General features: G+C 68.1%; 55 protein-coding genes, 1 tRNA gene and 1 pseudogene (2 of these 57 running past the window's edge). 24 read left to right on the forward strand and 33 right to left on the reverse strand.

Annotated elements, in window-relative coordinates; all coding sequences use genetic code 11:
* Positions 1-67 carry the 3' portion of a guanine deaminase gene (gene guaD, locus T8T21_RS06775; protein ID WP_322337295.1) on the forward strand. 1,223 nt of this gene lie to the left of the window's left edge, so only the last 67 of its 1,290 coding nucleotides appear in the window; its start codon lies off the left edge, out of view; its stop codon occupies positions 65-67.
* Here the strand turns inward: guaD and hisN are convergent.
* Together hisN and T8T21_RS06785 are read right to left on the reverse strand one after the other, a co-directional pair.
* Entirely contained in the window at positions 64-867 is an 804-nt protein-coding gene (hisN, locus tag T8T21_RS06780) for a histidinol-phosphatase (protein ID WP_322337296.1), read from the reverse strand. The genes guaD and hisN overlap by 4 nt on opposite strands.
* A 102-nt stretch (positions 868-969) precedes the next feature.
* Positions 970-1,338: a helix-turn-helix domain-containing protein gene (locus T8T21_RS06785; RefSeq protein WP_183474144.1), complete on the reverse strand. Its 369-nt coding sequence runs from the start codon at positions 1,336-1,338 to the stop codon at positions 970-972.
* Positions 1,339-1,790: 452 nt separating this feature from the next.
* Between T8T21_RS06785 and T8T21_RS06790 the strand changes: the two genes are divergently transcribed.
* Together T8T21_RS06790 and T8T21_RS06795 are read left to right on the forward strand one after the other, a co-directional pair.
* The gene (locus tag T8T21_RS06790) at positions 1,791-2,567 is read left to right on the forward strand and encodes a Bax inhibitor-1/YccA family protein (protein WP_183474141.1); all 777 of its coding nucleotides are present in this window, start codon (positions 1,791-1,793) and stop codon (positions 2,565-2,567) included.
* Between the two features lie 144 nt (positions 2,568-2,711).
* Positions 2,712-4,079: an aminotransferase gene (locus T8T21_RS06795; protein ID WP_322337297.1), complete on the forward strand. Its 1,368-nt coding sequence runs from the start codon at positions 2,712-2,714 to the stop codon at positions 4,077-4,079.
* 88 nt (positions 4,080-4,167) lie between these two features.
* On the opposite strand, the gene phaR is transcribed toward T8T21_RS06795, so the two are convergent.
* The 3 genes from phaR to phaC form a co-directional block, all read right to left on the reverse strand.
* Positions 4,168-4,707, reverse strand: a complete 540-nt coding sequence (gene phaR, locus T8T21_RS06800) for a polyhydroxyalkanoate synthesis repressor PhaR (RefSeq protein WP_183474135.1) — start codon at positions 4,705-4,707, stop codon at positions 4,168-4,170.
* 123 nt (positions 4,708-4,830) lie between these two features.
* The gene (locus tag T8T21_RS06805; RefSeq protein WP_183474132.1) at positions 4,831-5,295 is read right to left on the reverse strand and encodes a phasin family protein; all 465 of its coding nucleotides are present in this window, start codon (positions 5,293-5,295) and stop codon (positions 4,831-4,833) included.
* Between the two features lie 152 nt (positions 5,296-5,447).
* Positions 5,448-7,277, reverse strand: a complete 1,830-nt coding sequence (phaC, locus tag T8T21_RS06810) for a class I poly(R)-hydroxyalkanoic acid synthase (protein WP_322337298.1) — start codon at positions 7,275-7,277, stop codon at positions 5,448-5,450.
* 120 nt (positions 7,278-7,397) lie between these two features.
* Between phaC and phaZ the strand changes: the two are divergent.
* Positions 7,398-8,663 (forward strand): annotated as a pseudogene (phaZ, locus tag T8T21_RS06815) (polyhydroxyalkanoate depolymerase); the annotation flags it as partial.
* Between the two features lie 427 nt (positions 8,664-9,090).
* Here phaZ and T8T21_RS06820 read toward each other — a convergent pair.
* Positions 9,091-10,272 carry a pyridoxal-phosphate-dependent aminotransferase family protein gene (locus T8T21_RS06820; protein WP_322337299.1) on the reverse strand — a complete coding sequence of 394 codons (1,182 nt, stop codon included), beginning with the start codon at positions 10,270-10,272 and terminating at the stop codon, positions 9,091-9,093.
* 68 nt (positions 10,273-10,340) lie between these two features.
* Positions 10,341-10,955, reverse strand: a complete 615-nt coding sequence (locus T8T21_RS06825; RefSeq protein ID WP_322337300.1) for a hypothetical protein — start codon at positions 10,953-10,955, stop codon at positions 10,341-10,343.
* Positions 10,956-11,077: 122 nt separating this feature from the next.
* On the opposite strand from T8T21_RS06825, the gene T8T21_RS06830 reads away from it, so the two are divergent.
* From T8T21_RS06830 to ygfZ, 3 genes are read left to right on the forward strand one after another with little or no spacing between them, the layout of a single operon-like run.
* On the forward strand, positions 11,078-11,755 hold the full coding sequence (locus tag T8T21_RS06830) for a tyrosine-protein phosphatase (protein ID WP_322337301.1): 678 nt from the start codon (positions 11,078-11,080) through the stop codon (positions 11,753-11,755).
* The gene (locus T8T21_RS06835; RefSeq protein WP_322337302.1) at positions 11,752-13,545 is read left to right on the forward strand and encodes an ABC transporter ATP-binding protein; all 1,794 of its coding nucleotides are present in this window, start codon (positions 11,752-11,754) and stop codon (positions 13,543-13,545) included. The genes T8T21_RS06830 and T8T21_RS06835 overlap by 4 nt, the downstream gene beginning before the upstream one ends.
* 32 nt (positions 13,546-13,577) lie before the next feature.
* Positions 13,578-14,315 (forward strand): CAF17-like 4Fe-4S cluster assembly/insertion protein YgfZ, encoded by a 738-nt coding sequence (gene ygfZ, locus T8T21_RS06840; protein WP_322337303.1) that lies wholly within the window; start codon positions 13,578-13,580, stop codon positions 14,313-14,315.
* On the opposite strand, the gene T8T21_RS06845 is transcribed toward ygfZ, so the two are convergent.
* Both T8T21_RS06845 and efp read right to left on the reverse strand, forming a co-directional pair.
* Entirely contained in the window at positions 14,312-15,139 is an 828-nt protein-coding gene (locus T8T21_RS06845) for an inositol monophosphatase family protein (RefSeq protein ID WP_322337304.1), read from the reverse strand. The genes ygfZ and T8T21_RS06845 overlap by 4 nt on opposite strands.
* Before the next feature lie 89 nt (positions 15,140-15,228).
* Positions 15,229-15,792, reverse strand: coding sequence for an elongation factor P (gene efp / locus T8T21_RS06850; protein WP_183474104.1), 564 nt, complete (start codon positions 15,790-15,792; stop codon positions 15,229-15,231).
* Positions 15,793-16,022: 230 nt separating this feature from the next.
* On the opposite strand from efp, the gene T8T21_RS06855 reads away from it, so the two are divergent.
* Together T8T21_RS06855 and T8T21_RS06860 are read left to right on the forward strand one after the other, a co-directional pair.
* The gene (locus tag T8T21_RS06855) at positions 16,023-16,346 is read left to right on the forward strand and encodes a DUF6280 family protein (RefSeq protein WP_026147324.1); all 324 of its coding nucleotides are present in this window, start codon (positions 16,023-16,025) and stop codon (positions 16,344-16,346) included.
* Positions 16,347-16,464: 118 nt separating this feature from the next.
* On the forward strand, positions 16,465-17,916 hold the full coding sequence (locus T8T21_RS06860; RefSeq protein WP_322337305.1) for a cobyric acid synthase: 1,452 nt from the start codon (positions 16,465-16,467) through the stop codon (positions 17,914-17,916).
* Between the two features lie 3 nt (positions 17,917-17,919).
* On the opposite strand, the gene T8T21_RS06865 is transcribed toward T8T21_RS06860, so the two are convergent.
* Genes T8T21_RS06865 through T8T21_RS06875 form a run of 3 tightly spaced genes read right to left on the reverse strand, consistent with a single transcriptional unit; the run spans position 17,920 to position 20,859 of the window.
* On the reverse strand, positions 17,920-18,765 hold the full coding sequence (locus tag T8T21_RS06865) for a hypothetical protein (RefSeq protein ID WP_322337306.1): 846 nt from the start codon (positions 18,763-18,765) through the stop codon (positions 17,920-17,922).
* Positions 18,766-18,784: 19 nt separating this feature from the next.
* The gene (locus T8T21_RS06870) at positions 18,785-20,173 is read right to left on the reverse strand and encodes a TolC family outer membrane protein (RefSeq protein WP_322337307.1); all 1,389 of its coding nucleotides are present in this window, start codon (positions 20,171-20,173) and stop codon (positions 18,785-18,787) included.
* Between the two features lie 32 nt (positions 20,174-20,205).
* On the reverse strand, positions 20,206-20,859 hold the full coding sequence (locus tag T8T21_RS06875) for a protein-L-isoaspartate O-methyltransferase family protein (protein ID WP_322337308.1): 654 nt from the start codon (positions 20,857-20,859) through the stop codon (positions 20,206-20,208).
* Positions 20,860-21,080: 221 nt separating this feature from the next.
* Between T8T21_RS06875 and T8T21_RS06880 the strand changes: the two genes are divergently transcribed.
* Both T8T21_RS06880 and T8T21_RS06885 read left to right on the forward strand, forming a co-directional pair.
* Positions 21,081-21,154, forward strand: a tRNA-Cys gene (locus T8T21_RS06880).
* Between the two features lie 320 nt (positions 21,155-21,474).
* Entirely contained in the window at positions 21,475-22,191 is a 717-nt protein-coding gene (locus T8T21_RS06885; protein WP_322337309.1) for a bestrophin-like domain, read from the forward strand.
* A 119-nt stretch (positions 22,192-22,310) separates the two neighbouring features.
* Here the strand turns inward: T8T21_RS06885 and T8T21_RS06890 are convergent, their stop codons facing one another.
* Positions 22,311-23,105, reverse strand: coding sequence for an SDR family oxidoreductase (locus tag T8T21_RS06890; RefSeq protein ID WP_322337310.1), 795 nt, complete (start codon positions 23,103-23,105; stop codon positions 22,311-22,313).
* A gap of 178 nt (positions 23,106-23,283) precedes the next feature.
* Entirely contained in the window at positions 23,284-23,742 is a 459-nt protein-coding gene (locus T8T21_RS06895; RefSeq protein WP_322337311.1) for an Lrp/AsnC family transcriptional regulator, read from the reverse strand.
* A 114-nt stretch (positions 23,743-23,856) separates the two neighbouring features.
* Here T8T21_RS06895 and T8T21_RS06900 point away from each other — a divergent pair, with 114 nt between their 5' ends.
* Complete coding sequence (locus T8T21_RS06900) at positions 23,857-24,762, forward strand: DMT family transporter (protein ID WP_322337312.1); 906 nt, start codon at positions 23,857-23,859, stop codon at positions 24,760-24,762.
* 17 nt (positions 24,763-24,779) lie between these two features.
* Positions 24,780-26,018: an amino acid aminotransferase gene (locus tag T8T21_RS06905; RefSeq protein ID WP_322337313.1), complete on the forward strand. Its 1,239-nt coding sequence runs from the start codon at positions 24,780-24,782 to the stop codon at positions 26,016-26,018.
* A gap of 144 nt (positions 26,019-26,162) precedes the next feature.
* Here the strand turns inward: T8T21_RS06905 and T8T21_RS06910 are convergent, their stop codons facing one another.
* Positions 26,163-27,437 (reverse strand): cation:proton antiporter, encoded by a 1,275-nt coding sequence (locus T8T21_RS06910; protein ID WP_183474072.1) that lies wholly within the window; start codon positions 27,435-27,437, stop codon positions 26,163-26,165.
* Between the two features lie 183 nt (positions 27,438-27,620).
* Between T8T21_RS06910 and T8T21_RS06915 the strand changes: the two genes are divergently transcribed.
* Positions 27,621-28,865 carry a lytic murein transglycosylase gene (locus tag T8T21_RS06915; RefSeq protein ID WP_322337314.1) on the forward strand — a complete coding sequence of 415 codons (1,245 nt, stop codon included), beginning with the start codon at positions 27,621-27,623 and terminating at the stop codon, positions 28,863-28,865.
* Between the two features lie 63 nt (positions 28,866-28,928).
* Here the strand turns inward: T8T21_RS06915 and yghU are convergent, their stop codons facing one another.
* Positions 28,929-29,795, reverse strand: a complete 867-nt coding sequence (gene yghU, locus T8T21_RS06920; protein ID WP_322337315.1) for a glutathione-dependent disulfide-bond oxidoreductase — start codon at positions 29,793-29,795, stop codon at positions 28,929-28,931.
* A 256-nt stretch (positions 29,796-30,051) separates the two neighbouring features.
* On the opposite strand from yghU, the gene nhaC reads away from it, so the two are divergent.
* Together nhaC and T8T21_RS06930 are read left to right on the forward strand one after the other, a co-directional pair.
* Positions 30,052-31,569 (forward strand): Na+/H+ antiporter NhaC, encoded by a 1,518-nt coding sequence (gene nhaC / locus T8T21_RS06925; protein ID WP_322337316.1) that lies wholly within the window; start codon positions 30,052-30,054, stop codon positions 31,567-31,569.
* Between the two features lie 121 nt (positions 31,570-31,690).
* Positions 31,691-31,960, forward strand: coding sequence for a DksA/TraR family C4-type zinc finger protein (locus tag T8T21_RS06930; protein ID WP_183474060.1), 270 nt, complete (start codon positions 31,691-31,693; stop codon positions 31,958-31,960).
* 57 nt (positions 31,961-32,017) lie between these two features.
* Here T8T21_RS06930 and modC read toward each other — a convergent pair whose 3' ends face one another.
* From modC to T8T21_RS06950, 4 genes are all read right to left on the reverse strand, one after another.
* Positions 32,018-33,082 (reverse strand): molybdenum ABC transporter ATP-binding protein, encoded by a 1,065-nt coding sequence (gene modC / locus T8T21_RS06935; protein WP_322337317.1) that lies wholly within the window; start codon positions 33,080-33,082, stop codon positions 32,018-32,020.
* Positions 33,079-33,768: a molybdate ABC transporter permease subunit gene (gene modB, locus T8T21_RS06940; RefSeq protein WP_322337467.1), complete on the reverse strand. Its 690-nt coding sequence runs from the start codon at positions 33,766-33,768 to the stop codon at positions 33,079-33,081. The genes modC and modB overlap by 4 nt, the downstream gene beginning before the upstream one ends.
* Positions 33,768-34,532, reverse strand: coding sequence for a molybdate ABC transporter substrate-binding protein (gene modA / locus T8T21_RS06945; RefSeq protein ID WP_322337318.1), 765 nt, complete (start codon positions 34,530-34,532; stop codon positions 33,768-33,770). The genes modB and modA overlap by 1 nt, the downstream gene beginning before the upstream one ends.
* A gap of 61 nt (positions 34,533-34,593) precedes the next feature.
* Complete coding sequence (locus tag T8T21_RS06950; RefSeq protein ID WP_322337319.1) at positions 34,594-35,718, reverse strand: acetoin utilization protein AcuC; 1,125 nt, start codon at positions 35,716-35,718, stop codon at positions 34,594-34,596.
* A 140-nt stretch (positions 35,719-35,858) separates the two neighbouring features.
* Here T8T21_RS06950 and T8T21_RS06955 point away from each other — a divergent pair, with 140 nt between their 5' ends.
* The 5 genes from T8T21_RS06955 to arsH all read left to right on the forward strand — a co-directional run bounded on the left by T8T21_RS06955 (position 35,859) and on the right by arsH (position 41,213).
* Entirely contained in the window at positions 35,859-36,350 is a 492-nt protein-coding gene (locus T8T21_RS06955; RefSeq protein WP_322337320.1) for an NUDIX hydrolase, read from the forward strand.
* A 67-nt stretch (positions 36,351-36,417) separates the two neighbouring features.
* Entirely contained in the window at positions 36,418-36,840 is a 423-nt protein-coding gene (locus tag T8T21_RS06960) for a DUF1178 family protein (RefSeq protein ID WP_322337321.1), read from the forward strand.
* A gap of 67 nt (positions 36,841-36,907) precedes the next feature.
* Positions 36,908-38,146: an aspartate kinase gene (locus T8T21_RS06965; protein ID WP_183474042.1), complete on the forward strand. Its 1,239-nt coding sequence runs from the start codon at positions 36,908-36,910 to the stop codon at positions 38,144-38,146.
* 43 nt (positions 38,147-38,189) lie between these two features.
* Positions 38,190-40,445: a phosphoenolpyruvate--protein phosphotransferase gene (locus T8T21_RS06970; protein WP_322337322.1), complete on the forward strand. Its 2,256-nt coding sequence runs from the start codon at positions 38,190-38,192 to the stop codon at positions 40,443-40,445.
* A 60-nt stretch (positions 40,446-40,505) separates the two neighbouring features.
* Entirely contained in the window at positions 40,506-41,213 is a 708-nt protein-coding gene (gene arsH / locus T8T21_RS06975) for an arsenical resistance protein ArsH (protein WP_322337323.1), read from the forward strand.
* Here arsH and T8T21_RS06980 read toward each other — a convergent pair.
* Both T8T21_RS06980 and T8T21_RS06985 read right to left on the reverse strand, forming a co-directional pair.
* Positions 41,210-42,025, reverse strand: coding sequence for an EcsC family protein (locus T8T21_RS06980; RefSeq protein ID WP_322337324.1), 816 nt, complete (start codon positions 42,023-42,025; stop codon positions 41,210-41,212). The genes arsH and T8T21_RS06980 overlap by 4 nt on opposite strands.
* Before the next feature lie 31 nt (positions 42,026-42,056).
* Positions 42,057-42,545: a GNAT family N-acetyltransferase gene (locus T8T21_RS06985; protein ID WP_322337325.1), complete on the reverse strand. Its 489-nt coding sequence runs from the start codon at positions 42,543-42,545 to the stop codon at positions 42,057-42,059.
* Between the two features lie 139 nt (positions 42,546-42,684).
* Between T8T21_RS06985 and T8T21_RS06990 the strand changes: the two genes are divergently transcribed.
* Positions 42,685-43,290, forward strand: coding sequence for a flavin reductase family protein (locus tag T8T21_RS06990; RefSeq protein WP_322337326.1), 606 nt, complete (start codon positions 42,685-42,687; stop codon positions 43,288-43,290).
* Positions 43,291-43,347: 57 nt separating this feature from the next.
* Here the strand turns inward: T8T21_RS06990 and T8T21_RS06995 are convergent, their stop codons facing one another.
* A complete protein-coding gene (locus T8T21_RS06995) occupies positions 43,348-44,940 on the reverse strand; it encodes a SulP family inorganic anion transporter (RefSeq protein ID WP_183474014.1) in 1,593 nt (530 codons plus the stop codon).
* 181 nt (positions 44,941-45,121) lie between these two features.
* On the opposite strand from T8T21_RS06995, the gene T8T21_RS07000 reads away from it, so the two are divergent.
* Both T8T21_RS07000 and T8T21_RS07005 read left to right on the forward strand, forming a co-directional pair.
* A complete protein-coding gene (locus T8T21_RS07000; protein WP_322337327.1) occupies positions 45,122-45,652 on the forward strand; it encodes an adenine phosphoribosyltransferase in 531 nt (176 codons plus the stop codon).
* A 128-nt stretch (positions 45,653-45,780) separates the two neighbouring features.
* The gene (locus T8T21_RS07005) at positions 45,781-45,963 is read left to right on the forward strand and encodes a CsbD family protein (RefSeq protein ID WP_183474009.1); all 183 of its coding nucleotides are present in this window, start codon (positions 45,781-45,783) and stop codon (positions 45,961-45,963) included.
* A gap of 73 nt (positions 45,964-46,036) precedes the next feature.
* On the opposite strand, the gene T8T21_RS07010 is transcribed toward T8T21_RS07005, so the two are convergent.
* From T8T21_RS07010 to coxB, 10 genes are all read right to left on the reverse strand, one after another.
* The gene (locus T8T21_RS07010; protein WP_322337328.1) at positions 46,037-47,446 is read right to left on the reverse strand and encodes an FAD-binding oxidoreductase; all 1,410 of its coding nucleotides are present in this window, start codon (positions 47,444-47,446) and stop codon (positions 46,037-46,039) included.
* Positions 47,447-47,460: 14 nt separating this feature from the next.
* Positions 47,461-48,045, reverse strand: coding sequence for a GNAT family N-acetyltransferase (locus T8T21_RS07015; protein ID WP_322337329.1), 585 nt, complete (start codon positions 48,043-48,045; stop codon positions 47,461-47,463).
* Positions 48,045-49,310, reverse strand: coding sequence for a M16 family metallopeptidase (locus tag T8T21_RS07020; protein ID WP_183474000.1), 1,266 nt, complete (start codon positions 49,308-49,310; stop codon positions 48,045-48,047). Before T8T21_RS07020 ends, T8T21_RS07015 begins: the two co-directional genes overlap by 1 nt.
* Positions 49,307-50,695 carry a threonine synthase gene (gene thrC / locus T8T21_RS07025; protein WP_322337330.1) on the reverse strand — a complete coding sequence of 463 codons (1,389 nt, stop codon included), beginning with the start codon at positions 50,693-50,695 and terminating at the stop codon, positions 49,307-49,309. Before thrC ends, T8T21_RS07020 begins: the two co-directional genes overlap by 4 nt.
* Positions 50,696-50,712: 17 nt before the next feature.
* Positions 50,713-51,381 (reverse strand): SURF1 family protein, encoded by a 669-nt coding sequence (locus T8T21_RS07030; protein WP_183473994.1) that lies wholly within the window; start codon positions 51,379-51,381, stop codon positions 50,713-50,715.
* Positions 51,382-51,470: 89 nt separating this feature from the next.
* Positions 51,471-52,271 (reverse strand): cytochrome c oxidase subunit 3, encoded by an 801-nt coding sequence (locus T8T21_RS07035; RefSeq protein WP_183473992.1) that lies wholly within the window; start codon positions 52,269-52,271, stop codon positions 51,471-51,473.
* A 25-nt stretch (positions 52,272-52,296) separates the two neighbouring features.
* Positions 52,297-52,911: a cytochrome c oxidase assembly protein gene (locus T8T21_RS07040; RefSeq protein WP_322337331.1), complete on the reverse strand. Its 615-nt coding sequence runs from the start codon at positions 52,909-52,911 to the stop codon at positions 52,297-52,299.
* Positions 52,908-53,108, reverse strand: a complete 201-nt coding sequence (locus tag T8T21_RS07045) for a hypothetical protein (protein WP_407660120.1) — start codon at positions 53,106-53,108, stop codon at positions 52,908-52,910. The genes T8T21_RS07040 and T8T21_RS07045 overlap by 4 nt, the downstream gene beginning before the upstream one ends.
* A 12-nt stretch (positions 53,109-53,120) precedes the next feature.
* Positions 53,121-54,089: a heme o synthase gene (gene cyoE / locus T8T21_RS07050; protein WP_322337332.1), complete on the reverse strand. Its 969-nt coding sequence runs from the start codon at positions 54,087-54,089 to the stop codon at positions 53,121-53,123.
* Positions 54,090-54,261: 172 nt separating this feature from the next.
* Positions 54,262-54,700, reverse strand: the 3' portion of a protein-coding gene (gene coxB, locus T8T21_RS07055) for a cytochrome c oxidase subunit II (protein WP_322337333.1). Its footprint extends 419 nt past the window's final position; 439 of the gene's 858 nt are visible here — the last part of the coding sequence; the start codon falls outside the window, past its right edge; the stop codon is at positions 54,262-54,264.

Genomic DNA, 54,700 nt, shown 5'->3' on the forward strand with positions numbered 1-54,700 from the left:
CATCATGATGGGCGACGACCGGGCGGTCGCGGCGACCTATGTCGCCGGGCGGCGGATGAAGGGCTAGCGCCCCCGCAGCAGTTCCAGCGCCTCGGCATGGATCCGGCTGTTGGCGGCGGCGATTACGCGACCGCCGCCATGCGCCGGGCCGCCCTCCCAATCGGTGACGATGCCGCCGGCCGCCTCGATCACCGCGATCGGCGCACAGATGTCGTAGCTGTTGAGCCCGGCCTCGATCACCAGATCGACCTGACCCAGCGCCACCAACGCATAGGCGTAGCAATCCATGCCATAGCGGGTCAGCCGGACGGCCTGGCTTACCGCCTCGAACCCTGCCCGCTCGGCGGGGCTGCCCACTTCCGGAAAGGTCGTCATCACGATCGCCTCGGCCAAGGGACGCGGGGCACGGGTGGCAAGCGGGGTTTCACCCCGGGGGCCGGCCAGCCGCGCCGCGCCGAAACCGCCTTCGAAGCGTTCGCCGATATAGGGTTGATCGATCAGCCCATGGACCGGCCCCTCGGCGTCGTTCACCGCGATCAACACGCCCCAAGTGGGCGTGCCGGCGATATAGGCGCGGGTACCGTCGATCGGGTCGAGCACCCAAGTCAGGCCGCTGGTCCCGGCGCTGTGGCCGTATTCCTCGCCCAGGATCGCGTCATCGGGGCGGCGCTCGGCCAGAACCGCGCGCATCGCACGCTCGGCGGCCCGATCGGCCTCGGTAACCGGGTCGAAGCCGGTTTCGAGCTTGTTCTCGGACGCGATCTGGGTGCGGAAATGGCGCAGCGCCTCGGGGCGGGCCGCGTCGGCCAGCGCATGGGCGGTGGCCGCGAGGTCGCGCTGCAGATCGGGGGTAAGCGTGCCGGTCATGATGTCTCCGTCGAGCCCGGACGGAGCATCCCGCCCGGCACCGGCGGTAGCGCGCAGGTGTCGCCCCGGTCAAGCCGGGGGCTCACCCTCGGATCGGGGCTTTCAGGCGGCGTCGCTCAGCACGCGGGCGAGATCGAACAACCGACGGCGCTGCTGCTCGGGGATCGCATAATAGGAGCGGAGCAGTTCCAGCGCCTCGCGATCCGCCATCACGTCGCCGGGCATGTCGCCGGGGCCGGCCTCGGGCTGGGCCGCTTCCATGCCCTCGAAGAAGAAGGAGACCGGCACACCGAGCGCGTGTGCGATGTCCCACAGCCGGGAGGCGCTGACCCGGTTCATGCCGGTTTCATATTTCTGGATCTGCTGAAACTTGATGCCGACTTTTTCGGCAAGCTGCTGCTGGGTGGTGCCGTTCATCCACCTCCGGTGGCGAATACGCTTGCCAACATGGACGTCTACTGGATGCTTCATAATGCCGGCCTTCCTACCTTCGGGCGCCCTCCTCCCGGATAGCGACGCTCCCAAGTCGATTAATGTTCGAGCAAGAACTGCCCGTCAGTATATATCCATTAAGACACGTTTTGGTTGCATCGGTCATCATTGCTTTTAGATCAGAAATCGGGGCATCCGCAGGGCGTCACCTGTCCGGAAGGTCAGGATTGTATCGCAACTTCATGAATTGCAACGCCATTCGGGTTGTGCGGGCGGATTGCCGCTAGCGTGCCGGTCTTCTCCTCCCGGTAAGAATATCGCTTTAAAAACGAACACGACGCAACGTAACGAGCGGCGTTGATTTTCCGGCTCTCCAAACGCGCCCGAAAGCGTCACAGAGCGAGGGGCGAGCCGCTCCGACACACTTGAAAAGAGCGGGCCGATCCCCAATATCGGACAGCGACTGAACTGCTTTCTGAACGGAGGTCTCTATGGCTGAATTCAACACGATCCGTGCGACGGCCGGAGCCCGCACCGCTCGGATCGACGAGGGCCTGCGCGCCCACATGAACAAGGTCTACGGCACGATGTCCGTGGGCATGGTGATCACCGCCGCCGCCGCCTGGGCGATTGCGGGGCTGGCCACCACCACCGACCCCTCGCTCGCCGCCGCGCAGATCGGCGCCGGCAAGTACCTGACCAATTTCGGCGCCGCGATCTATGCCTCGCCGCTGAAATGGCTGATCATGTTCGCGCCGCTGCTCTTTGTCTTCGGCTTCTCGGCCGGCATGAACCGGATGTCCGCGGCCACCGCCCAGACCGTGTTCTACGCCTTCGCCGCGGTGATGGGCCTGTCGCTCAGCTCGATCTTCCTCGTCTTCACCGGCGTGTCGATCGTGCAGGTCTTCCTGATCACGGCGATCGCCTTCGCGGGGCTGTCGCTTTACGGCTACACCACCAAGAAGGACCTGTCGGGCTTCGGCACCTTCCTGATCATGGGCGTGATCGGCCTGATCGTCGCCTCGATCGTGAACATCTTCCTCGCCTCCTCGGCGGTCGCCTTCGCGATCTCGGTGCTGGGCGTTCTGATCTTCGCGGGCCTGACGGCCTATGACACGCAGAACATCAAGAACGTCTATGTCAGCCATGCCGCGCATGGCGACGCCGAGTGGCTGGGCAAGGCCGCCATCATGGGCGCGCTGCAGCTCTACCTCGACTTCATCAACATGTTCATGTTCCTGCTGCAGCTCTTCGGCAATCGCGAGTAAGCACCAGGACTTCGGAACCCGAGGGGGCCGGCGGAAACGCCGGCCCCTTTTTCGTGGCCGGCCCTGCCCCCGCGTCGCCCGTCGTCCCGATTGCGGCGCGTCGAGCCCGCGTCTAGGCTCCGCTGCAAGACGCAGGAGAGCAAGATGACCCAACACGGCCCGAACAGCTGGGGCGCCCGCGCGGCGGCGCATTCCTTCTACGGTTTCACCGACCTGCCCACGGTGGCCGAACGCGGCACCATCGTGGTGACCCATGGCGAGGGGCCCTACATCGTCGACACCGAAGGGCGTCGCTATCTCGACGCAAATTCGGGGCTCTGGAACATGGTGGCCGGTTTCGACCATCCCGGCATGATCGAAGCGGCACAGGCCCAATACGCGCGGTTTCCCGGCTACCACGCCTTCTTCGGGCGGATGTCGGACCAGACGGTGATGCTGTCGGAGAAGCTGTCGGAGGTTTCGCCCTTCGAGAGCGCCAAGGTGTTCTACACCAACTCCGGTTCCGAGGCGAACGACACCATGGTCAAGATGCTGTGGTTCCTCTGGGCCAGCGAGGGCCAGCCGCAGCGACGCAAGATCCTGACCCGCAAGAACGCCTATCACGGCGTCACGGCGGTCTCGGCTTCGATGACCGGCAAACCCTACAATTCCGTCTTCGGCCTGCCCTTCGAGGGATTCATCCACCTCTCCTGCCCGCATTACTGGCGCGAGGGGCGCGATGGCGAGAGCGAGGCGCAGTTCACGCAGCGCATGGCCGACGAGCTCGAGGAGACCATCGCGTGCGAGGGCGCCGAGACCATCGCCGGCTTCTTTGCCGAGCCGGTAATGGGTGCGGGCGGGGTGATCCCACCCAGCGCGGGCTACTTCCAAGCGATCGAGCCGATCCTGCGTCGCCATGGCATCCCGATCATCTCGGACGAGGTGATCACCGGCTTCGGTCGCACCGGCAACACCTGGGGTTGCGAGACCTACGACTTCATGCCCGACGCCATCATCTCGTCCAAGAACCTGACCGCGGGCTTCTTCCCGATGGGCGCGGTGATCCTCGGGCCGGAGCTGTCGGACCGGATGGGCCGCGCCGCCGAGAAGATCGAGGAGTTCCCGCACGGCTTCACCGCATCGGGGCACCCGGTGGGCTGCGCCATCGCGCTCAAGGCGATCGACGTGGTGATGAATGAGGGGCTGGCAGACAATGTGAAGCGCCTGACGCCGCGCTTCGAGGCCGGTATGGCGCGGCTCGCCGAGCATCCGCATATCGGCGAATGGCGCGGACGTGGTTTCATGGGCGCGCTGGAGGCGGTCGCGGACAAGGCCACGAAGACGCCGTTCGAAGGGCACCTCTCGGTCAGCGAGCGGATCGCCAATGCCTGCACCGATCAAGGGCTGATCTGCCGGCCGCTGGGCCAGTCGATCGTGCTCTGCCCGCCCTTCATCCTCACCGAGGGCCAGATGGACGAGATGTTCGCCAAGCTCGAAGCGGCGCTGGACAAGGTGTTCGCCGAAGTCACCTGACCTAGGTCGGAAGACAAGGAGGCGCGGGACATGCCCGCGCCTCACCATTCCCCCGAAATCGTAACGGACGAGAGCGCCGAGGTCGGCGTTACTTGCTCATCCGCGCCAGCTTGGACTGAAGCTCTGCGAGCTGCTTCTTGATGTCGTCGAGATTGTCCTCCTCGCGCTCCGGCTTGGGACCGGTGGAGCCCATCATGCCGCCGGTCATCGCCTTGAAGAAGGCGGCCTGCTGCGCGCGCATCGCGTCGAAGCCGGGCATCTGCCCCATCGGCGACACCTTGGTCATGTTCTCCATCATCTTCGACTGCCCATCGCGCAGCATCTCGAAAGAGGCGGCGAGGAATTGCGGCACCACCGAACTGGCCTGGCTCGTGTAGCTGCGCACGAGGTCGGTCAGCACGTCGACGGGCAACACGCTCTCGCCGCGGCTTTCGTGCTCGGCGATGATTTGCAGCAGGTATTGCCGGGTCAGGTCGTCACCGGATTTGAGGTCGACGATCTGCACCTCGCGGCCCGCGCGAATGAAGCCTGCGATATCCTCGAGCGTGACGTAGTCGCTGGTCTCGGTGTTGTAGAGCCGGCGGCTGGCATAGCGCTTGATCAGAAGCGGTTTCGTGGTCTCGGCCATCTCGGTTCCCCCCAAGGCATGATGCGCTGCAGCAAAGCCTAGGATGGTGTTTCACAAAAAGAAAGGGCGGGCTGCGCTTGGCAGCCCGCCCTTCGCGGCGAGGGAGGATCGCCGCGGTGCGGCTTACTTAGAGGCAGCCTGCGCGGTCTGGGCAGAGGCCTTGCGGGTCGCGGCCTGGGCGTCGGCACCGGCCTTCTTGGCGGCGTTGGTCATGTCGTCGCTCAGGTCCTTGCCGGCCGAAAGCATCAGCTCGAGGGTCTCGGTCTGCAGCTTCTTGGCGATCTCGGCGAAGGCGGCCATGTGCTCAGAGGTGGCTTCGGCCGAAGCGGAGAGGAAGTCGCTCATCGACTTGGCGTAGTCGGCCGGCTCGGACTTGGCGCGGGTCACTTCGCCGAACTTGGCGAGCGTGTCCTGGGCCCACTTCGCCGACAGCTCGGTCGACTTCTGGGCGGCTTCCAAGTTGGCGGCCGACAGCTTCTCGGCGAGCGTGCTCTGGTTCTTGAACATCTCTTCCATGTTCTTGGTGTCGACGGGGAAGGAGCCCATCATGTCTTTGAAGATCGAGGTGAAGTCTTGGGTGTTGGCCATTTGAGGTCCCTTTCTGGTCGCTGCGGCAGCTCCAAGGCCCCGCTCTATCGAACTCGTAAGGGGAATATGCATGCTGCACCGCAGCATTTCAAGTCATTATTCTGCGGTGCAGCAAAAAATTTCCCTAGGGGCAGGCTTCACCCACACGCCCTTCACTCGGCAGCGAGTCGACCCCCGAGAACATAGCGGCCGGGCGCCGGGCCAAGCGGCGGATGCGCCTTGGAGCCGGGCTCGCGGGCCGGCACCAGCTCGCCCGCGCGGGGCTTCAGCCATTCGGTCCAGAGCGGCCACCACGACCCCTCGTGCCGGGTCGCGGCGGCGCGCCATTCCTCCGGCGTCGTCGCGTCGGCCGCGTTGGTCCAGTAGCCGTATTTCTTCTTCGCGGGCGGATTGACGATACCGGCGATATGGCCCGAACCCGACAGCACGAAGGTTTTGTCCTTGGCGCCCATCTTCTTCACGCCGCGCCAGCTCGAGTCCCAGGCTGCGATATGGTCGCTCTCGCAGCCCACGGCAAAGACCGGCACGCTGACCTCCGACAGTTTCGCCAGATGCCCGGCCACCTCGAACCCGTCCCGTGCAAAGCGGTCCTCCTGGCACAGCCCGCGCAGGTACTCGACCGCCATGCGCGCAGGCAGGTTGGTCCCGTCGCCGTTCCAGTAGAGCAGATCGAAAGCGGGCGGCGCCTCGCCCATCATGTAGCTGCGGATCGCAGGCTGGTAGATCAGGTCGCGCGCCCTGAGGAACGAGAAGGTGCGCGACATGTAGAACTTGTCGAGCACCCCGGCGGCCCGCGCCTCGGCCTCGATCCCGTCGACGAAATCGTCGTCGAGGAACACGCCCACCTCACCCTGGTCCGAGAAATCGGTGAGCGTGGTGAAGAAGGTGGCGGAGTTGACCGACTTGTCCTTGCGCGCCTTGAGCACCGACAGGGTCAGCGCCAGCGTCGTCCCGGCGATGCAGTAGCCGACGGCATTGACCGTCTTGGTGCCGCAGATCTCCTTCACCGTCTCGATCGCGCGGATGTAGCCGTCCTCGACGTAATCGGTCATGCCGATCTCGGCATAGCTCGGGTCGGGGTTGATCCAGCTGACCACGAAGAGCGTGTGGCCCTGCTCGACCACGTGGCGGATCAGGCTGTTCTGCGGCTTCAGGTCGAGGATGTAGTACTTGTTGATCCAGGGCGGGAACAGCACCACCGGCGTCTCGTGCACGTCCTCGGTGGTGGGTGCGTACTGGATCAGCTCGAACAGATGGTTCCGAAACACCACCTCGCCCGGCGTGGTGGCGAGGTTCTCACCGACCCGGAAGGCGTCGCCATCGGCCAGGGTGACGACGAGGTCGCCGCCATTCGACTCGAGGTCGCGCACCAGGTTCTCGAGCCCGTCGATCAGGCTCTGCCCCTCGGTCTCGAGCGCCTTTTGCAGCGCGTCGGGATTGGTGGCGAGGAAGTTCGTGGGGCTGAACATGTCGACGATCTGCGTCGCGAAGTAGTCGAGCCGCTTTTTCTCGCGATCCGACAGTCCCTCGATCGAGTTCACCGCCTGCCGCACGGCCTCGGCATTGGTCAGGTACTGGTTCTTGATGAAGCTGAACCAGGGGTTGGTGTCCCAGAGCGGGTTGGCGAAGCGGCGGTCCTTCGGGCCATCGGCCGTCGGCGCGGTGCCGGGGATCATCTGTTGCTGCGCCTCGACGTAATGCTTGAGCGTCTGGCCCCAATAGCCGAGTTGATGCTCCATCAGCTTGGCCGGGTCGCGCATCATCTCGGCCCAGTAGGTGCCGGCGGCCTTGACGTAGAGGTCGTGGCTCGGGCCCTGCAGGTTCTTGGGCACCTGCCGCCCCTGCCCCATCGCCCCGACCAGGCGCTGGGTCAGCGCCTCGATCCGGGCGAGATTGGCCTCGAGCCGGGCTTTCGCCCCCGTGGCAGCGGCGTCACCCCCGCCGAGACCATTGTCGCCCTTGCCGTGATCGTCAGTTGTCATACACCCTCCCGCGCCCTATTTTGCAGCCGCAGCATACGACCTGACGGGAGGGTCGGACCCGTGTGCAGCCGAGGCGGGGGAGGCCCCTGCGAACCCCGGAACCCTGCCTGGAGCAGTCAAATGAAGTATATGCCGACCTACGACCTGATGGAAAGCATGCGCAATACCAACCAGTGGCTTGGCGCGACCGCGCGGGCCCTGGGTGACTACCCGGCGATGGCGATGACCAACCACCCCGGCATGCAGATGCTGAAGGCCTGGGGCGAGGTGACCGAGCGCAGCTTCGAGCGCATGGTGGTCAAGCCTGACTGGGGTATCCCCTCGATCACCGGCCCCGACGGCAAGGACCACATCGTCAAGGTCGAGACGCTGGTGAAGCGTCCCTTCGGCGACCTGATCCGCTTTACAACGCCCGGCAGAAAATCGCCGAAGCGGCGGGTTCTCCTGGTTGCTCCGATGTCGGGGCACTACGCGACCCTGCTGCGCAAGACGGTGATCAGCCTCCTGCCCGATTGCGACGTCCACATCACCGACTGGCACAACGCCCGCGACATTCCCGTCAGCAAGGGCAAGTTCGACGTCGAGGACTACACCAAATACGTCGCCGACTTCATGCGGCATCTGGGCCCGGACCTGCATGTCATCGCGGTGTGCCAGCCGGTGCCGCTGACGCTCGCGGCGACCGCGATGCTGGCCGAGGATGACGCGGCGGCGCAGCCGCGCTCGCTCACCCTGATCGGTGGTCCGGTCGATCCCGACGCCGCGGCCACCGACGTCACCGATTTCGGCAGCCGCGTGACCATGGGCCAGCTCGAGCATTCGATGATCCAGCGCGTCGGCTTCAAATACCGGGGCGTCGGCCGGCAGGTCTATCCGGGGCTGCTGCAGCTCGCCTCCTTCATCGCGATGAACGCGTCGACTCACGCCCAGGCCTTCACCGACCAGATCTTCCGCGCCGCGCAGGGGAAAGCCTCCGAGCACGACAAGCACAACCAGTTCTACGACGAATACCTCGCCGTGATGGACATGACGGCCGAGTTCTATCTCTCGACCGTGGAGCGGATCTTCAAGACGCGCGAGATCGCCCGCAACGTCTTTACCGTCGATGGTCGCCAACTCGATTTCGGCAAGATCACCACCGTCGCGGTGAAGATCGTCGAAGGCGAGAAGGACGATATTTCGGCGCCGGGCCAGTGTCTCGCCGCGCTGGACCTGCTGACCGGTCTGCCCGACGCCAAGAAGGCCGCGCATCTCGAGCCCGGCGCGGGGCATTACGGCATTTTCGCCGGGTCGAGCTGGCGCAACAACATCCGGCCCTTGGTGCTCGGCTTCATCGACGCCAATTCCGATGCGCCGGCCAAGCCGCAGGCGGCGAAGCCGGCAGCGACCGCCAAGCTCAAGAAAGCGGCCAAGCCCGCCCCGGTGAAACCCGCGCCCAAGACCAAGACCAAGGCCACGACCCAGCCGACTCCTCCGCAGCAGGCACCCAAGCCCGCCGCGCCGAAGCCCGCGGCCGAGGTGAAGGCCGCGCCGGCGCCCCAGGCGCCGAAGGAAGCGCCCAAAGCCGTTCAGGCGACGCCCGAGCCGAAGGCTCAAACGACTCCCCCGGCACCGGCTCCGCAGGAGGCGCCCAAACCCGCACCGTCGAAGCCCACCCTTGTGGCGAGCACGCCTGCCCCTCAAGCGAAGACGGAACAGGCTGGCACGCCGCAGCCGGCCGCTGGCTCGGCAAAGGACGAGACCGCCAAGACGGATCGCCCGGAACAGCCGGCGAAGCCCGGTACCCCGGACCGCGCCGCCAACGACTGACACCTCAGGCGGCGGCCAGCGCTCTGGCCGCCGCCGTCACACCGCCGCTTGCATGCGGGATCGCCAAGGCGGCGAGCCCCGCCTCGATCACGCCCAGCGCGCCCAGCACCATATGCGCGTTCACGTGGCCCATATGGCCGATCCGGAACCAACCCTCGGGCGGGGTCCGTCCCAACCCGATCCCGAAGGTCACCCCCGTCTCTGCCTCGCACCAGGCCCGTAGCCTGTCTGCATCGGGGGCTCCGAGATGGATCGAGGTGACGGCATGGCTGCGTTCCCCTGCCACCCGGACGCCGAGCCGCATCTCGCCCTCGCGTCCCCATTGCGCCACCGCCGCCCAGATCGCTTCGGCGAGCCGGGCGTGGCGCTGCCAAATATTCTCCAAGCCCTCTTCGACGATCAGGTCGAGCGCGGCGCGCAGCGCGTAGAGGTGATGCGTCGGCGCGGTGCCTGCGAAGTACTGGTAGTAGAGATCGGGCGTCGCGCGCGGCGTCCAGTCCCAATAGGGCGTCACCATGTCGGCTCGCTTGCGCGCTTCAGCGGCGCGCTCGTTGAAGAAGAGAAAACCGAGGCCCGGCGGCGTCATCAGCCCCTTCTGGCTGGCGGTGATCGCCACATCGACGCCCATCGCGTCCATTTCGAAACGGTCGCAGCCCATCGAGGCGATGCAGTCGGCGACCAGGACCGCCGGGTGCCCGCAGGCATCGATCGCCGTGCGATATGCCGCCATGTCGGCCCGGGCCGTCGATGCGGTGTCCACATGGCAGGCGATCACGGCACGGATCTCGTGACCCGGATCGGATCTGAGCCGGTCCTCCAGCCGCGCCGGATCGACCGGACCTGCCCCGTCGGTTTCGATCAGCTCGACCTCGGCGCCGAGCGCCCGCGCGGTGGCCGCGAAGGTTCGTCCGAAATGGCCCGTGACCAGCGCCAGCACCCGGTCGCCGCGCGCCAGCAGGTTGAGAAGCGCGGCCTCCCAGACGCCGTGGCCGTTGGAGATGTAGATCGCCGCGTGATGCGCCGTGCCCGCCACCCGCCGGAGATCGGGAAACAGCGTCTCGGTCATCTCGTGCAGCGCACCGGTATAGATGTTGGGCGCCGGGCGCTGCATGGCGGCGAGCACCCGGTCGGGCATGACCGACGGGCCGGGAATGGCGAGATAGGGGCGACCGTGGGAGAGCGTCATGCGAGGGGCCTTCGGAGCGGTGGTTCGCGCGCAGCCTCGCCCTGCCCGGCGCCGCCGTCAACGGGGCTTCAGCGCCCTAGAGCGCGCGCCAGCGCCGCCTCCACCCGTGCGACCTCGGCCGCGCCATCCTCCGGCATCGCGCCATGCAGGTTGTTGAGATCGCTGACATAGCCGCGGATCTGCTCGCGCAGTGAAGCGCGGCTGCGATCGGGCAGGATACCGGCGGCGCGCAGCTCCTCCTCGGTGCAGGGCGCCTTCTCCGGATACTTCGTGAGATCCGCGAGCCTGAGCCCGGCGGTGATCCCCCGTCCGCGCGAGAAGAAGCTGCGATAGTCGCGCACCGCGACGAGCCCCATCGGCTCCGGGCCGAGGCCGGCGGCATGCAGCCGCGCGAACATCACCCAGTTCTCGGCCACCCGGCGCAGCACCGGCGTCTCAAAGGCGCGCGCCCAGTCCGGGGCGCTCGGCCGTTTATCGAACCCGCCAAGCACTTCCTCACGTCGGGGTGCCTTGTAGTAGATGCAATGCTGACGCCCGGCCACCGCATGCATCAGCTTGAGCTGGGACCCCGGCAGATAGACTGCCCAGGCACCCCACTTCACCCGCCGCAGGTGCCCGTCGACGCTTGCATGGCTGGGCCACAGCCGCACCTTGTCGATCACCTCGACGTCCAGATCATCCATGCCCGCGCCTCCAGCCTGTCGTCTTGCCCTAGGCCGCCGAGGCGATCCCGTCAAATCCTCGCGCCTTGCGAGGGGGGGCCGGGATGCTTATGCAAGGCCGGATGCGTGCGATGGAATGGGCAATGACGGTTCTGCAGAAGCTGAAGGCCTGGGAAAGGCGCGCCCGCACCGGGCGGCACCATCATCTGGGTGATGCCGGCGCGCGGCGGCGCGCACTTGCAAGCTACCTGATCCTCGACCATGCGATCCTGCGCTACTGGTGGACCAACTTCCACCTCGTGACGCCCGGCGTGTTCCGGTCCAACCAGCCGACCCATGGCCGGTTCGAAAAGATGGCCAGGATCGGTGTCCGCACCGTCATCAACCTGCGCGGCGAGGGCGGGCATCCGCGCTACCTGTTCGAGGCCGAGAGCTGCCATGCGCTCGGGCTCCGGCTGGTTTCGACCCAGCTTTCGGCGCGCCGCGCTGCGCCGCGCGACCAGATCCTGCGGCTCTTCGCATTGCTGCGCGAAGCCGAGCGCCCCGTGGTCATGCATTGCAAGTCCGGCGCCGACCGCGCCGGCTTCGCCTCGGCGCTGCACCTGCTGGCCGAGGGGCGTTCGATTGAGGAGGCACGGCGGCAGCTGCACCCGCGCTTCCTGCATTTCCGGCGCTCGCGCACGGGCATCCTCGATCACATCCTCGATCTCTACGCCGCCCGGCTCGAGCGCGGCCCGATCGGCATCGAGGAGTGGATCTCCACCGAGTACGACGCCGATGCCGCCCAGCGTGGCTTCGACGAAGGGCGGGTGGGACAGTGACCGCAACCCTGCGCAGCCCCGCCCCGGCGGAAACCGGCGATCTGCGGGCCGATCGGCGCGGCCTGTTCCTCTGGCTCTGGCGCAGCTACCTGCGCAGGCACTGGCGCTGGCTGCTGGTGGCGATGGTGCTGATGGCGATCGAGGGCGGCTCGCTCGGGCTCTTCGCCTCGATGATGAAGCCGATGTTCGACGAGGTCTTCGTCGCCGGCCGCACCGAGGCGCTGTGGATCGTCGGCGTGGTGGTGATGGGCATCTTCATCGTGCGCGCCGTGACCTCGCTCGGCCAGCGGGTGCTGATGACCACGATCCGCGAGCGCAGCGCGGCCGATCTGCGCGGCGACCTGCTGGCGCATCTGATGCGGCTCGATGGCGGCTGGCACCAGGCGCATCCGCCGGGCTACCTGATCGAACGGGTGCAGGGCGACGTCACGGCGATCAATCAGATCTGGGCCGGCCTCGTCACCGGCGCCGGGCGCGACCTGACTTCGGTGATCGCGCTGTTTGCCGTGGCGATCTCTGTCGACTGGCGCTGGACGCTGGTGGCGCTGATCGGCATCCCGCTGCTGGTTCTGCCCTCGCTGATCGCGCAGAAATACGTGCGCCGCCGCTCGCGCGCCTCGCGCGAGATCGCCGCCCGCATGTCGACACGGCTCGACGAGGTGTTCCACAACATTGCGCCGATCAAACTCAACGGGCTGGAGGACTACCAGTCGGCGCGCTACGGCAAGCTGATCCGTCAACGGGTAAGCGCCGAGATCCGCTCCTCCTCGGGTCAGGCCGCCATCCCGTCGATGATCGACATAATGACCGGTCTCGGCTTTCTCGGGGTGCTGTTCTACGGCGGCGCCGAGATCATCGCCGGTGACAAGTCGGTGGGCCAGTTCATGGCGTTCTTCACCGCCATGTCTCTCGCCTTCGAACCGCTGCGCCGGCTGGGCAACATCTCGGGTCAGTGGCAGACGGCGGCGGCCAGCCTCGAGCGGATGCGCGCCATCTTCGACGCGCGCCCCAGCCTTGTCTCGCCGGCCAAGCCGAGCCCCGCCCCCAACGGTGCGCCGGAGATCCGGCTGGAGGACGTGCAGCTCTCCTACGGCGATCTGCCGGTGCTGCGCGGCGCGAGCTTCACCGCGCTGGCGGGCCGCACCACCGCGCTGGTCGGCGCCTCGGGCGCGGGAAAGAGCACGGTGTTCAACCTGCTGGCGCGCCTCGTCGATCCCCAATCGGGCGAGATCACCATCGGTGGCGTGCCGACCCGCGCGTTGAAGCTGGAGGAACTACGCGGATTGATCTCGGTCGTCACGCAGGACGCGCTGCTTTTCGACGAGACGATCCGTGACAACATCCTGCTGGGGCGCACCGATGTCAGCGATGCGCGGCTGAAGGAGGTGCTCGACGCCGCGCATGTCTCGGATTTCCTGCCACGGCTCTCCAACGGCCTCGACAGCCCCGCAGGCCCCCGTGGCTCGGCGCTCTCGGGCGGGCAACGACAGCGCGTCGCCATCGCCCGCGCCTTGCTGCGGGACACGCCGGTGCTGCTGCTGGACGAGGCGACCAGCGCGCTCGACACAAAATCCGAGGCCGTGGTACAGCAGGCACTGGAGCGGCTGTCCGAGGGGCGCACGACGCTGGTGATCGCACATCGGCTTTCGACCGTGCAGGGTGCCGACAGCATCGTGGTCATGGATCATGGCCGCGTGGTCGACCAGGGCACGCATGGCGAGCTGCTCGCGCGCGGTGGCCTCTATGCCGATCTGCACGCCCTGCAGTTCCGCGACGCCGAGACGGGCTGACGCCGCCCTTTGTCACGCCTATGTAGGACCTCATGACACAGGATCGCAGCATCATCGCCGTCACCGGCGCCGACCGAGAGGAGTTCCTGCAGGGGCTCGTCACCAACGACATCGCCCGTGCGAAGGACGGCCTCGCCTATGCCGCGCTGCTGACGCCGCAGGGCAAACTGATCGCGGACTTCTTCCTCAAGGGAGAGCCAGACCGCATCCTGATCGACGTCGCCGCCGACGTGGCGCCGCAGCTGTTCCAACGGCTCTCGATGTACAAGTTGCGCGCCGACGTGGCTTTGGCCGAAGCCGATGTGAAGGTCTCGCGCGGCACCGGACCCGCCCCGGAGGGCGCCCTGCCCGACCCGCGCCATCCCGCGCTCGGCTGGCGGCTCTATGGCGCAGCTGAGGGCGATGACGGCAGTGACTGGGCCGCGATCCGGGTCGAGCACCTGATCCCCGAATGGGGCAGCGAGCTGGGCCCCGAGAGCTATGTCCTTGAAGCCGGGTTCGAACGCCTGAACGGCGTCGATTTCCGCAAGGGCTGCTATGTCGGCCAAGAGGTCACGGCGCGGATGAAGCACAAGACCGAACTGCGCAAGGGATTTGCCCGCGTCGCGGTCGAGGGCGCCGCCGATCCGGGTGCCGAGATCGTGGCGGGTGAGCGACCCGCGGGCACCCTGCACAGCCGTGCCGGGGATCAGGCCATCGCATGGCTGCGCTTCGACTGGGCCGAGGGCGAGATGCGCGCAGGCGAAGCCCGCGTGATACGGCTGGACTAGAGCAGCGCAGGGCCGATCCGCTTGGCCGCAGCGTCCCAAGCCGCCTCGTTCGCCGCCGTCAGCAGGTAGCCCGCATCCGGCGCCAGCCCGAGATGGTAGTCGCGCCCATCCAGCATCCGCGCCACGCCACCTGCCCGCGTCACCGCGAGCGCTCCGGCGGCGTGGTCCCAGGGGTTGAGCACCGCCGCCAAGGCGATCTCAGCGTGGCCCTGGGCGATCAGCCGGTACTCGTGGCAGGCGCAACGCAACCCCATGGCGCGCCCGAAGCTTGGGAATGTGGCGGCCATGGCGGCCTGCTTTTCGCCCGGCAGCAACGACAGGGGCAGATAGGCGGTCATCAGCGACAGGTCGGTTTCGGACGAGGTCGTCAGCCGTCGGCGCGCACCGTCCGCCGTCACCATCTCGCAGGGCCCGTCTTCGTGCGCCTCGACCCGGTCGTCGAGCAACGGATCGTAGAGAATGCCATGGGTGACACGGCCACGGGCACCGAGGGCCAGGATCGTGCCGAACAGCGCGAGACCGCGCGCGAAGTTCCAGGTCCCGTCGACCGGATCGATGATCGCCGCCACCTCCGCCTCGCCCAGCCCATCCAGCAAGGCAGGGTTCCCGGCCACCGCCTCCTCGCCGAGGATCAGCGCCTCCGGGAGCCGCGCGCGCAACGCCTCCGTGATCCGGGCCTCGGCGGCGGTATCGGCCTCGGTGACGAGATCGTCGGGGCGGCTCTTGGTAGCAATCGCGTCGGCATCCAGCCGGCGGAAACGCGGCAGGATCTCCGCCCGAGCCGCCGCCTTCAGGATCTCCGCCAGTTCGTCATTGCCGATCATCGCCGCACCTCGCCAATAAGAAGGGGCGGCCCGGGAAGGGCCGCCCCGTTCGGGCGCAGTCTGGAGATCCCTGCCGCAAGGGCAAGGGGTCAGGCGCGCTCGGAATATTCCATGGTCTCGGTGTTGACGATGATGTCTTCGTCCTGAGCGACGAAGGGCGGCACCATCACCCGCACCCCATTGTCGAGAAGCGCCGGCTTGAAGCTGTTGGCCGCGGTCTGGCCCTTCACGACCGGCTCGGTCTCCACTACCTTGCAGGTCACCTTCTGCGGCAGCGAGACGTTGAGCGCCTCCTCGCCGAAATACTCGATATGCACGGTCATGCCGTCCTGCAGGAACGGGCGACGTTCGCCGAGCAGTTCGGCCGGCAGCGCGATCTGGTCGAAGGTTTCGCTGTCCATGAAGGTCAGCATGCCGTCGGTTTCGAACAGGAACTGCTGGTCCTTCTGCTCGAGACGCACGCGCTCGACCTTGTCGGCAGAGCGGAAGCGCTCGTTGAGCTTGGAGCCGTTGCGCAGGTTCTTCAGCTCGACCTGGGCGAAGGCACCGCCCTTACCGGGCTTCACGTGATCGACCTTCACGGCAGCCCACAGGCCACCGTTATGCTCGAGGATATTGCCGGGGCGGATTTCGTTACCGTTGATCTTGGGCATGTCGGTCCATGTGACGGAATTGGGGCGATGGGTTGATCGCAATTGGCCTCCGCCTATATCTCGCGGGTCGCTGCAAGGCAAGCTGAGCCGACGGCGCAGGGGCTTGAGCGACGAGCCATGCACCATACGCATGGCTGCCATTCCGTTTAGGGCGCATCGAATCGGTAGCAAATTCGATAAGTCACCGGGACGCATTGGCGACAAGAGCAAAAAGAACGTAAGGAAGCATGATGAAGGATTTCGTTGACGGCACCGCCTACAACAACGAGCAGGGCAACCGCGCCCGCAAGCTCTTCGCGGCCGTCGTCCTTGCCGCTCTGGATGACGCCATCGCCGACGACAAGAAATATGGCAATGGCCCCGAGCAGATCGCCCGCTGGGCCCGGTCGCGTGATGGCCGCGAAGTGCTGTCCTGCGCCGGTATCGACCCCAACGAGCGCGTCGTCGCTGGTCTGATGGAATTCGTCGGCAAAGGCGTGCGTACCTCGGTCGCCCTGTCGCGCGAAGAGAGCGAGCGTCGTCACGCTGCCGAGCTGGAATCCCGCGCCGCCTGATCCGCGCGCCAGCTTGAGAGAAAAAAGCGCGGCTCCTTCGGGACGCCGCGTTTTTTCTTGGCCTTTTCCCCGCTCATCTGCCCCTGTACCTGCGGCGCAGGCAACGAGGGAGCACGCGATGGGGCGGGCGATCATGATCCAGGGCACCGGCTCGAATGTCGGCAAATCGCTGATCGTGGCCGGGCTGGCGCGGGCCGCGCGACGGCGCGGGCTCTCGGTCGCGCCCTTCAAGCCTCAGAACATGTCGAACAACGCCGCCGTCACCCTCGATGGCGGCGAGATCGGCCGGGCCCAGGCCCTGCAGGCCCGCGCTGCCGGCATTGCCCCTCTGGTCGACATGAACCCCGTTCTCCTGAAACCCGAGAGCGAGACCGGTGCCCAGGTCGTGGTGCAGGGCAAGCGCCTGACCACCGCACGGGCGCGCGATTATGCCGCGCTCAAACCCCGGCTGCTGCCGCGGGTGCTCGAAAGCTTCCATAGACTCGCGGCGGCGCATGACCTGCTGATCGTCGAAGGGGCCGGCAGCCCGGCCGAGGTGAACCTGCGGGCAGGCGATATAGCCAATATGGGCTTTGCCCGGGCGGCGGGCGTGCCGGTCGTGCTGATAGGGGACATCGACCGAGGTGGCGTGATTGCCCAGCTGGTGGGCAGCCATGCGGTCCTCAACGCCGATGACGCGTGTCTGATCCGCGGCTTCGCGGTCAACAAGTTTCGCGGCGACTCGTCCCTCTTCGCCGACGGCATGGCGTTCATCGCCGCCCGCACGGGGTGGGCGCCGCTCGGGATCGTGCCGCATTTCGCGGAGGCCTGGCGACTGCCGGCCGAGGACGCGGCCGAGATCGTCTCGCGTCCCGGCGGGCCGGTGAAGATCGCGGTGCCCCGGTTGAACCGGATCGCCAATTTCGACGATCTCGACCCGCTCTCGGCCGAGCCCGATGTCAGCGTCGAGATGATCGCACCTGGCCGCCCCCTGCCCGGCGACGCGGATCTCGTGCTGATCCCCGGCTCCAAATCCACCATCGCCGATCTCGCCGCCTTCCGCGCCGAGGGTTGGGACATCGATCTGAAGGCGCATGTGCGGCGCGGCGGCCGGGTCCTGGGCATCTGCGGCGGCTACCAGATGCTGGGGCGCAGCATTGCCGACCCGGAGGGCATCGAGGGCGCACCCGGCAGCGTAGAGGGGCTGGGCCTGCTCGACGTCGAAACCGTGATGCGCCCGGAAAAGCGGCTGGGGCTGGTGCGGGGCCGCCTGCGCGACGGCGGCGCGATCGACGGCTACGAGATCCATATCGGCGAAACCGCAGGCCCGGATCATGCGGCCCGGGCCTGGATCGAGATCGACGGCCGACCCGAGGGGGCAGCGAGCGCGGATGGACGGGTGCGCGGCTGCTACCTGCACGGCCTGTTTTCCGACGACGCGTTCCGCGCGGCCTTCCTCACGGAACTAGGCGGGCGCGCCTCGGGTGCGAGCTACGAAGCCGGCGTGGAAACGGCGCTCGATGCGCTGGCCGCGCATTTGGAGCGCCATTTCGACATCGATCGCCTGCTCGCCCTCGCCGAGCCGGTCTGAGGCTCAGTCGAACTCGCCACTGGCCAGCGCGCGGAAGATTTCCCGACGCACCAGCTTGCGCAGGTTGCCGGTGATGCGATCGCCGAGCGGACCGCGCAACTCCTCGCGCAGCACGTCGCGGATCATGTCGCGCAGGAGATCCTCGTCGATCTGGGGCATCTCATCGGCCGGGGCGGCGGTGGTTTGCGGCTCTGGCGCCGATGCGACGACGGGCGCCGGCTCCCGAACGGCAGGCGTTTCGGCCACGGGCTCGAGCGCCTTGGGCGGCAGCGCGACTTTCGGTGCCGGGCGCGCCGGGTGACGGCGGCTCAGGAAGGGCGCATCCTCGGCGCGGGCGTTCGACCAGTCCATGACCGGCGCCGGCTCGCTGCCATCGGGCTCCCATTCATCGTCCTGATGGGTGACGGCCGATTCGAGTTCGGCGATCGTTTCCTTCAGCTTGGGACGCGGCGCGGGGGCCGGCTGCGGCTCCGCGGCAATGCCGGTTGGCTCGAAATCCTGATCGTCGTCCTCGACTTCGGGCTGGGATTGCGATGGGCCGGGAAAAGGCGTCGGCGCGGGCCGTGCGCCCGCCTCCGAGCGCCCCGCCACGCGCAGTGCCGGCGTCAGCATGAGGGGGGCGTCCTCGCGACGTTCTTCGCGGGCACGCGACGGCAGTTCCCGCCCCTGCTCCGGAGCGGCTTCGGGGCGCGGTCGCGCCCCGCTACCGGCGCCCGGCGCCTCGCCATCGGCGAGAAGCCGGCGGATGGAGGAAAGCACATCCTCGATTTCGACGCTCTTGACCGGATCCGACATGATCTTCCCTGCTTGCCTCGTCAGGAGTCTAGCGAAGCCCGCCGCCTCCGGCAACGATCCCGACGTTACGGGATTAACGTCCGATGGCGTCCAGCACGCGGTCGAGGGCCTTGCCCTGCTCGGAGGTGCTCGACGGCGCATTGCGCACGAGGTTGTAATACGCGACCGGGTCATAGACCTGCACCGCGAGCCCCAGCTGCTCCGCCGTCAGCCGGCCGATCGAGGCCAGAACGACATAGGTCGCCAGAGTCTCGTCGATCTGCGCCGAGGCAAGCGTGGCGCGCGCGTCGAGCAGGTCCTGCTCCGCGTTGAGCACGTCGAGCGTGGTCCGCGCCCCGAGGCGGGCCTCTTCGCGCAGGCCGTCGAAGGCCACCTGCGCCGCCCGAACCTCGCGGCCCGAGGCTTCGATGCTGGCCCGCGCCACGGCCAGCAGCGCATAGGCATTCTCGACGTTGCGGTCGATGGTACGGCTGGTGTTGATCAGGGCGCCCCGGGCAGCGTCACGCCGGGCCTTGGCCTGGCGCACCTGGCTGGCGATCCGGCCACCAGAATAGAGCGTCTGGTTTGCCGTGATGCCGATCTGCTGGCTGTCCTCGAATTCGTCATCGACCGTCAGGGTGCCGCTGAGCGACACGGTCGGCCGCTTGGCGGCCTCGGCCGCGGCGATGTTGATCTCGGCCACCGAGATGGAATGCTGGGCCTCGAGGATCGAGGGATGCTCGCGCCGTGCGATCGCCTGCGCCTCGGCAAGGCTGCCGGGGATCCGGGCATCCGGAACCGCCCCGAGCGGACCGGGGGCGCGGCCGACGGCGGCGCGGAACTCGGCGCGCGCCTGGGCGAGCTGGCCCTCATCGGCGGCGAGCTGGCTGCGGGCCGACGCGAGCTGCGCTTCGGCGAGCGAGACGTCGGTACGGGTGATTTCGCCAACCTCGAACCGGTCTTGGGCTGCGCGCAGTTCCTGGGTGATGAGCTGCAGGTTGTTCTGGCGCAGTTCGACGAAGGCGGCGGCGCGGCGCACTTCCATATAGGCCTCGACGACCCGCTGCAGCACCTGCTGCTCGATCTGGCGCAGCCGCTCGCGCGTCGATAGCACCAGTGCCTTTTGCGAATCGAGGCCGTAGCGGGTCTGGCCGCCGTCATAGAGCAGCAGCGAGGCGGTCAGCGAAACCTGCGAGGAGACGTCGAAGCTGTCCACACCGACAACGCCCGAGGCGCTGTCGCGCCGCTGGCTGCTGGTGGAGAGCGCGGTTTGTGCCGACCAGCTCAGGATAGGCCGCAGCGTTGCCAGCGCCTGCGCGACATCCTCGTCGGCCGCGCGGAGCAGTGCCCGGTTCTGGTCGAGCAGGCCGCTATGCTCGTAGCCATGCGCCAGCGCGCTGGCCAAGGTGTCGGCCCGCGCCGCTCCGAGGCTCACGGCGGCCAGACCGGCGCCGAGAACCAAGCTTCCAATCAAACGCCGCATACCGCCCCGTCCCCTTTTCTTTAATCGCTATGTTACAGCACGAAATCCTGCGCCGCCTCGAAGCCCGACAACAGCGGCGCCCCGGCATTGAATGCGAAACGCCAGGAGATCCTGCCGTCGATCTTGTAGCCGACACGAACAACGCCGAGCGCACCTTCCGCGAAGATTGCCGCGACCCGGCCGCCCTCGCGCAGCTGATCGGCCAGCGTATCGGGGAAGCGCTCGATGGCGCCCTCGATCATGATCACGTCGTAGGGGCCGCTCTTGGGGGCGCCCTCGGTCAAGGGTGCGCAGATCACCGCGGCGTTATCGACGCCGTGCTCGGACAGGATCGACTGCGCCTCGGCGGCGCGCGCCTCGTCATCCTCGACGGCGGCCACGAATCCCGCGAGCCGCGCGAGAAGCGCAGTGGAATAGCCGAGCCCGCAGCCCAGATCGAGTACCGCGTCCTGCGGATCGATCTCGAGCGCGTCGAGCATCTTGGCCAGGGTCCGGGGCTCGAGCACCACCCGGTCGCCGCCCAGGGGCAGGTTCTCGCCCACATAGGCCGCCTCGCGCAGGCCCGCCGGCACATAGGCCTCGCGCGGGACATCGAGCATGGCGTCGATGATCGGGAATTTCGTCACGTCGGAGGGCCGCACCTGGGTGTCGACCATGAAGACGCGGCGGGTCGCATAATCAACCACGGACCGGACTCTTTCGTTCAGTTTCGCCATGACCGTGATGCCACAACCCCGGGCAGGCGGCAACTGCTCCCGCCGCCCGGCGGTCCCGGCTTCGCCCCATCCAGTGCCGCGGCGGCCACACCTGGCGCGCGCCGGCGCCGGCGCCGCCCCGCCCTGCCCCTCATCCGCCCCGATAACCGCTTGACGACCCGCGCCGCAGCGCCTAGTGAAGCCGCCACCGAGGCGGGTTGGCGGAGAGGTTACGCAGCGGATTGCAAATCCGTGTAGACCGGTTCGATTCCGGTACCCGCCTCCACATCATTTCAAGCACATACGATCTGCGCCGCCGAGTAGGCGAGAGTTGCGCTCTTGCTTCCGGTCTGACGGATCACGGGCCGCGTCTCGCTTTCGTCCTCCTGGCAGGGCCAAACGGGCGTCCCCCACATTCTCTACTACAGCTCACACTTGAACGGCGCCCTGCGTGAACAGGCCGGATCTTGCCGGTGACGGGGGACGATGTGTATCAACCGCTGAGAGCGCCTGATCTCCAAGCGCGAGGTTGATCGGGCCAGAGCGATGTATGACGTCCCCTCCTATGTGATCGCATTGATCCTGGCTCTCGCCATGCTTGCCTCCATGTGGCTGGGCGGCGCGATCGGCAGACGGCGCCATGTGACGGCGAACGGAGACAGCAAGAGCCAGGCGAACGCCGTTCAGGGTTCGCTCCTCGGCCTTCTGGCGCTGTTGCTAGGCTTCACCTTTTCCCTGTCGCTGGGGCGCTACGATCAGAGATCCGCCGCAGTGGTTCTCGAGGCGAATGCCATCGGAACCGCGTGGCTGCGCACCGATCTGATAGGCGACGAGCGGCGCGAGGAGGCCCGGACGCTGCTCCGGGAATATGGCGCCATCCGGCTCGAATCCGCGACGGTGGCCGCATCCGATCAGGAGGAACGGGCCCACCTGCTCGCCGAGGCGGAGGAGGTGTTCGGCCGTCTCTGGCGCGTGGCCGCAGTCGAAGCGCGGGAGATGGGCAACCCGGTGGCGATGAGCTTCGCTGCCAGCCTGAACGACATGATCGACGCGCTGGCCACGAGAGACGCGGCCATCGACCGTCACGTCCCGGAGCTGGTCCTGATACTGCTGTTCGGAACCTTCATCCTTCTCGGCGGCGTGGTCGGCTATTCCACTTGGATCTCGAACATCCGGCCCGGCGTCCCCGTCTATGCGATGATGATCCTGATCGTCGTCCTGGTCTTCCTGATCATGGATCTGGACCGGCCGCGCCGCGGGTTGATCGCGGTGGATCAGTCCAAGCTCGTCGCGACAGTCGCCGCGATGGATCTGGATCGCTGAGGGCCAAGGGCACGAGGCACTAGGTGCGCGGCTGCCTGCATCTCCGGGCTTGAGCATCACTTCAGACGAAGCAGACTTACCAATGCAGCGGGTGCATGCGTGCCAGCGAAGGTCTCGCCTCAGTCGCCCGGCGTGGCGGCCGGTCCTGCGAGGATACCACCGTCGATCGTCAGCTCCGCCCCGGTCATGTAGGTGACCTCGTCCGAAGCGAGCATGACGGCCAACGCGGCGACCTCCTCCGCCTCACCGAACCGCCGCAATGGCGTGTCGGCGACCATCGCGGCCTCCCGTTCGGCGCGGTCCGGGCCATCGCCCAGCATCGGCTCCCACATCGGCGTCATGATCGCCGCCGGGTGGATCGAGTTGCAGCGGATCGCGAGGCCCTGGCCCGCGCAGTAGAGCGCGACAGACTTCGTGTGGTTGCGGATCGCGGCCTTCGACGCCGCGTAGGCTGCCGCCATCGGGATCCCCACGAGGCCGGAGCGCGACGAGATGTTGATGATGGAGCCCGCCCCCTTCGCCCGCATCGCACGAATGGCATAGCGGCAGCCGAGGAAGGTGCCGTCATTGTTGACCGCGTGCACCGCGCGCCAGTCGGCGAGACTCGCATTCTCGGGGTCGTGCGCGGGCGGCGGGCCATCGAACGGCCCTTCGAAACCGGTGATGCCCGCATTGTTCACCAGCACGTCGAGGGCGGGGAAGCGTTCGGCCACCGCGTCCCAGTCCGCTTCGGAGGATACGTCGAGCCGAGCGAAACGCGCGCCGATCTGGTCGGCCGTCGCCTGGCCCGCATCGGCATCGATGTCGGTCAGGATCATGGCAGCACCTTCGTCGCGAAAGGCGCGAGCAATGGCGGCTCCGATCCCGCGCGCGCCCCCTGTCACCAGAGCGGTCTTGTTCCGTAGTCTGGACATGGCACCTCCTAGACTTCGCGTTCGATGGAATGACGTCGATCGTTCGAAGCGCAGCACCGACCGAGGGCAGTGAGCCGGAACACCGGTGGCGCTGATCCATCAGGGTTCGCCCCTCCTCGAATGGCAAGAGATTTGAAGCTGGGTTCCTGTCGCAGTCGAATTGCCGCCAGGCACCCGGTCAGTCGATCCGGGGAAACACCGTCCGTCGCTTGACCGTGCCATAGGCAAAGCTCGTCTCGATCGCGGCGATGCCGCCGATCTGGTGCAGCTTCTGGCGCACGAAGATCTCGTAATCCTGCAGGCTCGAAACCAGCACCCGCAGCAGATAGTCGTCATCCCCGGTCATCATGTAGCAGTCGAGGATCGCGTCGATGTCGCGTACCTTGCGCTCGAACTCCGCGACCTGCGCCTCGCCATGCCGCTCCAGCCGGACCCGCACGAAGGCGGTGATCGGCAGGCCATAGGCGGTCTCGTCGACGATGGCGGCGTAGCCACGGATAACGCCGCTATCCTCCAGAATCCGCAGCCGTCGCAGGCAGGGCGACGGTGAGAGACTCACCTTCTGCGACAGTTCCTGGTTGGTCAGCCGCCCATGCGCTTGGAGCGCAGCGATGATCTGCCTGTCCTTCTCGTCCATTTCCCGCCCCTTCTTGGCAGATTCTGCCAAAATCGCCTTCTCTCCAAGCAGAGATAGCAAGCCGATTGCTGAGACGCCACGCCATGCTGCGCCCGAGACAGGCAGGAGAGCGGCATGACCACGACCTTCACGACACCGACCGACGCGTGGCCCGCCGCGCCTCGGCTGGCAGGCTGGGTCGCCGTCGCGGTGGCGGTGACGATCTGGGCGGGGTTCGCGCTCTCGATCCGGGCGATCGGCGCATCGGCGCTGGCACCGGCCGACGTGGCGCTGATCCGCTTCGGCCTGCCGGTGCTGATCCTCGCGCCGTGGCTCGCTTCGCGGCTTCCGGCGCTGCGCCGGGTGCGGCCGCTCGATGCCGCGCTGGTGGCGCTCGGGGCGGGACTGCCCTTCTTCTTTACCGCCTCATGGGGCGGTGGGCTTACCTCGGCAGCGCATGTCGGCGCCCTGATCGCGGGGACCACGCCGCTCTCGGTCGCGCTGCTCGCCTTCCGGATCGACAGGACCGCCGTGTCCCGCGCGCGGGGCCGTGCGCTGGCCCTGATCCTCGGCGGCGTGGCGCTGCTCGTGGCGGGCCAAGGCGCGCTCGACGGCGCGGCGCTCGGTGGCGCGGGGCTGCTGCTGGGCGCGAGCCTGATGTGGGGCGCCTACACGCTCGGGCTGCGGCGCGCCGGGCTCGACCCGATCGGCTGCACCTTGCTGCTGTGCCTGCCCTCGCTTGCCGCGCTGGCCGCGATGATCGCCACGGGCATGGTCGAGACGCGGATCATGACCGTGCCCTTCGCGGAGATCCTGCCTTTCCTCGTGGTGCAGGGCCTCGGCGTCGGCGTGCTGGCGAGCCTCGCCTACGCCGCCGCGATCGCCCGCCTCGGCCCGGCGACCTGCGCCGCCGTGGGCTCCCTCGCCCCTGCCCTCGCAGCCCTCGGCGCGGTGCCGCTGCTGGGCGAGTCGCTGACGCCGATGATCTTCGCCGGCATCGCCATCGTCACCCTTGGCGTGTTCCGCGCCGCCCGTTCTTGATCCCGAAGGAGACCGTCATGCTCGACCGACTGCCCCAGCCCGGCTCCGATCCGCTGTGGAGTCTGATCTCAGACTTCCGCGCCGACCCGCGCCCGGGGCGCATGGATCTCGTGGTTGGCGTCTACCGCGATGAGAGCGGCGAGACACCGGTGCCTGCGGCGGTGCGCCGGGCCGAGGCGCAGCTCGCGCAGGCCGCGCCCTCCAAGGCCTATCGCGCGCTGTCCGGCAATGCCGCATTCAACGTGGGCATGGCGCGTCTCCTGCTGGGCGACGTGTCGGCTCGCCTCGCCCGCACCCATGCGATGCAGAGCGTCGGCGGCACCGGCGCGCTGCGGCTTCTGGCCGAGATGATCGCCGCCGCCCACCCGGATGCGACCGTCTGGTCGAGCGATCCGGGCTACATCAACCACCGGCCCCTGATGACCGCACCGGGCCTGCGCTTCGAGACCTACCGGCTGCGCGAGGACGCCCGGGGCCTCGATCTGGACGCGATGCTCGACGATCTGAAGGCGGCGGTGCCCGGCGACGTGGTGCTGCTGCATGGCTGCTGCCACAACCCGTCGGGCATCGACCTGTCAGATCCGCAATGGGCCGAAGTCTCGGCCTTCTGCGCGGTACGTGGACTGATCCCGCTGGTCGATATGGCCTATCAAGGCTTCGGCGATGGCATGGAGGCAGACGCCGCGGGGCTGCGCCGCGTGGTGGACGAGAACCCCACCGTGCTGATCGCGGCCAGTTGTTCCAAGAACATGGGGCTCTATTGTGAACGCACCGGCGCGGCGCTGGTGGTGGGCGAAAGCCCCGCCGCGATCGCCCCGGTCGGCCCGCTGCTGGAGCGGATCGCCCGCGCCAGCTACTCCATGCCGCCCGAGCATGGTGCGGCAATCGCGGCTGAGATCCTCGCCGCGCCGGAAAGCTGGCTCCGCGAGGTCGACGCGATGCGCGCGCGGGTGAACGGCCTGCGTTCGGCCCTGGGCGATGCGCTGGAAGCGGAGGGGGCGAACCCGGCCTTTGCCGGTCTGCGTCGGCAGAAGGGAATGTTCTCGCTGCTGCCACTCGGACCGGAGGAAATGCGGCGGCTGCGCGAGGAGTTCGCGATCTACGGCACCGATACGGGGCGCATCAACGTCGCGGGGCTCAGGCATGACCAGATCGCGCCGCTGACCCGCGCCTTGCACGCCGTATCCCGCATTCGGACATTCGCCCGGCCCAGCCCCGCGGCCCCTTTGCAAAGGCAGGTCGAACTGATCGGATGAGAGGTCCACAGGAAGTAGCGGACCGCTGATCGTTCAGGCTTACGAGGCGCGGATGCGCTAGCCGATTGAGGCGAAACATCACCCTGAACTGGAAGACCGATCCGGGCAGATCGCTCGGATCGGTCCGCACCTAGCGGCGCCCCCTCATCGATCGACAGCGAGCTTTCGACGTTCACGCGTCTCGGAGGATTGCTCCATCGCCCAGCCGACGCTGAAGCCATGGAGAATGGTCGAGATCAGGATCACCAGCGCCACCAAGGACCACAGCGCGTCCTCGTTGACGAACTCCATGTGACTGCCAGCATAGCACAGGTAATAGATCGACCCGATGCCGCGCACGCCGTAGACGGCGACGATCATCCGGTCGCGTGGATGGAAACCGCTCCCGGCGAGCGACACCCAGCCCGCCAGCGGCCGGATCACCAACAGCAGCGCCAGCGCCGCCACAACCTGCCCCCAGCTGAGGTCGCGGAACAGCAGCGGCAGCACCGTGCCCAGCGCCACCAGAAGCACGGCGGTCAGCGCGTGCTCGATCGATTCGGAGAAGTCGTGCAGGCGGCGGTGGAAATGGTGATCCGCCTCGATCCGGCGGAGCGTCAGGCCGAGGATCGCCACCGCGATGAACCCGTAGCCCTCGACCAGCTCGGTCGAGCCATAGCACAGCAGGATACCCGCCAGCGCTACCACGCCCGAGCCGGTCTCGGCCAGGGCGGCGTCGGAGGGCAGCCGGAACAGTATAAAGGCCAGCGCCTTGCCACCCAGCCAGCCCATGGCCGTGCCCACGGCGATCCGGTAGACCACGTCGAGCGCCAGCCACTCCATCAACCAGTTGCCGGGGTTCAGCCCCTCCGCCGCGACGATCAGACCGAGATAGACGAAGGGAAAGGCGAGGCCGTCATTCAGCCCTGCCTCTGTGGTCAGGGTGAAGCGGACGGGATGCTCCTCGCCTTCCTGTGGCGGTCCGACCTGCACGTCAGCGGCGAGCACCGGGTCGGTGGGCGCCAGAACCGCGCCGAGCAAGATCGCCCCGGCCACGGTCATGCCGGTGAGCCCGACCCCGAGAAGCGCCACGGAGAGGATCGTCAGCGGCATGGCGATGCCCAGCATCCGGATCGTCGGCATCCACCGCGCCCAGGAGCCCAGATCATCGATCCGCATGCCGGCTCCGAACAGCGCCACGATCACGGTCAACTCGCTCGCAAGCTCCCACGGCAGCGGCGCCTCGCGCGGGTCGGGCAGCGTGGCGAGGTCGGGAAGGAGCAGCGCCACGCCTGCACCGAACAGGATCATTAGCGGTGCCGCGGCTGGTTCGCGCCGCGACACCAGCCGCGGCAGCCAGCGTGCCGCGATCACCACCAGCCCCAGCACCGCCAACGCGATGTGGTAGCGATTGAACCCGAAAAACGCCTCTTCCTGCATCCGCCTCGCCTGCCATGTCCTGCGACCTTCGCGTCAGTGAACATGCGTCGGTCCGCAGCGCAGGCAAGCTCGGCGTCCCCGGCGGGATCACGCCGGGTGGCCTGCCCCGCGCTCCACAGCGCCGTGACCGGGACGGGTCGGCGGTCTAGGGTCCCCAGACCATTCCGTTTGCCGGAGGCCCCGATGATCCGCCTGATCGCCCTGTGCTTGCTGATCGCCCTGCCCGCTGTCCTGCCCCTTGCCGCCAGCGCACAGGACCGCGCGGCTGTCGAGCGGCAGTTCCGCGAATGGCGCGAGCGGACGCTCTGGCCGCAGGCGGCGCGCGAGGGCGTGTCGCGCGGCACTTTCGACGCGGCGCTGGGACATGTCGCGCTGGACTGGGACATCCCGGATCTCGCCCCGCCCGGCGCGCCGGCCCAGCCCCAGGGGCGCCAGCGTCAGGCAGAATTCGCCAGCCCCGCCGCCTATTTCTCGCGCGGCGCGGTCGAAGGCGCGGCGGCGACCGGCCGGCAGATGGCGGCGCGCCATTCCGGGGTGCTGCGCGCGGTGGAGCGGGCGACCGGCGTGCCGGGGCACATCATCCTGGCGATCTGGGGCCGCGAGAGCGCCTATGGCCGCGCGGCGATCCCGCATGACGCCTTCCGCGTCCTCGGCACCAAGGCCTTCATGGGGCGCCGCGCCGAATACTTCACCGCCGAGCTGCTGGCGCTTCTGCGCATCGCGCAGGCCGGACACGCGCCTGCCGGTGCGATGAAGTCGAGCTGGGCCGGGGCGCTGGGCCAGCCGCAATTCATGCCGTCGAGCTTTCTGAAGTTCGCAGCCGACGGCGATGGCGACGGTCGGGCCGACATCTGGCGATCCGAGGCCGACACCCTCGCCTCGATCGGCAACTACCTCGCGCGGCACGGCTGGGTGGCGGGGCGTGACTGGGGCTTCGAGGTACGGGTGCCCGCGAATGTCTCCTGCGCGCTGGAAGGACCGGATCAGGGCCGCCTGATCCGCGATTGGGCCGCCATGGGCATCAGCCGCGTCTCGGGCAAGCCGTTTCCGGCGCATGAAGCCGCCGCGACGGGCTTTCTGTTGATGCCGGCCGGCCGGCACGGTCCCGCCTTCATCGTCACGCCCAACTTCTACGTGCTCAAGGACTACAACATGAGCGATCTCTACGCGCTGTTCGTCGGCCATGTCGGTGACCGCATCGCCTACGGGTCCGGCGATTTCGCGGCGGGCTGGGGCGCGGTGGGCGGGCTCATGCGCGGCGACGTGGCCGCCATGCAGCAGGCGCTGATGTCCAAGGGCTACGACACTGGCGGGGCCGACGGGCTAGCGGGCTACAAGACCCGCCGCTCGATCGGCCAGTGGCAGGCCACGCAGGGGCGGGCGCCGACCTGCTTTCCCGAGGCCGGGATGAAGGCCGCATTGCGCTGACATGCAAACGAAAAGGGCCGGCGTCTCACGGCGCCAGCCCTCTTTACTCGAAGATGCGCCGGCTCAGCCGCCGATCTTGTCCTGCGTTTTGGTCTCGAAATCCTCGGCCGCGTGCCGTTCGTGCAGCTGCAGGGCCGGATCGCCGAAGGAGCGGTTGACCATGCGGCCCCGCTGAACCGCGGGCCGGGCATCGATGGCCTTGGCCCAGCGCATCACGTGGCCGTAGCTCTCGACGTCGAGGAACTCGGCGGCATCGTAGAGGCGGCCCAGCACCAGTTGACCGTACCAGGCCCAGATCGCCATGTCGGCGATCGAGTACTCATCCGCCATGAACTCATGCTCGGCCAGATGCCGGTCGAGCACGTCGAGTTGGCGCTTGGTCTCCATGGCGAAACGGTTGATCGGGTATTCGAACTTTTCCGGTGCATAGGCATAGAAGTGTCCGAAGCCGCCGCCCAGATAGGGCGCGCTTCCCATCTGCCAGAACAGCCAGCTCAGCGCCTCGGTGCGCCGGCCCGGCTCCTTCGGCAGGAAGGCCCCGAACTTCTCCGCCAGATGCAGAAGGATCGCACCCGATTCGAAGACCCGCTGCGGCGCATCGCCGGTGCGGTCCACCAGCGCCGGGATCTTGGAGTTTGGGTTGATCTCCACGAAGCCCGAACCGAACTGGTCGCCCTCGCCGATCCTGATGAGCCAGGCGTCGTATTCTGCGCCCTCATGTCCCGCTTCGAGCAGTTCCTCGAACAGCATCGTGACCTTAACGCCATTGGGGGTGGCCATGGAGTAGAGCTGGAACGGATGCTCGCCCTCGGGCAACGGCTTGTCATGGGTCGCCCCGGCGATGGGGCGGTTGGTCTTGGCGAACTGGCCGCCATTCTCCGCATCCCAGGTCCAGACCTTGGGCGGGGTGTACTCGGTGAGATCCTTCATCGCGGGTGTCCTGACATCTGTGACGGGTTGGTCCGGTAGATGTCCCTGCGGAAGGTGGCTGTCGAGGGAGAGGCCCTGCACAATCCGTTGCGCACTTCCGCACCACGGCCCGATCCGCCTGCAATGATGCAGCCATGACGGTTCCATATGCCTTCGAAAGACGAATTTTTCAGCCGAAATTCCCCTACCCCGGTGGCAATTCTCCGCTAATTCCCCCATAAGGCGCCTTTTTCAACAGTCAGGAGATCGCTCCCACGTGACCGACACGACAGACAGAAAACTGCCATCGCTCGGACTGGCCCTGTTGCCGGTCGTTCTGACCTTGGGCCTGCTTGGCCTGCAGCTCTTCTATTTCGGTGACTTCACGCCGCATATCCCGCTGGTCATCGGCCTCGCAATCACCGGCCTGCTCGGGGTCATGCGCGGCCAGAAATGGACCGATATCCGCGAGGGCGTGTTCCACGTCATCCACGTCTCGCTGCCGTCGCTTTCGGTGCTGATCGTGGTTGGCATGATCATCGGCGTCTGGATCGCCTCGGGCACCGTGCCGACGCTGATCTATTATGGCCTGACCCTGCTGAACCCCTCGATCTTCCTTGCCGCCGCGATGATCCTCTGTGCGGTCGTCTCGCTGTCGCTGGGCACCTCCTGGGGCACGGTCGGCACGATTGGCGTCGCGCTCATGGGTATCGGCGCGGGCTTCGGCATCCCGATGTACTGGACCGCCGGCGCGATCGTCTCGGGCGCCTTCTTCGGCGACAAGATCTCGCCGCTGTCGGACACCACCAACCTCGCCCCCGCCGTGACCGGCGTGAACATCTTCGACCACATCCAGAACATGCTGCCGACCACGGTGCCCGCGATGCTGATCGCGCTGGGCGTCTATATCGTGGCAGGCTATGGGCTGATCGAGCCGGCCGATACCTCGCTCGAGGCGATCACCCAGATCACCGCACGGCTCGAGCAGGACTTCGCCCTCGGGCTGATCCCGCTGACCCCGGCGCTGCTGGTCATCGGCCTCGCGCTGTTCCGCCAGCCGCCGCTGCCCTCGCTCTTCGCGGGCGTGCTGCTGGGTGGCATCATCGCCATGTTCCAGCAGGGTGTGGGCCTGCATGACGTGTTCACCTACGCGCAGTCGGGCTACTCGATCGAGACCGGCATCGCCGACATCGACGCGCTGCTGAACAAGGGCGGCATCCAGTCGATGATGTGGACCATCTCGCTGATGCTGATTGCACTTGGCTTCGGCGGCGCTCTGGAGCGTACCGGCTGTCTAGAGGCGATCATCCTCGCCATCGTCAACCGGGTGAAGAGCTTTGCCGCGGTGCAGTCCTCGGCCATCGTCACCTCGTTTGCCACCAACGTGGTTGCGGGCGACCCCTACATCTCGATCGCCCTGCCGGGCCGGATGTATGCGCCGCTCTATCGCGGCATGGGCTACTCCACGCTCAACCTGAGCCGAGCCACCGAGGAAGGCGGCACGCTGATGAGCCCGCTGATCCCGTGGAACGCCGGCGGTGCCTTCGTGATCACCGCGCTGGGCCTCGGCATCATGGACGGCAACATGGAGAACCTGCTCTACATCCCGCTGGCCTTCGCCTGCTGGACCGCGCCGGTAATCGGTATCTTTTACGCCGTCACGGGGCTGTTCTCGCCCAAGGCCTCGGACAAGGACCGCGCCAACTGGGCTCGCGACAACGAGGATGTCATGGACCTCTCCGGTCACGACCACCTCGGCGACCCCGGCCCCGCCAAGGAAGCCATGCCGGTCTGAACCAGGCTCGCAGAAGACCCAAAAGCCCCGCTTCGGCGGGGCTTTTTCATGTCGGGGCCTAGGGGTTCACTTCGCGGCGCGAGCGCCTAGGTGAAAGAAGAGCCAATCACGGGAGGCGATCATGGCCGGAGGCTGGGCCCGCGACGGCGCGGTGGAAGAGCAGATCGAGGCCTCGATCAATGACGAGCTGAAGCGCATGCAGGCGCGGCGCGGCCCGGTCGGCGAAAGCGCGACCCATTGCGCTGAATGCGACGAGGAGATCCCCGAGCGACGGCGAGAGGCGATCCCCGGCGTGAAGCTCTGCATCGAGTGTCAGCAGGGGCGCGACGCCCGCCCGCAAGCCCGCGGCGGCATCAATCGGCGTGGCTCCAAGGACAGCCAGCTGCGCTGAACAAGGAGAGCGGCTCCGCGGATTCGGGGAAGCATGACCGGAACGGACGCCCGGAGTTCAGACCGCGCCGCCGACATCGTCAGGGGCCACCGCGCTCGCCTTGACGATCGCCCAGACCCCCTGCCCCGGCTCCAGCCGGAGCGCCCGGGCCGAGCGGCGCGTGACCCGCGCCAGCAGCCGGTCGCTGCCGCATAGCAGGCCCACCGCCACGCCTTCGGGGCCCTCGTCGAGGGCAGTGACCTCGGCGGGCAGGATGTTGAGCGCGCTCAGCCCCTGCGGCTTCTCGCGGGCGAGGATCACGTCCTGCGCCGAGATGCGCAGTCGCAGATGGGTACCGATGCCGCCGAGCCGACCGGACAGCACGATCCGCCCGCCGGACAGCGCCAGCTCCGTCAGCCCGTCGATCCGGTCGAGCCCGGCGATCCGTGCCCGCACCACCGCGCCCGCCTCCTGCGCACCGATCATGCCGACCGCCGCCGGGTCCGACAGCACCTCGGCGACCGCGCCCGCGCGCAGCACGCGGCCCGCCTCCATCACCACCACCGTGGTGGCCAGTCGAGCGACCTCGGAAGCGGCGTGGCTGACATAGAGGATCGGCAATCCGGCCTCGTCGCGCAGCCTCTCGAGCCAAGGCAGGATCTCGGCCTTGCGCGCCGCGTCGAGCGCAGAGAGCGGCTCGTCCATCAGCAGGATGCGCGGGTCGCTTATCAACGCGCGCCCGATCGCCACGCGCTGCCGCTCACCCCCCGAAAGCGCGGCAGGACGACGATCGAGCAATCCCTCCAGCCCGAGCATGGCGATCACCCGGTCGCGATCGTGGCGGCCGCCATAGGCGAGGTTCTTCTCCACCGACATGTGGGGGAACAGCCGTGCATCCTGAAACACGTAGCCGACGCGGCGACGATGCACCGGCACGTCGACCCGCGCCGCCCGATCATACAGAACCGCACCGTCAACTTCGATCCGCCCCGCATCCGGTCGCAGCAGCCCCGCCACGGCATTGATGACGCTGGTCTTGCCCGAGCCCGAGCGACCGAACAGCGCGGTGACGCCGGGCAGCGCCTCGAACTCTGCGTCGAGATTGAAGGCGCCGAGCCGCTTTTTCACGTGAATCGCGATCATGCCGCCACCCGCCGCGCGATCCGCCGCGACAGCCATTCCGAGGCCAGAAGCGCGCCCATGGCCAGCGCGATGGAGACCGCCACGAGCCGCAATGCCGCGCCCTCGCCGCCCGGCATCTGCAGGAACGCATAGATCGCGGTCGGGATGGTCCGGGTTTCGCCGGGGATGTTTGAGACGAAGGTGATGGTGGCGCCGAACTCGCCCATCGCCTTGGCAAAGGCGAGGATGGCGCCCGCCACCACGCCGGGCAGCGCCAACGGCAGCGTCACGGTGATGAAGACCCTGAGCCGCGACGCGCCGAGCGTCGCCGCCGCCGCCTCGAGCCCCGGATCGACCGCCTCGAAGGCAAGCCGCATCGGCCGCACCATCAGCGGAAAGGCCATGATCGCGGCAGCGAGTGCCGCGCCGGTCCAACGAAAGGCGAAGGACACGCCGAGCGGCTCGAGCAGCGAACCCAGCGGGCCCTGCCGCGAGAAGGCGATCAAGAGCAGGTAGCCGGTCACCACCGGCGGCAGGATCAGCGGCAGATGCACCAGCCCGTTGAGAAGCTGCCGCCCCGGGAACCGGCCCTTGGCCAGTGCCAGCGCGCAGAGCAGCCCGAGCGGAAGGCTCGCCGCGACGGCGGTGGCCGACACCTTGAGCGACAGCCGCACCGCCTGCCATTCCTCGGGACCGAGCCAGTCGATCACTCCGGCGCCTCCGCCTGCGGCGGCCGGGTGAAGCCCGCCTCCGCGAAGATCTCGCCCGCCAGCGGGCCGGACAGGAAGTCTAGAAACGCCGCCGCGTCCTCATCCGCCCCGGCCACGAGGGCGGCCGGGTAGAGGATCGGCGGGTGGCTGTCTTCGGGAAACTGACCCACCACGCGCACCCGCGGCTCCTCATGCGCGTCCGTGGCGTAGACGATACCATAGGGCGCGGCACCGCTGGCCACGAGCGCCAGCGCGGCGCGCACGTTCTCGGCCTGCGCGACGCGCGGCGCGACCTCGTTCCATAGATCGAGGCTCTCCAGCGCCGCGCGGCCGTATTGGCCGGCCGGTACCGCGTCGACCAGTGCCATGGCCAGACGGCCATCGCCCAGAAGCGCGGGAAGGTCGAGATCGGGGCCGATCGTCACCGGTTCAGCGTGCGGCTCGGCGACGAGCACCAGCGCGTTGCCCAGAAGGTCGCGCCGACTTTCAGGCTGGATCAGCCCGTCTCGTGCCACCTCGTCCATCCATTCCGTGCTGGCCGAGACGAAGAGGTCGGCCGGGGCACCGGCGGCGATCTGGCGCGCCAAAGCCGAGCTGCCGGCATAGGACACGGTCACCGGGGCGCCGCCCTGCGCCTCCCAGACCTCGATGGCGCGGTCGAGCGGGCCGCCAAGGCTCGCCGCCGCGAAGGTCAGTATCTCGGCCCGGCCGAGACCGGGCGAAGCCGCCAGCAACGCTGCGAGCAGGATTCCGGTGCGCATGTTTCTCCCCGTCTGACGCTCCCCTCTCGCATCCCCCGCCCCTGCCCCGCAAGGGTGCGGCTCAGACCCATGCCACCAGCCGCGACTCCAGCGCCGCAACGCGGTCGCGCAGCAGGTCCGGCAGGAGACCCGGGCGCGGCGGGTCGACCAGCGTGGTCAGCCACTCCGCCGGCGGCCGCTTCACGCGCTTCTGGTTGCCCCATTCCAGAGCCCGCAGCACCGCCTGCGCCGGTTCCGGCAGCCGGTCGGGCAGCGCGTGCCCCGCCAGAACACCCCATGCCGCCGTCCAGAGCCGACCGACGCCCCACGGGTTGTAGCCGCCGCCGCCCAGCAGCAGGAAACGCGGCGCCAGCGGCATGAGCGCGCGCAACACCGACAGATGGGCATGGCCCGACATGGCGAGCCGCGACTGCGGGTCTTCCTCCAGCGCGTCGGATCCACATTGCAGCACGATCGCATCCGGCCGGAACGCGGCTACGGCAGGGAGGATCACCCGGTCCCGCGCCAGCGCCATCGCGTCATCGCCGGCGCCGGACGGCAGCGGCAGGTTGAAGACCTGCCCGGAGCCGACATCCTCCAGCGCGCCGGTGCGGGGCCATCGGTTCTCCTCATGGGTCGAAACGAGAATCGTGTCGGAGTCGCGTGCGAAGGCGGCCTCGACCCCGTCACAATGATGCGCGTCGATATCGACATAGGCGACGCGCCGCGCGCCATGATGCCGGAGAGACAGGATCGCGAAGACCGGGTCGTTGAGATAGCAAAAGCCGTTGGCGCGATCCGGCAGCCCGTGATGGGTCCCGCCGCCCGGCAGATGCAACCGCCCGCCATCGCGCAGCAGTTCGCCCGCCAGCAGCGCCCCGCCCACACCGGTGGCGGGGCGGCGATACATCTCGGGAAAGACCGGGTTGGCCGGCGTGCCCAGCTGGTGGCGCGCGCGGGTCTCGGCGGCGACCTGTTGTGTCTCCTCGGCCGCCAACAGGGCCGAGACATAGTCCGGCGTGTGGAAGGCATGCAGCGCCGCCGGCCGGGCACGCGGGCTGCGGATGTAGGCCGCATCGGGCAGCCAGCCGAGCGCGCGGGCGAGGTCCATGACGGTCGAGACGCGCGGCACCCGTAGCGGATGCCAAGCACCATAGGACGACCCCCGGTAGATCTCGGATCCGATGAAACGCGCTCTTGTTGTCATGCCCCGTCCCCTACCCGCCCCCTGCGTGTTCGAACGCGGCGCCATCGCCACGTCGTCGCAGCCGGGGCGCGCCCATGTCTTGCCAGCCCCCGCCCGCTCATGGAACCACTGGCAGACCTTCAGCGGCCCCGAGAGACCCCATGATCCAGCACCCGCTCCGCGTCGCCAAGCGGCACCAGCGCATGGGCCGAACCCAGTTCGCGGCCCTGCCCTGGCGCGTGGCCGGCGATTCGATCGAAATCTGCCTGATCACCAGCCGGGGGCGTGGCCGCTGGATCCTGCCCAAGGGTTGGCCAATGGACGGTGCTACCCCGGCCGAGGCGGCGGCGGCCGAGGCGCGCGAGGAAGCCGGGCTGGTCGGCCAGCCTGAGGATCGCTGCCTTGGCATATGGTCCTATGTGAAGGGTAGCGGCCGCAGCGGGCGGCCGCATTTCGCCATGGTTTTTCCGGTCCGGGTCACCCAGGTGCTTGCGGACTGGCCCGAACGCGGCGAACGACGCCGCAAGTGGTTCACCCGCGAGGCAGCCGCGGCCAAGCTCTCCGCGCCCGAGCTGCGGCAGATGGTGCTCGGCTTCGACCCCGCGCCGCAGCGCCCGCGCATGACGGAGGCGGACCCGCCCCCGGCCTCGTGAAGCGCGGCACTTTGCACCTTTCCGCCTCTGCGCCTATCTGATGGCTATCAGACCAGGATTTCCGCCGATGATCCGTTACGACCTCACCTGCCAGAACGGCCACGCCTTCGATAGCTGGTTCGCCTCCGCGAGCGCCTATGACGCGCTCGAGAAGGCCGGGCAGCTCTCCTGCGCGGTCTGCGGCGATGCGCGGGTGAAGAAGGCGCTGATGGCGCCCTCGGTCAACGAGAACGCCGCCGCGCCGAAGCGGCGGCTGTCGGAGCCGGGCAACCCGCTCGAAAAGGCGATGGCCGAGCTGCGGCGCAAGCTGGAGGCGAATTCCGACTATGTCGGCGATGCCTTCGTGCGCGAGGTTCGGTCCATGCATGAAGGCAAGACCCCCGAGCGGGCGATCCACGGCGAAGCCCGCCCCGAAGAGGCGCGGCGCTTGATCGAGGACGGGATCCCGGTCGCGCCGCTGCCTTTCGCGCCCAAGCGCCGGACCAACTGATCCTACCTCCATTGCCCTCGCGTCGCCCGGCCGCTATGGAGGCGCCGGAATCTGCGCGGGGAGAGCCATGTCGGTCCTGGTGATGAAATTCGGCGGCACCTCGGTCGCCACGCTCGATCGGATCCACCGTGCCGCGAAACGCGTGGCCGTCGAGGTGGCCAAGGGGCACGAGGTGATCGTGATCGTCTCGGCGATGGCCGGCAAGACCAACGAGCTGGTGGGCTGGGTCAACGAGACCTCCCCGATGTATGACGCGCGCGAATACGACGCCGTCACCTCCTCGGGCGAGAACGTGACCGCGGGCCTGATGGCGCTGCGGCTTCAGGAAATGGATATCCCGGCGCGCAGCTGGCAGGGCTGGCAGGTGCCGGTGCAGACGACGAGTGCCCATGGCGCCGCGCGCATCGAGGACATCCCGCCCGAGAACATCCGCGCCAAGTTCGCCGAGGGCATGAAGGTCGCCGTGGTTGCGGGCTTTCAGGGCGTCAGTCCCGAGGGCCGCATCACCACGCTGGGCCGGGGTGGCTCGGACACCACGGCGGTGGCCTTCGCGGCCGCCTTCGACGCGGTGCGCTGCGACATCTACACCGACGTGGACGGGGTCTACACCACCGACCCGCGGATCTGCGAGAAGGCCCGCAAGCTCGATCGCATCGCCTTCGAGGAGATGCTGGAGCTGGCCTCTCTCGGGGCCAAGGTGCTGCAGACCCGCTCGGTCGAGCTGGCGATGCGTTACAAGGTGAAGCTGCGCGTGCTGTCGAGCTTCGAGGAACAGTCCGACGATGCGGGAACGCTCGTCTGCGACGAGGAGGATATCATGGAAAGCAACGTGGTCGCCGGTGTCGCCTATTCCCGCGACGAGGCCAAGATGACGCTCATCTCCGTGGCCGACCGGCCCGGCATCGCCTCGGCGATCTTCGGCGCGCTCGCCGATGCGAGCGTGAACGTGGACATGATCGTCCAGAACATTTCGGAAGAGGGTCGCACCGACATGACCTTCTCCTGCCCCAACGACCAGGTGATGCGCGCCGAGAAGGCGGTCGAAGCCGCCCGCGAGCGTGGCGACATCCGCTTCAACGACCTCGTCACCGACACCGGTGTCGCCAAGGTCTCGGTCGTCGGCATCGGCATGCGCAGCCACACCGGCGTCGCCGCCGACATGTTCAAGGCGCTTGCCGCCGAAGGCATCAATATCAAGGTCATCACCACCTCGGAGATCAAGATTTCCGTGCTGATCGACCGGAAATACATGGAACTCGCCGTGCAGGCCCTCCATGATGCCTTCGGGCTGGACAAGGCCGCCTGACCGGGACGACTCCCCCCAAGGTACGGGCGGCGAAGGGGCGGCGATGGTCGATCGACAGGTAGAATCCGAGAGCCGCAAGCTGCTGGGGCGCCTTTCGGCCGTGATGGCCGAGGGCGGCGCGGGCCAGGCGCGGCTCGACCGCATCGTCGGGCTGATCGCCTCCTCGATGAAGACCGAGGTCTGCTCGATCTACCTGTTCCGCGACGCCGAGACCCTCGAGCTCTGCGCCACCGAGGGCCTCAAGGCCGAATCCGTGCACCAGACCCGGATGCGGCTTGGCGAGGGCCTGGTCGGCCGCACCGCCCGCACCCGCCAGGTGGTCAACACCGCCGATGCTCCCGCCGAGCCGGGCTTCCGCTACATGCCCGAGACCGGCGAGGAACGATATTCCAGCTTCTGCGGCGTGCCGATCCAGCGCTTGGGCGAGCCCTTGGGCGTGTTGGTGGTGCAGTCCAAGGCGGCGCGCGAATTCACCCCCGACGAGGTCTATGCGCTCGAGGTCGTGGCCATGGTGCTGGCCGAGATGACCGAGCTGGGCGCCTTCATCGATACCGGTGCCGCGCTCTCGGCGCGCCACCAGCAGGCGGTGATGTTCAAGGGCACCTCCGGACAGGAGGGCGCGGCCGAAGGCCATGTCTGGCTGCACGACCCCCGCGTCGTCGTCACCAACCCGATCGCCGACGACCCGGCGATCGAGCTGGAGCGGCTGCGCCAGGCTGTGGACAAGCTGCGCGTCACCGTCGACGAGATGCTCTCGGGGGCGACGACCGCGAATGCCGATCAGGTGCAGGTGCTCGAGACCTATCGCATGTTCGCCAATTCGCGCAGCTGGATGCGGCGCATGGAGGAGGACATCGAGAGCGGGCTCTCGGCCGAGGCCGCCGTGGAAAAGGAGCAGTCGCTGGCGCGTTCGCGGATGAACCGCTCGGGCGATCACTACATGCGCGAGCGGCTCTCGGATCTCGACGATCTGTCGAACCGGCTGCTGCGCATCCTGACCGGCCAGGGCCGCGACACCGGCGCCGAGATGCCTGACGACCCTGTGCTGGTCGCGCGCAATATCGGCCCCGGCGAGCTTCTCGAATACGGCAAGAAGCTCAGGGGCATCGTGCTCGAAGAGGGCTCGGTCGGCTCCCACGCCGCGATCGTCGCCCGGGCCTGGGCGATCCCGCTGGTGATCCATGCGCGCAACATCACCCAGGAGGCGCTGAACGGTGACGTGATCCTGGTCGACGGCGATCAGGGCGTGGCGCATCTGCGGCCCGAGGAGACGGTGAAGACCGCGTTCCGCGACAAGATCGCGATGCAGGCCCGTGCGCTCGAACGCTATGCCTCGATCCGCGATCTGAAGGCCACGGCGCTGTGCGGCAGCACGATCTCGCTGCACATGAATGCCGGTCTGATGGCCGACCTGCCCTCGCTCAAGGGCTCGGGCGCCGAAGGGGTCGGGCTGTTTCGCACCGAGCTGCAGTTCCTGATCCGCAACAAGATGCCCAAGCGGGCCGAGCTCTCGGCGCTCTATGCGCGGGTGATGGACGCGGCGGACGGCAAGCGCGTCGCCTTCCGAACGCTCGACATCGGCTCGGACAAGGTGCTGAGCTACATGAAGCCCAACGACGAGCCGAACCCGGCGATGGGCTGGCGCGCGGTGCGGGTTGGGCTCGACAAGCCCGGCGTGCTCAGGATGCAGTTGCAGGCGCTGATCCGCGCCGCGAATGGCCGCCCGCTATCGGTGATGTTTCCCTTCGTCACCCTGCCGGCCGAGTTCTATGCCGCGCGCGAGGAATTCGAGAAGGCGATGGCGCGCGAGCGCATCCTCGGCCATGCGCTGCCCGAAACCATCGAGGTCGGCGCCATGCTCGAGACGCCGAGCCTCGCCTACGCGCCAGACTGCTTCTACCACGAGGTCGACTTCCTCTCCGTGGGCGGCAACGATCTCAAGCAGTTCTTCTTCGCCGCCGATCGCGAGAACGAGCGCGTGCGCCGCCGCTACGACACGCTCGACGTGAGCTTCCTGAGCTTCCTCGACCACATCCTCTCCCGCGCCAAAGCGGCCGGCACGCCGATCTCCTTCTGCGGCGAGGATGCGGGACGGCCGATGGAGGCGCTGTGCCTCGCCGCCCTCGGCTTTCCGATGCTGTCGATGCGCCCGGCCTCGGTCGGACCGGTCAAGCACCTGATCCGGCACTGCAACCTCAAGGCGCTGCGCGGTGTCATCGACGAGGCCCGGGCCGAGGGCGCCGCCTCGGTGCGGCCGGCCGTGACCAAATGGCTGACCTCGCAGGGCTGGCTGATGTGACGACTTGAACCGCTCTCCTCACTTCCATATATCTAGAAAAGTGGAAATGAGGAGACGGCCATGTCCGACCTACCCAATCTCGACCGCGACCGGCTGGAGCCGATCGATCCGGCGCTCTACGCCGCCGCCGGCGATCCGGGTCACGCGCCGCGCATCCTGATCCTCTATGGCAGCCTGCGCACCCGCTCCTTTTCGCGCTTCGCTGCCGAGGAGGCCGCGCGGCTGCTCGAACATCTCGGGGCCGAGGTGCGGATCTTCGACCCCACCGGTCTGCCGCTGCCGGATGCCGAGCCTGCCGACCACCCCAAGGTGGCTGAGTTGCGGGAACTCGCGGACTGGTCCGAGGGCATGGTCTGGTCTAGCCCCGAGCGGCATGGCGCGATGACGGGCATCCTCAAGGCGCAGATCGACTGGATCCCGCTCTCGTTGGGCAGCGTGCGGCCGACCCAGGGCAAGACCCTCGCCCTGATGCAGGTCTGCGGCGGCTCGCAGAGCTTCAACGCCCTCAACCAGATGCGGGTGCTGGGCCGCTGGATGCGCATGGTGACGATCCCCAACCAGTCCTCGGTCGCCAAGGCGTGGGACGAGTTCGACGAGGCCGGGCGGATGAAGCCGTCGCCCTATTACGCGCGGATCGTCGACGTGATGGAGGAGCTGGTGAAGTTCACCTATATGACCCGCGGCCGTCCCGCCCTCACCGACCGCTACTCCGAGCGGGTGGAAAGCCACGCGGCGCTGTCGAAGCGGGTGAACACCGGCAAGACCTAGCGCCGCGCCGGCATGCGGCGGCGGTCGAGCGCCGCGTGGAAGGCATCGAGCACCGCCGTCTCGCCATGGACGCGCGCCAGCCGCCGCAGCCCGAAATGGACATGCGCGATCTCGACGTAATAGTCGATGAAGGCGTAATTCGTGCCCGCACCGGCCGCCGCGCCAAGGATCGGAACGGCCTGACCTGCAAGCTTCTGTCCGAGCACGGTGGCAAAGCGCGGCGCCACGCGCGAGATCAGCCGGTTCACGGCGACGCCCGACAGGCCGAGCCTCGCGCCGAGAAAGGCGGTGTCGACGCCGTCGTCATCCTCCTCCGTGCCCCCGGCGCCGAAGACGCGCAGGCATTCGGCCCGGGTTTCGGCGCTGGCGGGATCCTCGCCATTGGCCTCGGCCACGCGCTGGACGGCGCGAAAGATCATCGTGGTGGCGACCGGCAGTTCGGCCAGCGCCGTGGTCATTCCGCCCAGGCCGCCCAGCGCCCCCGACAGCGTGCACATGAACCGTGCCGCCCGGTCCGAGCCGAAGGCCGCCTCGAGTACGGCCGCGCCATTGCCAGGGGCGCGCGTGCGTTCGGCCATGTCGTAGCTGCGCGTCAGCGCGGCCCGTGCTGCTGCCTCGATCCGTGCCCGGGCGGGCTTTGGCAGCATCCGGATGCCGCCCTCGACACGATTGCCGGCCAGATTGATGATCCGCATCAGCCCGCGCCCCGCGCGCGCCTGCCGTTCGGCCAGCGCCGTGATCTCGTCCTTCACCGCCGCATCGAGCGGCGCGGGGGGATGTTCGGGATTGATCTCGCGCATGACGGGGCTCATGCGCCGATATCTGGGATGCCCGGAGAGGTTTTCAATCCACCGCGCGCGTCACTTCGCCCGCGATCCCGTCCCAGCCGCCCTCGACGAGATCAAGCCCGAGCACACGTTCGGGGTTGGTCGGCGGCGGCATGATCACGCCTTCTAGCCGCGCGAAGCCGAAGCGGGCGTAATAGGGCGCGTCACCGACGAGCATCATGCGTGGATGGCCCAGATCGCGTGCCCGGGCGACCACCTCGTGGATCAGCAGCGCGCCGAGGCCTTCACCCTGCCGGGTGGGATGCACCGCGACCGGCCCTAGAAGCAGTGCGGGCACCTCGTCCACGCGCACCGGCCAGGTGCGGATCGCCCCGGCCACCTCGCCCGCGCGGCCGCGCGCCACGAGGCACAGCGCCGCCTCCGGCGGCACTCCGTCACGCAAGCGATACGACGACAGCGCCTCGCGTCCCGGTGCGAAGCACAGGTCGTAGAGAGCTTCGACCTCGTGGAAATCCCCGGGCGCCTCGCGCGCGATCTCGGCCATGCGTCACTCCCGCCCCCGCGGCGAAGCGCGCCGCGCGCCGCGCCCTAGCATGGCGGGGGCGCGGTGCAAACCGCCTCAGGCCGCTGGACCGACGCGGGCCGGGCCGCTACCTCTCGGTACAACTGAAAAGGAAAGCGCGATGTTCTACCGCCCCGAGGATGGCCACGGCCTGCCGCACAACCCGTTCAACGCCATCGTCACGCCCCGCCCGATCGGCTGGATCTCCACCCGTGGCGCCGATGGATCGGAGAACCTCGCCCCCTACTCCTTCTTCAACGCCGTGGCCTACGTCCCGCCGCAGGTGATGTTCGCCTCGACCTCGGCCAAGGAGGACCGAGACTGGTCCAAGGACAGCATGTCCAACATCCGCGAGACCGGCGTGTTCTGCGTCAACATCGTCGAATACGCGGCGCGCGACGCCATGAACGCGACCTCTGGACCGTGGCCGCGCGGCACCGACGAATTCGAGCATGCCGGCATCGAGCGGGCGGAATGCGAGACCATCCCCTGCTCGCGGGTGGCGTCGGCGCCTGCATCACTTGAGTGCAAGCTGGTCCGCTTCGTCGAGTTGGAAGGCGAGATGAACGTGATGGCGATCGGCGAAGTGACCGGCGTGCACATGCGCGACGACTGCCTCGTCGATGGCCATTTCGACGTGACCCGATTCCAGCCCTTGGCGCGGCTCGGCTATCGCGACTATGCCCGCGTGACCGAGCTGTTCAGCCTCAAGCGGCCCGCTGACTGAACGCAAAAGGCGGCCCGCCAAGGGGCCGCCTCTCGATTTTCGCAAAGGCCGGTGGGCTCAGTGCCCGCCGCCCAGCGCGCCGAGCCGGACGTCGTAATCGACCGCCAGACCGTAATTCGGATCGTCATCGCTCTCGACCACGAGCTGGCCTGCCCGGCGCAGAAGCGCGTGACAGTCCGGCGACAGGTGACGCAGTACCAGCCGCTTGCCGGCATTGGTGTAGCGCTCGGCCATCGTCTCGATCGCCGCCAGCGCCGATTGGTCGGCAACACGGCTGTGCTCGAAATCGACGATCACGTGGTCGGGGTCGTTTTCGACCTGGAACAGCTCGGAAAAGCCATCGGCCGAACCGAAGAAGAGCGGGCCCTGGATCTGGTAGACCTTGGCGCCGTCCTCAGTACGGAAGGTGCGCGCGCCGATCCGGGTCGCGTTCTGCCAGGCATAGGCCAGCGCCGAGACGATCACCCCCGCGACCACCGCGGTGGCGAGGTCGGTCAGCACGGTGATGACCGTGACCAGCACGATGACGATGGCATCCACCCGCGGCACCCGGCGCATAACCCGGAAGCTGTTCCAGGCGAAGGTGCCGATCACGACCATGAACATCACGCCGACCAGCGCGGCGAGCGGGATCTGCTCGATCACCGGGGCGGCGAAGAGGATGAAGCACAGAAGGAAGATCGCGGCCGATGCGGCGGCAAGACGGGTGCGGCCGCCCGAGGAGACGTTGATCATCGACTGGCCGATCATCGCGCAGCCGCCCATCCCGCCGAAGAAGCCGGTGACGACGTTGGCGATGCCCTGCGCCACGCATTCCTGGCTGGCGCCGCCGCGCTTGCCCGTGATCTCGCTGACGAGGTTGAGCGTCAGCAGGCTTTCGATCAGGCCGATCGCGGCAAGGATCAGCGCGTAGGGCAGGATGATGCCGAAGGTCTCGAGGTTGAGCGGCACCATCGGGATCGAGAACTCGGGCAGCCCGCCCGAGATCTGCGCAAGGTCGCCGACGCGCGGCACCGGCAGGCCGAAGCCGATCACCAGCGCGGCCACGATGCCGATGGCGGCGAGCGGCGCGGGGATCGCACGGGTCAGGCGTGGCATGATCCAGATGATGAACATCGTGAGCGCCACCAGCGCCAGCATCAGCACCAGGCGTCCACCGCTGAGGAAGCCGCCGGTCTGGGGGTCGTGGAACTGTTCGAGCTGCGACAGGCCGATCACGATGGCCAGGCCGTTGACGAATCCGAGCATCACCGGATGCGGTACCAGCCGCATGAATTTGCCCAGCCGGAAGATGCCGGCGAGCACCTGAAGGATGCCCATTAGCACCACGGTGGCGAAGAGATACTCCACGCCGTGCTCGGCGACGAGGCTGACCATCACCACTGCGAGCGCGCCTGTGGCGCCAGAGATCATGCCAGGCCGGCCGCCGATCAGTGCCGTGATCAGGCCGACAAGGAAGGCCGCATAAAGGCCGACGAGCGGGTTGACCCCGGCGACGAAGGCGAAGGCCACCGCCTCGGGCACCAGCGCCAGTGCCACCGTCAGCCCCGACAGGATCTCGGTCTTGTAATCGGCGGCGCTGCCGGGCAGCGCCGGGGCGTTCTCGGAGGAGACGGCATTGGCCAGCACGGCCAGCGGGGATCGGCTCATCGGCTCACTTTCGCGGACAGGTTCGTTCGGGATGCGGTCGCGGCATAGCCCAGCGCGCCCCGCGACGGAACCCGCAAACGCGCCGTTTCCCCGAATCGGGCTTCGCAAGCGGCCCTGCACGCCCTATGAACGCGCCGCCCGTCCCTCGGGGACACGTACAGCCGCAATACAAGGAGCCGTCATGGCCCATGTGACCGACTACATCCGCACCATCCCCGACTTCCCGCATGAAGGCATCATGTTCAGGGACGTCACCACGCTCTTCGCCGATCGCGACGGGCTGCGGCTCGCCATCGAGGGGCTGGTCACGGCCTGCGAAGGGCTCGAAATCGACACGGTGGCAGGTCTCGAAGCCCGCGGCTTCATCCTGGGCGGGGCGCTTGCCGACCGGCTCGGCACCGGCTTCGTGCCGATCCGCAAAAAGGGCAAGCTGCCCGGCAAGACCATCGAGCAGGCCTACAGCCTCGAATATGGCGAAGCGGTGGTCGAAATTCATGACGATGCGCTGCATGCCGGCCAGAAGGTACTCTTGGTCGACGATCTGCTGGCCACCGGCGGCACGGCCGAAGCGGGGATCAGGCTGATCGAGCGGCTGGGCGCCGAGGTCACGGCCTGCGCCTTCGTGATCGATCTCAAGGACTTGGGCGGCCGGAAGCGGCTTGAGGGGCTGGGTCAGCGGGTCGAGGCGCTCTGCGCCTATGAAGGGGCCTGAGCCCATCTCGCAGACGTGAAGCTTGGCGGCACGCCGCGCGCAACTGCGGGGCGGGCTCCAGCGTTTGATGTCCACGAAGCGAGGTGCGGCGATGGTCGCCGCGCCTGCCGCGATTGAGGACGTCCCCAATGGGTGAATTCATCGACAAGACCAAGGCCGCCGCCAATAAGGCCGCTGGCTCCGCCAAGGATGCCATCGGCGAGGCGACGGGCGACGAGCGGCTGCGCTCCGAGGGCAAGGCACAGAAGGCGCGCGGCACGGCTCAGAACGTCTCGGGTTCGATCAAGGGGGCGCTGGGCGACGACATCTGAGCCCGTCTTCCGAAATCCCGGCTCCGCGTGAGCTCGAATGGCCGCAGCGATGCGGCCATTCGCATGTCGGGCCTCAGCCCCTCAATACCGCGCCCGGATTGAGGATACCGTTCGGATCGAGCGCCGACTTGATTGCGCGCATCATCGACAGCTTCACCGGGTCGCCGTAGCGCTCCAGATCGCCGACCTTGAGCCGACCGATGCCATGCTCGGCGCTCACAGAGCCGCCGAAGCCATGCGCGAGGTCGTGGACGATCTCCTTCACGCGCGGGCGGATGTCGTCGAACTCCCGCTGGTCCCGTCCTTTCGGCGGGAAGACGTTGTAATGCAGGTTGCCGTCGCCCAGATGACCGAAGCAGTTGATCCGCACCTCGCCCACTTCCTGCAGCGCCGAGCCGCCTTGCGCGATGAAGTCCGGCACGGAGGAGAGCGGGACAGATATGTCGTGCGAAGAGATCGAGCCGATGCGGCGGTTGGCCTCGGGGATCGTCTCCCTTACTGCCCAGAGCGCCTCGGCCTGAGCCTCGGAGGAGGCGATCACCCCATCCTCGGACAGCCCCTTCTCGAGCGCTGCTTCGAAGATCGTGGCGAGGCTGTCCGCCGGACGCAGCCCCTCGGGCAGGCCCAACTCGATCAGCACCATCCATTCCGGCAGCGGATCGAGAGGTACGCGCGCGTCGAGACCGGCCTCGATCAGGAACTCGGGGCCTTGCCGGTGCATCAGCTCGAACGCGGTGACGTTGTCGCCGACCCGGTCGCGCGCCAGCGCCAGCAGATCGAGCGCGGCCCGGGGGGAGGCCACCTGCAGAAGCGCCGTGCCGGAGGCCGCGGGCACAGGCGCCAGCTTCAGCGCCGCGGCGGTGATGACGCCCAGCGTGCCCTCAGCGCCGATCATCAGGTCGCGCAGGTCGTAGCCGGTGTTGTCCTTGTAGAGCCGCGTCAGCCCGTGCCAGATCTCGCCCTGTGCCGTGACCACCTCGAGCCCGAGGCATTGCGCCCGCGCATTGCCGTAGCGCAGCACGTTGAGCCCGCCTGCATTTGTCGACAGGAGCCCGCCGATCCGGGCCGAGCCTTCCGAGGCAAGCGAGAGCGGGAACATTCGCCCGGCGTCGCGCGCGGCGTCCTGAACGCCGGCCAGGATTGCCCCGGCCTCGGCGACGATGACATTCTCGGAGGGGTGGACCGCGCGGATCGCGTCCATCCGGGCCAGCGACAGGATCACCGGCGCCGCGCCATCCTGCATTACCTGCCCGCCCACGAGGCCGGTACCGCCGCCATGCGGCACCACGCCGATGCGCGCCGCGTGGCAGGCCCGCAGGATCGTGGCCACCTCCTCGGTCGAGCTTGGTGCCAGCAGCAGCCCCTGCCCCGTGTAGCGGCCCCTCGGCTCCTGCAGATGCTCCGGCCCCGCCTCGCGGAACGCGGCCGCGGGCAGGTGCGCGCGGAGCGTGTCGAGGAACGCAGGCGTGGCGGGGTTCAGCATGGCAGGTCTCCTCCCTAGCCAGTCTCGGCGCGACCGCGCCGGTCGGCCCGCAGATTGGCGTAGAGCACATGGTTGCGCCAGCGGCCGTCGATCTGCAGGTAACTTTGCGCCACGCCCTCATACTTGTAGCCGCAGCTCTCGAGCAGGCGGCGCGAGGGGGTGTTTTCGGGCAGGCATCCCGCCTCGATCCGGCTGAGGTCCATGACGTTGAAGGCGTGGTGCACCACCGCCAGCACCGCTTCGCGCATGTAGCCCGCACGGGCGAAGGGCTTGCCGATCCAGTAGCCGGTCGTGCCCGCCTGCGCCGGGCCGCGGCGGATGTTGTCGAGGGTAATGGCCCCCAACAGCATCTGGTCGGCGCGCCGGATCAGGAACAGCGGCAGCGCGGTGTTCTGGGCGATCGAGCGCTGCGCCCAGTAGACGCGGTTTGTGAAGGCGCGGCGGGTCAGGTGGTCGGCCGCCCAAGTCGGCTCCCAGCGGGTCAGGAAATCCGCCGAGCCCTCGCGCAGCGCCGCCCAGGCCCGGTAATCGCCATGCACGGGCGGGCGCAGGGTCAGCCGCTCGGTCTCGATCTGGACCCGCCGCCGCTGGCCGAGCATCAGGCGGCGAGCCTTTCCTTCAGCTCGTCGAGACGCGGCGCCTTTTCCGCCGGGCCGTAGAGCGCCAGGGCACTGCCGGCGCCGCCCGCCGCATGGGCGGCGAAGGCGCGGACATCCTCGACGGTGACGGCGTCGATCTTCTCGACCGCCTCCTCGATGCCCGGCACCCGGCCCCAGATCGCCAGCATCCGCGCCAGGCGCTCGGCCCGGTTCGACGGGCTTTCCAGCCCCATCAGCATCCCGGCCTTCATCTGCGCGCGGGCCCGGGCGACCTCGGCCTCGCTCATGTCGTCGGCCGCGCGCTTCATCTCGTCGATGGTGAGCCGCGCCAGATCGCCGATCTCCTCGGCCGAGGTCCCGGCATAGATCGTGGTCATGCCGGTGTCCTCATAGGCCCCGGCCTGCGCGAAGATAGTGTAGCACAGACCCCGATCCTCGCGGATCTTCTGGAACAGGCGGGACGACATGCCGCCGCCCAAAGCGGTGGCGTAGATCTGCGCCGTGTAGATCGCCGGATCGCGGTAATGCGGGCCTTCGAGCGCCATCGCGAAATGCACCTGCTCGAGCGGCTTGATCACCCGCCTCTCGCCGCCGAGGAAACGCGCGGGCGGCTGGATCGGCGCGGTGACGCGCGGCGCCAGCCCGCCGAACAGCCGTTCGGCCGCGGCCACGATGGCCTCGTGATCGACATCGCCCGCCGCCGACAGGATCAGCTGCCCCGGGCCGTAATGGGCTTGGGTGAACGCCTCGAGATCGGCGCGGCTGAAGCGCGCCACCCGCTCGGCGGGGCCGAGGATGGTGCGGCCCAGCGACTGGCCTGGATAGGCCTCTTCCTGGAGCCAGTCGAAGATGATGTCGTCGGGCGTGTCCAGCGCCTGGCCGATCTCCTGCAGGATCACGCCGCGCTCGACCTCGATTTCCTCGGGCGAGAAGACCGGGTTCAGCAGGATGTCGGAGATCACGTCGAGCGCGAGGTCCACGTCCTGCCCAAGCACCCGGGCGTAATAGGCGGTCATCTCGCGCGAGGTATAGGCGTTGATGTAGCCGCCCACGTCCTCGATCGCCTCGGCGATGGCCAGCGCCGAGCGTTTCGCCGTGCCCTTGAACGCCATGTGCTCGAGGAAATGGGCGATACCGTTCTGGTCCTCGGTCTCGTGTCGGCCGCCGGCCAGCACCCAGATGCCGATCGAGGCCGATTGCAGCCCCGGCATCCGCTCGGTGGCGATGCGGAAGCCGTTGGACAGGGTATGCAGCTGGACACTCACCGTGCGATCTTCTCCCGGATGACGGATTGCAGGGCGGCGAGGTCGTTCTCGACCCGCGTCACCCGCTCGGGGCGGTCATACAGCCCTGCCATCCGGGTGGGAAGGGGCGGCCGGACCGTGGTGGCGGCCTCGACCGCGTCGGGGAACTTCGCGGGATGCGCGGTGGCGAGCGTCACCATCGGATTGTCGCCCAGATGCGTCTCGGCCACGTGCACGCCGACCGCAGAATGCGGGCACAGAAGCTCGCCGGTCTCGGCATGGAGACGGCGGATGGTCTCGCGCGTCTCCTCCTCGGAGGCCCGGCCCGAGGCGAAGCTGTCACGCAGCCGGCCGATCGCACCCTGGCTCACCGCGAAACCGCCTTCGCGCTTGAGCTCGTTCATCAGCTGGGTCACCGCCGCGCCGTCGCGCCCATAGGCATCCCACAGCGCCCGCTCGAAGTTCGACGACACTTGGATGTCCATCGACGGGCTGATGGTCGGCGTGACGCCCGCCTTGCGGTGCTCGCCGCTCTCGATGGTCCGGTGCAGGATGTCGTTGCGGTTGGTGGCGATCACCAGCCGCCCGATGCTGAGCCCCATGCGCCGCGCGATGTCGCCGGCGTAGATATCGCCGAAATTGCCGGTCGGCACGGTGAAGTCGATGTCGCGATGCGGCGCGCCGAGCGTGGTGGCGGCGGTGAAGTAGTACACCACCTGCGCCAGCACCCGGCCCCAGTTGATCGAGTTCACCCCCGCCAGCCCGACCTCGTCGCGGAAGTCGAAATCGTTGAACATGTCCTTGAGCGCGGCCTGGCAATCGTCGAAATCGCCGCTCACCGCGAGGGTGTGGACGTTCTCTTCCGACGGCGTGGTCATCTGCCGACGCTGCACTTCGGAGATCCGCTCATGCGGGTAGAGGATCACCACGTCGACATTGGCGAGCCCGCGGAAAGCCTCGATCGCCGCCGAGCCGGTATCGCCGGAGGTCGCGCCGACGATGGTGATGCGCCGCCCCGACCGCTCCAGCGAGGCCTGGAACAGCTGACCGATCAGCTGCATGGCAAAGTCCTTGAAGGCCAGCGTCGGCCCGTGGAACAGCTCCAGCAGGTGGTGGTTCGGGCCGAGCTGCTTGAGCGGCGCGCGGGCGGGATGGGCAAAGCCCGCATAGGCCCGCGCGATCAGCTCGCGGAATTCGTCATCGGTGAAGGCGTCGCCGATGAAGGGGCGCATCACCCGGAAGGCCACCTCCTCGTAGGGCTGGCCCGCCATCGCCGCGATCTGGGCGCGGTCGAACATCGGCACCGTCTCGGGGACGTAGAGGCCGCCGTCGCGGGCCAGACCGGTGAGCATCGCCTCTTCGAAGGAGAGGCTCGGGGCCTGGCCCCGGGTCGAGACGTAGCGCATGGATCGGTCCTTCGTGGTCAGGACGCGGCGCGGCGGCCGCGCCACAGGAAAAATCCGGTCATCACGGCCCAGACGGCGGCCAGCGAGAACCAGGTGATCGCGTAGCCGAGGTGGTCGTTCGGCACGGCGCCGCTGTCAAGCGGCATGGGGATGGTGCCGACCGACGGGCTGATCCGTCTTGCCACCACCAGAAGCGGGCGGGTGCCGAGCGCGGCGGCCATCGGCCCGACGTCGCGCGCGTACCAGATGTTGGCGGCGGTGTCGGCGGGCGGGGTCCATTCGTCAGCTTCCTGCGGCCAGTGCAGGTTGCCCGTGACCATCACGTCGAGCGCGGCGCGGCCGCGCTCCTTGGCCTCCAAGGGCACGAAGCCGAGATCGATCATCACCCGGCGACCGCCGGTGTCGAGCACGCCGATCACCCGGAAGCCGGGGCCATCCGCCGCGCTCAGCACGTGGATCTCTTCGCCGGTCAATCGGCCCTGGGCCACCACCGGCAGGTAGCGCTGAGCCTGCGGGTCGGCGCTCGACACGCCCGATAGCGGCACCGGGGCCGCGAGGATGCGTGAGTCGAGATCGGCAAGGATCGCGGTCTTCCACGACAGGCGCTGCACCTGCCAGACACCGAGGCCGAGCAGGATGGCGCAGCCCATGAGTCCCATGAGCAGGGGAAGGATCGTTCGGCGCATCTCGTCTCCGGAAACGAAAGGACGCGCGAGGAGGCCCCGCGCGTCCGTGAATCGGTGGGCCATGTGGCGGGCGGTCTCGCCCCGACCGCTCAGCTGCCCCAGACGTAGATCGCGAAGAACAGGAAGAGCCAGACCACGTCGACGAAATGCCAGTACCAGGCCGCCGCTTCGAAGCCGACATGCTTCTCGGGGGTGAAATGGCCGCGCTCGAGGCGGATCAGGCAGACCAGCAGGAAGATCGTGCCGATGATCACATGCGCACCGTGGAAGCCGGTCGCCATGAAGAACACGCCGCCATAGACGTTGCCGCCGAAGCTGAAGGGCGCTTCCCAGTATTCCAGCGCCTGGAAGCCGGTGAAGATCAGGCCGAGCACTACGGCGATGATCAGGCCGTTGCGCATGTCCTTGCGGTTGTTCTCATGCACCAGCGCGTGGTGCGCCCAGGTGGCCGCCGCGCCCGAGCACAGCAGGATCAGCGTGTTGATCAGCGGCAGGTGCCACGGGTCGAAGGTGGTGATGCCCTCGGGCGGCCAGACGCCGTCGACCATCGGGCTTTCGGGGCCCATCGGGTAGAGCGCGTTCTTGAAGAAGGCCCAGAACCATGCCGCGAAGAACATCACCTCGGACATGATGAACATGATCACGCCGTAGCGCAGGCCGATCTGCACCACCGGGGTGTGATCGCCGACCCGGCTTTCGCCGACCACGTCGGCCCACCAGCCATACATGCTGTAGAGCACGGCGGCGAGGCCGATCAGGAACAGCCAGGGGCCCGAGCCATGCATCCAGACGACGGCGCCGAACAGCATCGCGAAGGCGCCACCGGCGGAGATGAGCGGCCAGATGGACGGGGCCAGGATGTGGTAGTCGTGGTTCTTCTCATGCGCCATTGCGTCGGTCCCTCGGGCCTTTCGTTCAGTTCGTGTCTATCGCCTGCACGGCGGTTCGTGTCAAAGACTCGTTGCCCGGCGCCAGCGCCGCCGTCTCCGTGTCCTCTGGCAGGTCGATCTCGTAGAAAGTGTAGCTCAGCGTGATCTCGTGGACATACTTCGCCTCACGATGCTCCACGATCTCGGGATCGACGTAGAAGCTCACCGGCATCAGCACCGTCTCGCCGGGCTGCAGCACCTGCTCGGTGAAGCAGAAGCAGTCGATCTTCTCGAAGAAGCCGCCGGCCGCATAGGGCGCGACGTTGTAGGCCGCCTGCCCCGCCACCGGCCGATCGGTCGGGTTGTGGGCCTCGTAGAAGGCCAGCCCGGTTTCGCCGATCTTGAGCGTCATCTGCCGCTCGACCGGCTTGAAGGTCCAGGGCATGCCGCGATCGAGCGAGGCGTCGAAGCGCACGGTGATGGTCTCGTCGAGCACGGTGTCCGAGGCGGCCTCCGCCACCGAGGTGGCACCTCCGAAGCCGGTCACGCGGCAGAACCAGGAATAGAAGGGCACGGCGGCCCAGGCGAGCGCGCCCATCACCACGACCACGCCGACCATCTGCAGCGCCGTGCGGCGCAGTCTGCGATCCCGATCGGTCATTGCGCCGGCGCCTCCTCCTGCGGAACGAGCTGCGGCCGGGCGACATGGTCGAAACGCTCGAGCTCGACGATGTTGCCCAGGCTCAGCGTCTTGACCACGGTCAGGCCGAACATCAGGGCGACGAAGCCGACAAGCAGCAGCCCGACGCCCAAGTTGCGGCCCCGCCGGCGGTGATGCAGTTCATGTTCGACACGCATGGAAATGTCTCCTTATGCCCCGACCAGCCCCGACAGGATCTGCCAGGAACCGCCCCAGGGACGCAGCGCCGCCTCGATCAGAAGCGCGCCGAAATGCAGGAAAAGATAGCCGAGCGAGATCTTGAAGACCTTCTTCTCGGCGGCGTAGCCATCGGCCTCCGCCTGCGCCTCGTCGCGGCGCAGCAGCTTCCAGGCGCCGCCCAGGAACTGCAGGTTCAGCACGACCGCGATGGCGAGGTAGATCGGCCCGCCGATCGAGGTGAAGCCAAGGCCCAGCGCCACCGGCAGCAGCAGCAGCGTATAGGCGAGGATGTGGCGGCGGGTGGAGCGGCGGCCATGCGTCTCGGTCAGCATCGGCACGCCCGCGTCGCCGTAATCCGATTTCACGAACAGCGCCAGCGCCCAGAAATGCGGCGGCGTCCACATGAAGGTCAGCGCGAACATCAGCACGCTCTCGAGGGCGATGTCGCCGGTCGCGGCGGCCCAGCCGATCATCGGGGGGAAGGCGCCTGCGGCGCCGCCGATGACGATGTTCTGCGGCGTCGAGCGCTTGAGCCACATCGTGTAGATCACGGCGTAGAAGAAGATAGTGAAGGCCAGCAGGCCAGCGGCCAGCGGCCCGGCGGCGAGGAACAGCACCACCACCGAGAAGCCCGACAGCGCCAGCCCCAGCGCCAGCGCGTCGCCCGGCGTCGTCTTGCCCGACGGGATCGGGCGCGACTTGGTGCGGCGCATGATCGCGTCGATGTCGGCGTCCCACCACATGTTGAGCGCGCCGGAGGCACCGCCACCGACCGCGATGCACAGGATCGCCACGAAACCGATGAAGGGATTGACCGGTACCGGCGCGACCACGAGGCCGACCAGCGCGGTGAAGACCACAAGCGACATCACCCGCGGCTTGAGCAGCGCGAAGTAGTCCTTGAGCCCCGCTTCGGGGGCCCCGGGATAGCTCAGGTCGGTCATGCTGGCATCGGTCATGCGGGCTCCCGTCCGGCGGTCATCATCCGCCGTCGCTGCTGGCGCGGTCGCAGGGCGCGTCGACCCCGCCGTCGCGGCCGGGCGGTCCCGGCCGGTCGTCATGTCGAATGGCGGCGATGCCGCCTCGTCGGGCGGGCGCCTGCGCGCCCTGCCCCGTCAGCCACGTCCCGGGTCAGGCCGGGAACTCTTCCTTGGCGCCGGCGAGCCACTGCTCGTAGGCCTCGGGGCTCACCACCTTGACGGTGATCGGCATGTAGGCGTGGTCTTTGCCGCACAGCTCCGAGCACTGGCCGAAATAGACGCCTTCCTGCTCGGCCTCGAACCACAGCTGGGCGATCCGGCCCGGCACCGCGTCCTGCTTCACGCCGAAGGCCGGGATGGTCCAGGAATGGATCACGTCGGCACCGGTGACGTCCATCACCACGGTCGCGCCCACCGGCACCACCACGGCGGTGTCGGTCGCCAGCTTGAACTCGTCGGCGCCGTAGCCGGCTTCGTTCAGCTCGGCCAGGATCTCCTCGTTGAGGTTGCCCATGCCGGCACCGATCATGAAGCTCTCGAAGGCGACGTCCTCGTCGACATACTCGTAGCCCCAGTACCACTGGAAGCCG

This window comes from Limimaricola variabilis, from assembly GCF_034371605.1.
Taxonomy (GTDB): domain Bacteria; phylum Pseudomonadota; class Alphaproteobacteria; order Rhodobacterales; family Rhodobacteraceae; genus Limimaricola; species Limimaricola variabilis.

What these genes read in the sequence shown, in the direction of transcription:
- T8T21_RS07030 (WP_183473994.1), bottom strand. Translation starts at nt 51,381, where the DNA reads ATGCGCCGAACGATCCTTCCCCTGCTCATGGGACTCATGGGCTGCGCC.
- T8T21_RS06955 (WP_322337320.1), top strand. Translation starts at nt 35,859, where the DNA reads ATGATCCAGCACCCGCTCCGCGTCGCCAAGCGGCACCAGCGCATGGGC.
- phaR (WP_183474135.1), bottom strand. Translation starts at nt 4,707, where the DNA reads ATGGCCGAGACCACGAAACCGCTTCTGATCAAGCGCTATGCCAGCCGC.
- T8T21_RS06885 (WP_322337309.1), top strand. Translation starts at nt 21,475, where the DNA reads ATGTGGCTGGGCGGCGCGATCGGCAGACGGCGCCATGTGACGGCGAAC.
- modC (WP_322337317.1), bottom strand. Translation starts at nt 33,082, where the DNA reads ATGATCGCGATTCACGTGAAAAAGCGGCTCGGCGCCTTCAATCTCGAC.
- T8T21_RS06895 (WP_322337311.1), bottom strand. Translation starts at nt 23,742, where the DNA reads ATGGACGAGAAGGACAGGCAGATCATCGCTGCGCTCCAAGCGCATGGG.
- T8T21_RS06910 (WP_183474072.1), bottom strand. Translation starts at nt 27,437, where the DNA reads ATGCAGGAAGAGGCGTTTTTCGGGTTCAATCGCTACCACATCGCGTTG.
- thrC (WP_322337330.1), bottom strand. Translation starts at nt 50,695, where the DNA reads ATGCGCTACGTCTCGACCCGGGGCCAGGCCCCGAGCCTCTCCTTCGAA.
- T8T21_RS06795 (WP_322337297.1), top strand. Translation starts at nt 2,712, where the DNA reads ATGACCCAACACGGCCCGAACAGCTGGGGCGCCCGCGCGGCGGCGCAT.
- T8T21_RS06870 (WP_322337307.1), bottom strand. Translation starts at nt 20,173, where the DNA reads ATGCGGCGTTTGATTGGAAGCTTGGTTCTCGGCGCCGGTCTGGCCGCC.
- T8T21_RS06830 (WP_322337301.1), top strand. Translation starts at nt 11,078, where the DNA reads ATGACGGTTCTGCAGAAGCTGAAGGCCTGGGAAAGGCGCGCCCGCACC.
- arsH (WP_322337323.1), top strand. Translation starts at nt 40,506, where the DNA reads ATGTCCGACCTACCCAATCTCGACCGCGACCGGCTGGAGCCGATCGAT.
- T8T21_RS06790 (WP_183474141.1), top strand. Translation starts at nt 1,791, where the DNA reads ATGGCTGAATTCAACACGATCCGTGCGACGGCCGGAGCCCGCACCGCT.
- T8T21_RS07010 (WP_322337328.1), bottom strand. Translation starts at nt 47,446, where the DNA reads ATGCTGAACCCCGCCACGCCTGCGTTCCTCGACACGCTCCGCGCGCAC.
- T8T21_RS07005 (WP_183474009.1), top strand. Translation starts at nt 45,781, where the DNA reads ATGGGTGAATTCATCGACAAGACCAAGGCCGCCGCCAATAAGGCCGCT.
- T8T21_RS07040 (WP_322337331.1), bottom strand. Translation starts at nt 52,911, where the DNA reads ATGACCGATCGGGATCGCAGACTGCGCCGCACGGCGCTGCAGATGGTC.
- T8T21_RS06970 (WP_322337322.1), top strand. Translation starts at nt 38,190, where the DNA reads ATGGTCGATCGACAGGTAGAATCCGAGAGCCGCAAGCTGCTGGGGCGC.
- T8T21_RS06805 (WP_183474132.1), bottom strand. Translation starts at nt 5,295, where the DNA reads ATGGCCAACACCCAAGACTTCACCTCGATCTTCAAAGACATGATGGGC.
- efp (WP_183474104.1), bottom strand. Translation starts at nt 15,792, where the DNA reads ATGCCCAAGATCAACGGTAACGAAATCCGCCCCGGCAATATCCTCGAG.
- T8T21_RS06990 (WP_322337326.1), top strand. Translation starts at nt 42,685, where the DNA reads ATGTTCTACCGCCCCGAGGATGGCCACGGCCTGCCGCACAACCCGTTC.
- T8T21_RS06950 (WP_322337319.1), bottom strand. Translation starts at nt 35,718, where the DNA reads ATGACAACAAGAGCGCGTTTCATCGGATCCGAGATCTACCGGGGGTCG.
- T8T21_RS06785 (WP_183474144.1), bottom strand. Translation starts at nt 1,338, where the DNA reads ATGAAGCATCCAGTAGACGTCCATGTTGGCAAGCGTATTCGCCACCGG.
- T8T21_RS07000 (WP_322337327.1), top strand. Translation starts at nt 45,122, where the DNA reads ATGGCCCATGTGACCGACTACATCCGCACCATCCCCGACTTCCCGCAT.
- T8T21_RS06985 (WP_322337325.1), bottom strand. Translation starts at nt 42,545, where the DNA reads ATGGCCGAGATCGCGCGCGAGGCGCCCGGGGATTTCCACGAGGTCGAA.
- T8T21_RS06820 (WP_322337299.1), bottom strand. Translation starts at nt 10,272, where the DNA reads ATGACGCTCTCCCACGGTCGCCCCTATCTCGCCATTCCCGGCCCGTCG.
- modA (WP_322337318.1), bottom strand. Translation starts at nt 34,532, where the DNA reads ATGCGCACCGGAATCCTGCTCGCAGCGTTGCTGGCGGCTTCGCCCGGT.
- cyoE (WP_322337332.1), bottom strand. Translation starts at nt 54,089, where the DNA reads ATGACCGATGCCAGCATGACCGACCTGAGCTATCCCGGGGCCCCCGAA.
- T8T21_RS06860 (WP_322337305.1), top strand. Translation starts at nt 16,465, where the DNA reads ATGGGGCGGGCGATCATGATCCAGGGCACCGGCTCGAATGTCGGCAAA.
- T8T21_RS06915 (WP_322337314.1), top strand. Translation starts at nt 27,621, where the DNA reads ATGATCCGCCTGATCGCCCTGTGCTTGCTGATCGCCCTGCCCGCTGTC.
- T8T21_RS06890 (WP_322337310.1), bottom strand. Translation starts at nt 23,105, where the DNA reads ATGTCCAGACTACGGAACAAGACCGCTCTGGTGACAGGGGGCGCGCGC.
- T8T21_RS06995 (WP_183474014.1), bottom strand. Translation starts at nt 44,940, where the DNA reads ATGAGCCGATCCCCGCTGGCCGTGCTGGCCAATGCCGTCTCCTCCGAG.
- T8T21_RS07035 (WP_183473992.1), bottom strand. Translation starts at nt 52,271, where the DNA reads ATGGCGCATGAGAAGAACCACGACTACCACATCCTGGCCCCGTCCATC.
- T8T21_RS06960 (WP_322337321.1), top strand. Translation starts at nt 36,418, where the DNA reads ATGATCCGTTACGACCTCACCTGCCAGAACGGCCACGCCTTCGATAGC.
- T8T21_RS06855 (WP_026147324.1), top strand. Translation starts at nt 16,023, where the DNA reads ATGAAGGATTTCGTTGACGGCACCGCCTACAACAACGAGCAGGGCAAC.
- T8T21_RS07045 (WP_407660120.1), bottom strand. Translation starts at nt 53,108, where the DNA reads ATGCGTGTCGAACATGAACTGCATCACCGCCGGCGGGGCCGCAACTTG.
- yghU (WP_322337315.1), bottom strand. Translation starts at nt 29,795, where the DNA reads ATGAAGGATCTCACCGAGTACACCCCGCCCAAGGTCTGGACCTGGGAT.
- T8T21_RS06825 (WP_322337300.1), bottom strand. Translation starts at nt 10,955, where the DNA reads ATGGATGATCTGGACGTCGAGGTGATCGACAAGGTGCGGCTGTGGCCC.
- ygfZ (WP_322337303.1), top strand. Translation starts at nt 13,578, where the DNA reads ATGACACAGGATCGCAGCATCATCGCCGTCACCGGCGCCGACCGAGAG.
- T8T21_RS06965 (WP_183474042.1), top strand. Translation starts at nt 36,908, where the DNA reads ATGTCGGTCCTGGTGATGAAATTCGGCGGCACCTCGGTCGCCACGCTC.
- T8T21_RS07015 (WP_322337329.1), bottom strand. Translation starts at nt 48,045, where the DNA reads ATGCTCGGCCAGCGGCGGCGGGTCCAGATCGAGACCGAGCGGCTGACC.
- hisN (WP_322337296.1), bottom strand. Translation starts at nt 867, where the DNA reads ATGACCGGCACGCTTACCCCCGATCTGCAGCGCGACCTCGCGGCCACC.
- T8T21_RS06845 (WP_322337304.1), bottom strand. Translation starts at nt 15,139, where the DNA reads ATGATCGGCAATGACGAACTGGCGGAGATCCTGAAGGCGGCGGCTCGG.
- phaC (WP_322337298.1), bottom strand. Translation starts at nt 7,277, where the DNA reads ATGACAACTGACGATCACGGCAAGGGCGACAATGGTCTCGGCGGGGGT.
- T8T21_RS06980 (WP_322337324.1), bottom strand. Translation starts at nt 42,025, where the DNA reads ATGAGCCCCGTCATGCGCGAGATCAATCCCGAACATCCCCCCGCGCCG.
- T8T21_RS06900 (WP_322337312.1), top strand. Translation starts at nt 23,857, where the DNA reads ATGACCACGACCTTCACGACACCGACCGACGCGTGGCCCGCCGCGCCT.
- T8T21_RS06930 (WP_183474060.1), top strand. Translation starts at nt 31,691, where the DNA reads ATGGCCGGAGGCTGGGCCCGCGACGGCGCGGTGGAAGAGCAGATCGAG.
- T8T21_RS06905 (WP_322337313.1), top strand. Translation starts at nt 24,780, where the DNA reads ATGCTCGACCGACTGCCCCAGCCCGGCTCCGATCCGCTGTGGAGTCTG.